Below are 56082 nucleotides of genomic sequence, written 5' to 3' on the forward strand. Positions count from 1 at the left end.
GCATGGGTCATTTAAAATCTAAAAACCAAGATGAGTGGTCGGAAAGAAATATCCTACAAAAAGTTGACACCGTCAACATTTCCATTGTACTTGTATATTTGCCCATTCTATTGTAAAATAATTTAGTTGAGATCGGATTGTAGTAGGAAATGGAGGTAGAGTTTTTTGATTGATAAGAATTGGACGGCTAAAAAAGAAATGGCCGAGAAGCTAAAGGGCGGAGTAATTATGGATGTAACTACTCCCGAAGAAGCCAAAATTGCTGAGGAAGCCGGTGCTTGCGCAGTAATGGCTTTAGAAAGGGTGCCTGCAGATATTAGGGCTGCCGGTGGAGTGGCCAGAATGGCTGACCCCACAGTGGTACTGAAAATTATGGATGCCGTGAAAATACCTGTAATGGCTAAAGCGCGCATAGGCCACTTTGTGGAAGCTCAAATACTGGAAAGTTTAGGCGTAGACTACATAGATGAAAGTGAAGTTTTAACTCCCGCTGACGAAGAATTCCATATTAATAAACATGAATTTAAGGTTCCGTATGTTTGTGGTGCCAGAAATCTGGGTGAGGCCCTGCGCAGAATTGCCGAAGGGGCAGCTATGATTCGTACCAAGGGTGAACCGGGCACCGGCAATGTTGTGGAAGCAGTAAGACATATGCGCAAGGTGATGGGTGAAATTCGCTATGTACAAAACTTGCCCAAAGAAGAATTAATGACCGCTGCAAAAGAAATGGGAGCACCGTATGAATTATTGCTTCAAGTTGCAGAACTGGGACGGTTGCCGGTGGTTAACTTTGCTGCCGGCGGTATTGCCACCCCTGCCGATGCAGCATTAATGATGCAGCTTGGCTGCGATGGCATATTTGTCGGTTCGGGTATTTTTAAATCCTCCAACCCTGCGGCCACAGCCAAGGCAATAGTTGAGGCCACAAAAAATTATCAAGATGCAAAATTGCTGGCAAAGGTATCCACCGGTTTGGGAGAGGCAATGCCAGGCATTGAAATAAGCAACCTTGCACCGGAACAGCGCATGCAAGAACGGGGATGGTAGTCAATCACTGATAAGAGGCCGGCAGGGCTAATGTATTTAGCTGCTGTCGGCCTTTTTTCTTTTGAATACAGGAGTATTGGTAAGTATAGGTAAAATGATGGTGGTACATAAACAATAATTACCATATTTAAACAGACAGACCTCAATTTGGCATTTGTTTCCCTGTGCTAGCATAATAATTAACCGCGCTGCCAATATTTGGGGGATAAATACCATGGGTAAATTGTTTAAATTATTTTTATGTTTTCTTGTGGCCTTTTCCTTTACCTTAGGGGTAGTTACTGAAAATAAAATACAAGCTTATGATTTAATTGCTGATGTCAGTGAGAAAATCTATCTTTCCGTTAACAGGTGGATTGAAAATAAAACTTTTCAGGATGACATGGATGCTTGGCTGTCTAAGGCCAAGATTGGAACAGCCCTTTGCTATGTGATAGTTACCGACGGTTTTAAATGGTACTGGGTGCGGGCACCTTGAAAATGATTTAAAGTTTTTAAAAAAAGAAGCCATTTTAAGGGCGGAAGTATAAAGCCGCAAAAAAATCAATAATAAACAATGGCAAGGACCGGTAAATAAAAAATTTAATATAAATAATACTTGATTATTTGGGCAGGTTATAGTAAAATTCATCTCATATTTTAATATTTAAAACCCAATGAAGGGGAAAAGTAGTAGAAATCTTTTTTGACAGAGAACCGGTGGGTGGTGCGAACCGGTAAAAGAATCTATGAATTCCTCCCCGAAGGGGACCTGCCGAAGGTTTATTAAGCAGGTACGGGAGAAACCCGTTATCACAAATGAGTGGACTTAAGATATTTCTTGGTCAAATAGGGTGGCAACGCGGGAGAAGTAACTCTCGTCCCTTGACAGGTTTACTGTCAGGGACGGGAGTTTTTTATTTTCCTGACAGTGACCGGAAAAGAATTAACATAATTATTTTTTGTGGAGGAGAGGTTTAAAAATGAAAGACAAATTGTATTTGATGATTCCGGGACCTACCCCGGTACCGCCACGTGTTGCAGCGGCCATGTCTAAACCGATCATCGGTCACCGCAGTGGAGAATTTGCTGCATTAATTGGCCGGGTAACAGAAAAATTGAAGAAGGTTTTTCAAACCGAAAACGATGTGTTTGTACTTGCCAGTTCCGGTACCGGTGGCTTAGAGGCTGCCGTGGCCAATGTCACCAACCCGGGAGATAAGGTCTTATCCTTAAATACAGGTAAATTTGGAGAGCGCTTCGGTGAACTGGCCCGTAAATATGGTGCCGATGTGGATGAAGTTATGTTCACCTGGGGCACCGATGTTGATTTGCGTGTGGTTGAAGAAAAATTAAAGGCCGATCCCAACATTAAGGCTGTATTGGCAACCCATAACGAAACATCCACTGCTGTGGTTAACGATATTAAAGGGCTGGGTAAAATTGTTGCTGACCACCAGGCGGTGTTAGTGGTGGATGCCGTTAGCAGTATGGGCGGTATGGATATTAAAACCGATGAGTGGCAAGTGGACATTATGGTAAGCGGCTCCCAAAAGGCAATGATGCTGCCCCCGGGTCTGGCCTTTGTAAGCGTAAGCGAGAAGGCATGGAAAGTCATGGAAGAAAACACCGCTTCTAACTACTACTTTGACTTAAAGAAGGCCAGAAAGTCACTGGCTAAAAATAATACACCCTATACTTCACCGGTATCTTTATTTTACGGTTTAGAGGAATCCCTGGATATGCTGCTGGAAGAAGGATTAGAAAATGTTTTCAAGCGCCACCGCCTGTTGGCAAGGGCAACCAGGGCAGCCATTAAGGGATTGGGATTGGAGTTACTGCCTGCCGAAGAATATTCTTCAGACACGGTAACGGCTGTTCAAAGCCCCATGACAGTAAATGTTGATAACCTGCGCAAAACCCTGTTAGAAAAATACCGGGTGATGGTGGCCGGCGGCCAGGGTGAGTTGAAAGGAAAGATATTCCGTATTGCACATATGGGTTATGCCAGCAAGGCAGATGTAATTTTAACCATAGGCGCCTTAGAGATGGCCCTTAACGAATGCGGTTATAAGGCAGAATTGGGCGCCGGCGTAAGGGAAGCACAACTAGTATTTTTAGAGGAGAGTGAGTAATTTGAAGGTATTGGCCTTAGACGGAGTTTCGGAAAAGGGTCTGGCGGCTCTCTATGAAATTCCCGATATAACCGTTGATATTATAAAGGACAAAATGACTGAAGAAGAGTTAATTAAAATTATCGGTGATTATGATGCCATGATTGTGCGCAGCGCCACCAAGGTAACACCAAATTTGCTGGAGCATGCCACTAAACTGAAGGTGGTCGGCAGGGCAGGTGTTGGGGTTGATAATATTGATTTAAAGGCAGCCACCAACAAGGGTGTCATTGTGGTTAACGCCCCTGACGGGAACACCATTGCAGCGGCAGAACATACCATAGCCATGATGCTGGCCTTGGCCAGAAAAATACCCGCTGCCACTGCTAAATTAAGAGAAGGTGTTTGGGACAGAAAGTCCTTTTTAGGTGTAGAATTGCGCAACAAGGTGCTGGGTGTAATTGGCATGGGCCGCATTGGTTCAGCGGTGGCTAAAAGGGCAATGGCAATGGATATGAAAATATTGGCCTATGACCCTTACATTTCTGATAAAAGTGCCGCAGACAAGGGATTGGAACTGGTGACCTTGGATGAAATCTATAAAGAAGCTGATTTCATAACAATGCATATGCCTTTAACTAAAGAAACCCGCCATATGATTGATGCCGATGCAATTGCTAAGATGAAAGACGGGGTAAGAATAATAAACTGTGCCCGGGGCGGCATCATTGATGAAGAGGCCCTTTATGAAGGATTAAAATCCGGCAAGGTGGCGGGGGCAGCATTGGATGTTTTTGAAAAGGAACCCAACACAGACAGTCCCCTGTATCAATTTGAAAACTTCATTGCCACCCCTCACCTGGGAGCTTCAACCATAGAAGCACAGGTTAACGTGGCGGTGGATGTTGCCAAAGAAATTGCCGACTACCTGCAAGGAAATATGGTTAGAAATGCCGTTAATATTCCTTCCCTGACACCAAAATTGCTGGCTAAGGTGCGTCCTTTCCTTGATTTAGGGGAAAAACTGGGCAAGTTCCAGGCACAGTTATTAACCGGCCGCATTAAGAGTGTTGAAGTGGTTTACGGCGGTGAAGTTGCAAAATACGATGTTACTCCCATTACCACCATGTTCCTCAAGGGTTTATTAGATCCTATTTTGCAGGAAACGGTGAATTTCGTAAATGCCTCGGTGGTGGCCAGGGACAGGGGAATTCGGGTAATTCAAACTACCCAAGATCAGGATCAAAACTATAGCAATTTAATGACCGTTAAGGTTACCACCGATCAAACTGAGCGGTTATTGAGCGGAACCCTGTTCTTAAACAATGACCCGCGGGTGGTTGACATTGACGGCTACCGCATAGATGCCGTACCCCAGGGAAATATGTTGGTAATACCGCATATTGACAGGCCGGGTATCATTGGTAAGGTGGGCACCGTTCTTGGAGAACACAATATAAACATTGCCGGAATGCAGGTGGGCCGTAAGGAGCAAGGTGGATCGGCAGTGATGGTATTGGCGGTGGATACAGCCACCTGCGAAGCCACCATTAAGCAAATTGCCGATATAGACGGTATTTTAGATGTAAAATTAGTCAGCATTGAAAATTAGAAAAATATACTACAGCCTGGTTTTTGCGGGCGGGTAACCATTCCCGCCCCATTTACCACGGTTTAGGACACTTACAAGACATATTAGTTTTACACCAGTTTGACACTATAGTATAATTGATATTAAATTTAGCAAAAAAATGCAGTTGTTGGGGGCGAAGTAATGCTAGATATAAAACTGGTAAGGTCAAATCCGGATATGGTAAGAGAGGCACTGGAAAACCGTGCTGTTAACATGTCCCTTGATGAATTTTTAAATTTAGACGAAAAACGCCGGGAAAAACTGGTTGAAGTTGAGCAGCTCAAGAACAAGCGCAATGTGGTATCGCAAGAGGTGGGAAGGCTTAAAAAATCTGGCCAACCCGCTGAGGACCTGGTGCAAGAAATGAGGCAGGTATCCCAGTCTATCAAAGAAATTGATGAACAAATCAGAGCCATTGAGGAGCAGTTGCAGCAGATAATCCTCAATATACCTAATATTCCCCATGAAAGCGTACCCATTGGTGCCAATGAGGACGATAATGCGGAGGTCAGAACTTGGGGTAAACCAAAAACCTTTACCTTTCAACCGAAGCCGCACTGGGATATTGCAGAAGACCTGGGCATCATAGATTTTGAGCGGGCAGGCAAGGTTTCCGGGGCCAGATTTTCTTTTTATAAAGGCTTGGGTGCCCGGCTTGAAAGGGCATTGATAAACTTCATGTTGGATTTACATACCGGCGAACACGGCTATACCGAAATATTGCCTCCCTTTATAGTCAATGCCGACAGCATGGTGGGTACCGGGCAGCTCCCAAAGTTTGCCGAGGATATGTTTAAGCTGGAGGGTACCAATTATTATTTAATACCCACCGCTGAGGTGCCCGTCACAAACCTTTATCGTGACGAGATACTGCCGGGCGAGATACTGCCCATCTATCACTGTGCTTACAGTGCCTGCTTTAGGGCAGAGGCCGGGGCGGCAGGCCGCGACACCCGCGGTTTAATTAGGCAGCACCAATTTAACAAGGTTGAGTTAGTTAAATTTTGCAAACCGGATAAGTCTTACGAGGAATTAGAAAAACTACTGCAAAATGCGGAACAGGTGCTGCAGTTACTTGGCCTGCCCTACAGGGTAGTGAATCTATGCACCGGGGATATTGGTTTTTCCGCTGCCAAAACCTATGACATTGAAGTGTGGCTGCCCAGTTTTGAAACATACAGGGAAATATCCTCCTGCAGTAATTTTGAGGATTTCCAAGCCCGGAGGGCAAATATAAAGTTTAGACGGGAAAGAAAATCAAAACCGGAGTTTGTACACACCTTAAATGGCTCCGGCTTGGCTGTGGGCCGTACCTTGGCTGCCATTTTAGAAAACTACCAAGAGGAAGACGGCTCTGTTACCATACCGCCTGTTTTACAGCCCTACATGGGTGGCACAGCCAAAATTACTGGAAAGAGGTAGACATAATTAAATTGACAACCAAATAATTGTGTGGTACACTTGTACTTGCGTTGAGAAAAGAAGTGTCTTTGGCGATGACTTAAATCGCCGTGGCAGGAGGGATTCCTCCTAATAGGGAGGGGTGTCCGAGTGGTTGAAGGAGGCGGTCTTGAAAACCGTTGAACTCTTGCGGGTTCCGTGGGTTCGAATCCCACCCCCTCCGCCATAATATAGTGGAGAGCTGGCCGAGTCGGCTGAAGGCGCTCGCCTGCTAAGCGAGTATACGGGCTTAAACCTGTATCGAGGGTTCGAATCCCTCGCTCTCCGCCACTTTTACACTACGCTTAGTCGTAGTTTTTTATTTCGCCCTTGGAAAGCATGGGCAAAAGATTATTTCTTGACTTAGCCACTGACATTTGTTATAATAACACTTGTCACAAAACAGAAAACCCGTGCCTGTAGCTCAATTGGATAGAGCGTCTGACTACGGATCAGAAGGCTAGGGGTTCGAGTCCCTTCAGGCACGCCACATCTTTGGTTGTTAGTGCGCCAAAAAAGGTTAACTAACAACTTATTTGTATGCCCCCGTAGCTCAGGGGATAGAGCAGCGGTTTCCTAAACCGTGTGTCGGTGGTTCGATTCCTCCCGGGGGCGCCACTGTTCATTAAAAGGAGACAAACCCCAGGTGGAACATAGTCTTTACATGCGCCAGGCCTTGGCAGAGGCTCAAAAGGCCTATAAGGTGGGCGAAGTACCCATAGGAGCTGTGCTCGTGGTTGACGGCCAGATAATAGCTGCCGGCCATGACCTTAGGGAGCTGTTAAAGGATGCATCTGCCCATGCTGAAATACTGGTGCTAAGGGAAGCTGCACAGCGTTTGGGAGATTGGAGACTAAACGATGCCACCTTATATGTAACCGTTGAACCCTGTGCCATGTGTGCCGGAGCCATTGTACAATTTAGGGTGGGCCGTTTAGTGTACGGCGCCCCAAACAACAAATCCGGTTCTGTGGACAGTGTAATGGATATTGTTAGGCAGCCGGGCTTTAATCATCAGGTTGAGGTAATAGCCGGAGTGCTGGAAGACGAGTGCAGAGAGATTATTCGTTCTTTTTTTAAAGAAAAACGCAAACTAAAATGAACTTATTTTGGGGAGAGATGGCCGAGTTTGGTTGAAGGCGCTCGACTCGAAATCGAGTAGGCAGTGATGAGCTGTCTCGTGAGTTCGAATCTCACTCTCTCCGCCAAATGTATTTAATAATAAGTTTTACCTGTTGTAATTTAATAAAATTTATTATAGTATAAACTATGTAGTCCGCGGAGAGATGGCCGAGTGGATGAAGGCGCACGCCTGGAGAGCGTGTGGGCGGGTAACCGCCTCCAGGGTTCGAATCCCTGTCTCTCCGCCATTTTTACATTTGCTTATAAGTATAAAATAATGGTCGTGCTAGACGGGGAGGTAGCGGTGCCCTGCACCCGCAATCCGCTATAGCGGGGTTGAATACCTGCTCTCGGGTATAACCTGTGGGGTCTGGCTGCCGTAAGGGACGTTGATGACCGGGTCTTGCGCGGCGCAAGCTCCTGAACCGTGTCAGGTCCTGGCGGAAGCAGCACTAAGGGATGACTTGCGGGTGCCGCAAGGGTGCCTGGTTTGAGTTACCTGCGGGAGTAACGCCCGGAGGTTATTATCCAAAAGCAGGATGCACGGCCAGCAATTTTAAGGGGATGGTTCTTGTGGAACAAGGACCATCTCCTTGTTTTGTATGTGACAAGGAGGATTTAAAACATAAACATTAGTGTAAACTATTGGTGAATACAAAAGTCAGACAAAAGAAATACCTTATAAAATTTGCACCTCAGTTTTAATGTAAAATCAACAACCAATAAGCCAGGGGCAAAATAATAAAAGGAAAAATGTATTAAATATCGAAAATTATAGTAAACTTAATTCTGGAGGGTTAAATATATGGCTTATCGCGCCCTATATCGGGAGTATCGCCCACAGCGATTTGCCGACATTGTTGGGCAATCACATATTACTCGCACCTTACAAAATGCCCTGGACAAGGGACGTATTAACCATGCCTATTTATTTTGCGGTCCCCGGGGAACCGGCAAAACCACCACTGCCAAGGTGTTGGCTAAAACCTTGAATTGTTTAAAGGTGGTGGCCAACGAACCCTGCAATCAATGTGACAACTGCATTTCAACAAATGAAGGTAGCTCCGTGGATGTCATAGAAATAGATGCTGCATCAAACCGCGGCATTGAAGACATTCGTGAACTGCGGGAAAATGTTAAATTTTCACCGGCCAGTGGCAAGTACCGTGTTTATATCATAGATGAAGTACATATGCTTACCGCCGAGGCCTTTAACGCCCTCTTAAAAACCCTTGAAGAACCGCCCGGCCATGTGATTTTCATATTGGCCACCACTGAACCCCATAAGGTTCCCTTAACCATCCTTTCCCGGTGCCAAAGATTTGATTTTCGACGCATAGGTGTTAAGGATATGCTGCCTCGACTTAAGCAGGTGGCTGAAGAAATCGGCTTAGAGGTTGAGGACCAGGCTTTAGTATTAATTGCAAGGGCTGCCGAGGGCGGCTTAAGGGATGCCTTGGGCATTTTGGATCAGGGCTCGGTCTTTGGCAATGATTCTATTACTGTGGACGATGTGCATAAGATATTAGGGACCGTTAAAGAAGACGTGATGAGCAGCATGGTGGATTACCTGGCAAAGGGCAAGTCGGCGGACGCCCTGCTCCTGGTTAATGAGCTTTTGCAGCAGGGTAAAGACCTTAGGATGTTTGTTAAAGAGTTAAATGGCTATTTAAGATCCATTATGCTTTATTTAATTTCTAACCGGCTGCCGGAGGCCGGGGATGTAAGCAATTTAAAGGCCGACGCCGCCAAGCTGGAGCCAATTTTTATATCAAATTGTCTGGAAGTGTTAACCCGTTTAGAGTATGATATGAAGTGGAGTGCTCAACCGGTAATTTTACTGGAATTGGCCCTAGTTAAGCTGACCGGTGCCCAGCCACCGCCAAAGGCCGGTGCAGAGCGGCAGATGCCCCAGCGGCAAGAGGCACCGCCGGACAAGGAACAAAGGGGGCAAAAAGAACAAACAGAAGAAAAGGAAGAAAAGCAAGAAAAGCAAAGTGAACTAAATGAAGAAAAAAATCAAAATGAACAAACCGGTGACCTTTCCCAAGAGGTAAAACAGAGCTGGGGAAAGATACTGGACTATGTGAAGAAAATAAAACCTTCTGTTTATGGCGTTTTTCGGGAGGCCTTTTTTGTTGAGGTAAAAGATAAGGTGCTGACCATTGCTTTTAAGCCCCAGCACGCAAACTTTCATAAGGTCCGTGCAGAGCAAGGTGAAAACAAAAAAATATTTGAGCAGGCTTTAAATGAAGTTCTGGGCGGATCCTGGTCATTAAAAATTATAGTTTTAGAAAATCAAGAACAAGAAAAACCTAAAACCAAGGGCTCAGAAGAAAACCCCTTAGTGCAGAAGGCTGTTGAACTCTTTGGTGAAGACAAGGTTGAAATCAAATAAATCTATTTTTTGAGGAGGGCTTAATGATGTTAGGTGGAGGAAACATGAATAAAATGATGAAACAAGTGCAAAAGATGCAGCAGGATATGGCTAAAATGCAGGAGGAGTTAGCCACCCGTACTGTGGAAAGCACAGCGGGCGGCGGGGTGGTAAAGGTAGTGGCCAACGGCAGGCAGGAATTGATTTCCATCGAATTAAAGCCGGAAGTTGTGGATCCCGATGATATTGAAATGTTGCAGGATTTAATCTTGGCGGCCACCAATGATGCTCTGCGCAAAAGCCAAGATATGGTTTCCGCTGAAATGAGTAAGATCACCGGCGGCCTAAAGGTGCCGGGTTTATTTTAAAAACTTGCCCAAGGCGCGGTTGGTTAAAAAGAGCATGGGAAAACCCGTGTTCTTTTTTTCTTGCATTTTGGCCGGCCGGCATTTTCTTGACTAAAACTTTAAATTATTCTACAATTTGATAGACATGAGAAACAATGGGGGATACAAATGAAATATCTGTCAGAGCCGGTGGCTCGTTTGATTGAAGAGTTTGCCAAGCTGCCCGGCATAGGTCCGAAAACTGCACAGCGCTTGGCTTTTTTTATTTTAAATGCGCCCCACCAGGTTGCTAAAGATTTAGCCCATGCCTTGGTGGAGGTGCGGGAAAAGGTAAAGTACTGCAGCAACTGCGGTAACCTCACCGAAGTTGATCCCTGTAGAATTTGCGATGACCCCTCCCGCAAGCAGCACATAATTTGCATAGTGGAACAGGCCAGGGATGTGATTGCCATTGAAAAAACCGGCAGTTTTGACGGCCTGTATCATGTGCTGCAAGGTGTGCTGAACCCAATGGAGGGAATCAAGGCTGAAGATTTAAACATTAAAAAGCTTTTGGAAAGATTGCAGCATAATAAGATAGAGGAAGTTATTTTGGCCACAAATTCAAGTGTTGAAGGAGATGCCACCGCACTTTACTTGTACCGGCTGCTTTCACCCCTGGGGGTAAAGGTGACAAGGCTGGCCCATGGCCTGCCCGTGGGTGCAGACTTGGAGTATACCGATGAATATACATTGAGTAAAGCGCTGCAGGGACGGAGGTCCATGGACAGCTAAAGAGGAAAAAAAAGGAATAACCTTCCGCAACTATCATATAATTAATCAATTACTAATAGTTGCGGGGGGTGTGATGATGGAATGGACGACCATAGTGCTTGGTTTGGTTGGCCTCTTTGGCCTATACTTGGTAGGGATATTTTTTGTTCGGCCCCTAAGGTTAGTTTTTAGGGCCCTTGCCTGTTTAGTTGTCGGTGCCTTACTGCTGGCCATTACCAATGTGATAAGTGCCAACTTTGGAATATACATACCAATAAATATTTTTACTTTGCTGCTGGCAGGGGTATTACAGGTGCCCGGAGTGGTTCTTTTAGTCTTAATGGAATATATGCTGCTTTAATGGAATTATTTAGGGGTTGTAATGTTCTTGACGGAGCTATTTTGCTAGGGTTATACTGTAAAAGAAAAGAAATACTAATTTCATAAAAAATACCGGGCTGGTTATAGTTTATTTAAGGTAGGGCTACTGAGGAATACGGGGCAGTTATGTCCCGCTTATTCTTTGTATTGGACAATTAAGAATTTTTTTACTGGATAAACTATAAAAAATCAATTATAGTTTATTCAAGGGGGTGATCTTGATACCCGACAGAATAGTTGAGGTTTATGTTGGTGAATATGCCAGTGGGAAAAGTGAAGTTGCAGTAAACAGGGCAATAGAATTGGCAAATAAAAAGAGATTGGTAAACCTTGTGGATTTAGATATAGTGGAACCCTGCTATACATTGAGGCCCATTAAAAGGCTGCTTTCCCAAAAGGGTATAAAGGTATTGGCGTGGGAAACAAAGGATACCATGGGTTTGGGGGAAGCAGGCAATGTGATAAACCCCGAAACAAGGTGGGCTTTATTCCGCCAGGGGGATGTAATATTTGACATCGGCTACGGTGTGGAGGGTTCTAAAACCCTAAATTTAGTAGAGGGCGTAGATAAGGAGCCTAATTTAAGAATTTACGCCGTAATTAACATATCACGGCCAATGACTGCAAATGTAAGAGATATTGTAGATTATGTCAAGGGATTGGGTACTATACACGGAGTGATAAATAACACTCACCTGGGTGATGAAACCACTGCGGAGGTGGTGGAGGAGGGGGCCAAGGCAGTAAGCCAGGCGGCAAAGCTGCTGGGCATCCCGGTAATCGCCACCACTGCTGTGAGGGAAGTTGCTGATATTTTAGGGAAGAAGGATAGTGCCGGTAACGTGGTCAGACCTTTAGACCGCTATATGCCAAATACATTCTGGTAACCAAAGTTACCGAAAAGAGAGCCATATTTTAGGAGGTGCAGTTTCTTTTATGCCAGACAAACTTATTACCGAAGAAAAACGTGTATTTATGACCGGTAACGAGGTGGTGGCTTGGGCGGCAATGGCTGCCGGTGCGGAAATCATGTATGGTTATCCCATCACACCACAAAACGAAATCATGCATTACTGGACAAGGTTAGCTCCCAAATACAATCGCCGGTTTTTACAAACGGAAGATGAGCTATCGGCAGGCTTTACCACCCTTGGCGGGGTTATGGCCGGACGCAAGGCATTTACTGCCACAGCGGGCCCCGGCAATACCTTAATGCAGGAACCCCTTTCCATGGCGGAAGCCATGCGCTTACCCACTGTGACCATCATTCAACAGCGCGGTGGCCCGTCAACTGCCACTGTTATCTATTCTCAACAGGAAGTGACCATGACCACCTTTGGCGGTAACGGTGAGGGTTTGCGTATAGTTTATTCCACCGCCAATCACCAAGAATTGTTTGATTACACCATCAAGGCATTTAATGTTGCCTGGAAGTACCGCTTCCCCACCTTTATTTTGGGTGACGGTTACCAGGCAAAAATGCGCGAGTCTTTAACCATTTATGACCCTGAGCAAAGGGGCATTGAATTTGTACCCGCTGAGCCCTTTGTGGGCAAACCCGGCACACCCGGTGTAGACCGGGAGCCCGGTCACTACCGCAACACCTATAACGTTGAAGAAGAGTTGTACGATGTGTTGCAGGAATTTTTTGCCGATTACGAAAAGATGGTTCCGGAAGTGGTGGAGTACCATTCCTTTGATACCGAAGATGCCGATGTGGTGGTTTTATCCCACGGCGTGGTTTCCCGCGGTGCAAAAGAGGCGGTGGAAATTCTGCGCAAAGAGGGTAAAAAGGTGGGATATTTTAGGCCCATAACACTGCGGCCGCTGCCGGAAAAGGAATTAAAAGAATTGGCAACAAAGGCCAAGAAACTGTTGGTTGTTGAATCGGCCCAGGGCCAGTTTGGCAAATTAATTAAAAACGCAATTTACGGCGGAACTGCAGAGTTCTTAACCCTGTATAAGCCTGGGGTTGGCATAACCACAGAAGAAATTATATCCAGAGTGGAAGAAATTTTATAGTATTCATCTTGACGGTGCTTAATTTGAAAGGAGGCCTACTTGTTTATGTCCATACAACCCCCTATGCCAAAATGTTGGCGGGTAGAAACAAAACCACATAAGTTTTGCCCGGGATGTGGTCACGGTTTGGTATTAAAAGCATTGGGTGAGGCAATAGATGAACTTGGCATTCAAGACAGAGTAGTTTTTGGCTGTGACATCGGCTGCTCACTGTTGGCTTGGGATTTCTTTAACGTTGACAGCATCCAAACCCACCATGGTAGAACCACTCCGGTGATGACCGGTGTTAAAAGGGCAAATCCTGATTTGATTTGTGTTGCCTACATGGGTGACGGCGGCGGATATGCCATTGGGTCCCAACACCTGGTAAATGCAGCTGCAAGAAACGAGAAGATCACTGTATTGCTTGCCCTGAACACTGTTTATGCAATGACCGGCGGTCAAATGGCCCCCACAACCATGCCCGGTCAAAAGGCTGAAACATCTCCCTATGGGCGTGATCCGGAGTTGACAGGCTACCCCACCCAGGGTCCGGAAATGGTGGCGGCAATTTGCCGGGAAGGAGCATATGTTGCCCGGGGAACCACCGCTAATTTAAAGCAGCTGAAGAACTATATTAAAAAGGCCTTACAAAACCAAATGGACGGAAACGGATTTTCCTTTGTGGAGGCCTTGGCTGCCTGTCCCACCAACTGGCGTACCAACGCTGAAAAAACCTGGAACTTTGTTGAAAAGGAAATGCCCAAATACTTTAAGGTTGGGGAAAAGAAGGTTCCTGGAGCTGAGCAAAGGGAGGGACAGTAAATGGCTGATGTAATTAAAATTATGCTGGCCGGCGAAGGCGGTCAGGGTGTTCAATCTGTGGCAGAAATTTTAGCCGAAGCCGCTGACAATGAAGGTAAAGAAGCCTTATATATTCCTAACTTCGGGGTTGAGCAGCGGGGCGGCGTATCCATTGCCTTTTTGCAGATCAGCAGTGAGCGCATCGGTGCCCCTAAGTTTAACACTGCAGACATTGTGGTGGCCCTAAGTGACCGGGCCATTTACCGCACCAAGCAGTATGTGGGCGAAAAAACGGTCTTTGTTTACGATTCGGGCATTGACATTCCCCAGGAGGATCTGCCTAAGGAAGCTGCCAAGTTATTGGCCATACCGGCTTTAGAAATAGCAAAGAACGAACTGCACCCCCGGGTGTTTAACGTAATTATTATGGGCGCCGTGGTTAAAGCCACCGGAGTGGTGACAGATAAAGATGCTAAAAACGCCATTGAAAAGAAACTGGGCTACAAATTTGAACAAAACCCAAAACTGCGTGAACTAAACTATAAAGCCATTGAAAGAGGCATGGAACTGGTTTAAGTATTGGTTTTGAAATAAATAAGGAGGGTGAAATAAGTGGCCATAGAATTTAAACCCCGCACCCTTGAACTCCAAAAGGCAACATGGACTGTTTTTCCCGGACTGTGTAAGGGCTGTGGTTTGTGTATCGAAAAATGTCCCAAAAAATGCATTGCCTGGTCTAAAGTATTGGGCGTTTACGGCACTCCCTCAGTGGAGTCCACTGACGAGTGTATCGGCTGTGGCATTTGTCAAATGGTTTGTCCGGACACCGCCATTAATGTGGTGCGGAAAAAGAAAGACTCCCAAAACAGTAAGTCGGCAGTGGCCGAGTAAAAGCAAAGTAAAAAACCCCTTCGTTTTCTTGCGAAGGGGTTTTATCATTCACCGTTAAAATGGCTGAAACATATTCTGTATCAATACTGCCAGGGGGTGAATGGAGTGGGTAAAAAACAAACCTGTATATATTGCCAAAGGGAATGGGATAAAAATAACAGCGGCATAAATATCTTAGGATACTTTATCTGCCCGGAATGTGAATACTCAATAGTAAAAACAAATTGCCGGGAGCAGGCATATAAGTTTTACGTTAAGGGCCTTAAGAAAATATGGCGCTGTTTAGAAATTTGATCTAATCCCGGTGCTCTTTTTTTGTTTTCCAGTCTCTGGCGCCGATGGGCCAGTTCTATTTCTGATCTGATTAACCTTAAGGTAAACAGATCTATGCCTGTGCTGCAGGCAATTTCGCTGTCGGAGCGGCCTTTCTTCCAGGCCCTTATTAGGTATTGGACATTGGTACGGTACTTTTTGGATAATTTTTTGGCATCAATTATCGGTTTATTTTGTGACATCACAACTACCCTCCTTTTATGCGGGCTGCTTTGTTTGTTATTATTTTGTCTCGCAATTCATTCATCATGTTGAACAAGAGTTGGAAAGGGAGGCAAAAAGCCGGTCTAGTAGCTTTATGCAATCTATGGTAAAATTATTTATTGACAAAAAACATGCAAGCTTTTGGGAGAAGAAGAATAATGGACCAAGGGGAAACTCCTTTAGTAAGGGCTTTAGAAAATCATCGTTTGAAAAACAAGGCTGCCTTCCATATACCGGCGCACAGGCAGGGCCAAGCTTTACCTGTGGAATTGCTTGGGGCCCGGCAGCATATTTTTGCCTATGACCTAACGGAAGTAGACGGCTTGGACGACTTACATAACCCCAAGGGTGCCATTGCCCGGGCACAGCAATTGGCTGCCCAGGCCTTTGGGGCAGAAAAAAGTTATTTTTTAGTTAATGGCAGCTCATCGGGCTTACAGGCCCTTATATTGGCCACCTGCCAGGGGGAGGATTTAGTGATCCTGCCCAGAAATGTGCACCGCTCGGTTTTGACCGGACTTATTTACAGCGGTGCCCGTCCTGTATATATCTATCCGTCACTTGTGGACAAGTTTGGCATCCCGGCGCCCATTACCGGGCAAGAACTTAACAAATGCCTGCAAGAACACCCCAAGGCCAAGGCAGTATTGACGGTGCACCCTAACTATTACGGGGTGGCCGGCAGGCTGGAAGAACTGGTAAAAACCGCCCATGGCTTTGACATCCCGCTTATGGTGGATGAAGCCCACGGGGGACATTTTCCTTTTCACCGGGACCTGCCCCCCGACGGCCTGTCTTGCGGGGCAGATGCTGTGGTGCAAAGTACCCACAAGGTGGCCGGTGCCTTAACCCAGGCATCAATGCTGCACCTTAAATCTGATAAAATTGAACCGGCCAGGGTGGAGGACTGCTTGCGCATGGTACAGAGCACCAGCCCATCCTATATATTGATGGCATCCCTGGACGCCGCCCGGCGGCAGATGGCCACCCAGGGGGAACAAATGCTGGAGCAGTCACTGCAGCTTGCCCGGCAATTGAGGGATAAAATAAATGAGCTGCCCCACTGTGAGGTGCTGAGCAGCTCCCACTTTAAAGATAAGGGCAGTGTTTTTATAGACAAGACCAGGCTGGTGATAAATGTACAAGCTTTAGGATTGACCGGATTTGAAGTTAAGGATATTTTATCAGCAAGCTACGGTGTGCAGGTGGAATTGGCGGATCACTGTAATGTGGTGGCCATAATGGGCTTAAAGGCCTGTAAGGATGATGGCCGGCGCCTGTACGAGGCCCTTAAGGATATGGATAAATATAAATCAAGCAGCAGAAAGGGCGGTAAGCCACTGCAGCCGCCCCCTGCCCAGGTGATCAGCTCCCCCCGCAGGGCATGGATGGGTAAAAGTAAAAGTATAGAGCTGGAAAAATCAGCCGGCAAGATCAGTGCAGACAGTGTTGCCGTCTATCCGCCGGGAATTCCGGCACTTTGCCCGGGGGAATTGATTAGCAAGGACATGGTAGAATATTTAGTGGAGGTGCGCAGTAGAAAACTGCACATACAAGGCTCCGGCGATACCAGCTTAAGATCCATTAGAGTGCTGGATCTATAATCAGTATTGTGAGGAATTTTTATGTCAGGAAAACTAATTGTTTTTGAAGGTATTGACGGGGCGGGAAAGAGCACCCAACTGTCTATGCTTTATCAATACCTGCAGCAAAGGGGTTATAATCTCATGACCACCAGGGAGCCGGGGGGCACTCCGGTGGGTGAAGAGGTGAGAAGTATTCTGCTCAATCCCCTCCATGGCGACCTGCAGCATCGTGCCGAGGCTTTTTTGTATGCCGCTGCCCGCTCCCAATTGGTTTACCAGGTAATTAAACCGGCCCTAAGGGAGGGGAAGATAGTATTATGCGATCGCTTTGTGGACTCAACAATGGCTTACCAGGGATATGGCAGGGGTATTTCCCGCAATTTTTTGCAGCAAATTAATGATTTAGCCACCGGGGGCTTACAGGCGGATTTGGTCTTGGTTTTTGATTTGCCGGTGGAAGAGAGTTTTAAGAGGGTAAATAAACGCAGCACCGGCGACAGGCTGGAGCAAGAGACCCACTCCTTTTTTCAGCGGGTACGGGAGGGGTATTTAGAAATAGCCAGGCAGCAATGTCACAATCATCTTGTAATGGACGCCTCCCTGTCGGTGGAAGAGCTACAGCGGCAGGTGAGAACGGTGGTGGACAATTTTATTGATGGGAAGCTTAGGGAAAGTGATTAGCTTTGATGAAATAATAGGCCATAAAGAGGCCCTTGACACCCTGTTAAAGGCCTTAAGGCTGCAGAGGGTTGCCCATGCCTATCTCTTTATGGGGCCTGCCGGCCTCGGGAAGACCACCACAGCCATGGCATTTGCTGCGTCCCTTTTATGTGAGCGGGCCCCGGACGGCAGTTTTTGTGGCAGCTGTAGAAGCTGCCGCCAAATAGAGGGGGGAAATAACCCCGACTTACAGGTGGTGGAGCCCTCAGGGGCCACAATAAAGCTTGAACAGGTAAAGCAGCTACAAAGGAACATAAACTACAAGTCTTACCAGGGCGGACGTCAGGTGTATTTAATTAAGCAGTGTGACACCATGACAGCGGAGGCCGCCAATTCTTTGCTTAAAACCCTGGAAGACCCCCCCGGCAATGCAGTCTTTATACTAATTACCTCTCGACCCTATGGAATACTACCCACCATTTCATCCCGCTGCCAAAACCTATGGTTTTACCCCTTGGCAAAGGACCTGGTAATGGCAGGTTTAAAACGCTACTCCCATGTTCAAGGGGACAGGGCGGCGGTAATAGCGGCCATGGCCGGCGGCAGCATAGGCAGGGCCCTTGAACTGGTGGATGAAGAGGTATATCTGACTAGAGAGCGGATGCTGGCGGTTTTTGAAAAAATAAGGGACGGGGACCTTGTGCAGCTGCTGGGGGAATCTGCAAGTCTTTCCGGCGACAGGGATGCGGCCCTGGGCTGGCTGCAGCTGTTACAATTATGGTTTCGGGACTTGCTTGTCTGGCAACAAACCAAGGACAAGTCTTTGATTATTAATATCGACCTTGAAGATCAAGTGGACAAATACGCAGGTGAGTATAGTACAGATCAATTAATGGATATGCTGAAGGATATAGAAAGGGCACGCTCCCGGTTAGAGGCCAAAGGGAACGGCAGGTTGGTGCTTGATGCTTTGCTGCTGAGGCTGGCTGATATACCGGAAGCAAAGGGAGGGTAAAATATTGGCTTATAAGGTGGTTGGTATTCGTTTTAAAAAAGCCGGCAAAATATATTTTTTTGATCCCGATGGCCTGGAGCTGCAAATAGGGGACCATGCCATTGTGGAAACCACCCGGGGGATTGAATATGGTCAAGTGGTGGCCGGCCCCGGTGAGGTGGAAGAGGATGAGGTGGTGGCGCCCTTAAAGAAGGTGCTGCGCAAGGCTACAGAGGAGGACAAGGCACAGCTGTCTTTAAATAAAGAAAAGGAAAAGGTCGCCTATCAGGTGGGTTTGGAAAAAATTGCTGCCCATGGGCTGCCCATGAAGCTGATCTCGGTGGAGCAGACCTTTGACGGCAACAAAATTATTTTTTATTTTACCGCCGACGGCCGTATTGATTTTAGGGAACTGGTGAAGGACCTGGCAGCGGTTTTTCGCACCAGGATAGAGTTGAGGCAAATCGGGGTGCGGGACGAAGCTAAAATGGTGGGCGGCCTGGGCTGCTGCGGCAGGGAATTGTGCTGTGCTTCCTGGCTGGCTGATTTTGCTCCCGTTTCAATTCGCATGGCCAAGGATCAAAATCTTTCCTTAAACCCTACAAAAATATCAGGGATTTGCGGGCGGTTGATGTGCTGCTTAAAATATGAAAACGATGTTTACGAGGAAGCCAAGGAACATTTTCCGGAGGTGGGCACCCTTGTTAACACTGCCGAGGGCGATGGTCGGGTGGTCGGTTTTAATATATTTAAAAAGACTGTCACGGTGGAAATAAAAGAAAACAAACATATTTTTGAGTTTCCTGTGGGGGATGTAGTAATAAAGAAGATAAAGGGTGAAAACAGTGGGGCCTCTACCCGGACGGATAGCTAGACTGGAATATATGATTAAAGAAGTGTTGGGTGAACTGGAAGACATAAAAAAGTTAGTGCGTTTATTGGAGCAGGAAAATGAAAAATTGCGCCATGAATTAACCCAGGCCTATAAACACTGTAAAAGGGAGGCCCAAAGGGCCGCTGAAACAGAGAAGACAGACAGGGATGAGCCCACCTTGCTGCGATTGTATAACGAGGGTTTTCATGTGTGTAACATTAAGTTTGCCCAAAGCAGGGAGGAAGAGTGTCTCTTTTGTTTGGGCCTCCTGCGCAGACAAGATGATGAGGTTGGTGAAAAGTAGTGGCCGGTAAATCCTGTGGAACACTGTACCTATGCGCCACTCCCATTGGCAACCTGGAGGATATCACCATTAGGGCCTTGACGGTGTTAAAAGAATGTGACCTAATTGCCGCAGAGGACACCAGGCATACAAGAAAGCTTCTCTCCCATTATGATATTCATACCAGGCTGATCAGTTATCATGCCCACAACGAACAAAGGCAGGGCGAAAGGATAATTGACATGCTCTTGCAGGGGCAAGATGTTGCGGTGGTAAGCGATGCGGGCATGCCCGGTATTTCCGATCCCGGGGCCCGGCTGGTGGAATTGGCCTTAGAGCATGGGATACCGGCGGTGCCTGTTCCCGGGGCCAGTGCTGTGATAGCGGGGCTGGTGGTTTCGGGTTTGCCCACGGCCCGTTTTGTATTTGAAGGTTTTTTGCCCTCTAACAAAAAGGGGCGCAGGCGTCATTTGGAAAAGATAAGGGGCGAACAACGCACCATGGTCTTTTATGAGTCACCGCACCGCCTCTTGGAAACCTTAAGGGACATGTGCAGTAAATTTGGCGGTGACAGACAGATTGCGGTGGCCCGGGAGTTAACTAAAAAGCACGAAGAAATTTACAGGGGAAGCCTGCACTTGGCAGTGAGCCACTTTGAGAAGGTACCCCCCCGGGGGGAATTTACCTTGGTGGTGGCCGGTTCAAGGGAAGAAGACAGGGCAGAATCCTTTGCAGACCTGCCGGTGGTTGATCATGTAAACCGGCTCATTGCCACAGGCATGGATAAAAAACAAGCCATCAAGGAAGTGGCTAAGCTGCGTGGTATGCCGAAAAGGGATGTATATAAGGCGGTGGAACAATAAAGGCGCGATTATCCGCGCCTGTGGTTTTTAACCGGAGTACATGTATTTATTTTACATGGCCTGTGTGCTTTCAACCATGGCATTGGCGCAATCTTTGCAGACTTGTTTGCCGTTAAACACAAAGACATCCGATGCGTTGCCACAGAAAACACAGGCCGGCTCATATTTTCTTAAAATAATTTTCTCGTTGTCTACATAAATCTCCAGGGCATCCTTTTCTTCAATTCCTAGGGTGCGGCGCAACTCGATGGGAATAACAACCCTGCCGAGCTCGTCCACCTTACGCACAATACCTGTGGATTTCATATTTTTTACCTCCCTTATACATATTTACCGCTTCGACAGTAAATGATAATATGTTACAAGTAAACAATACCAATGATTCCAGTAAAAGTCAATAATTATTTACACCAATAAATTAGGATTATTTTTTATGTACATACTATTAAGAATTAGGGAAAACTTGACAAAGGAGCCATTGCTGGGCTAGAATTTGAATGGACACCGCCCAATGATGGTTAAAGGTGGCAATACGGGTAACTCCGTCCCTAATTGGGGGACGGTTTTTTGTTATAATACCAGCGAATACATGAGGAGGATTTGGAGTGAATAAGAAAAGATTTTATATCACCACCCCCATTTATTATCCCAGTGATAAGCTACATATTGGGCATGCTTACACCACAGTGGCTGCCGACTCCATTGCCCGTTTTAAAAAAATTACCGGCCATGATGTATATTTTCTTACCGGCTCAGATGAGCACGGACAAAAGATAGAGCGCAGTGCCCAGGCAAAGGGACAAAGCCCCATAGATTATGTGGATAAGATTGTGGAAAGTTTTAAGCACCTTTGGGACAAACTGGACGTTGAATATAATGACTTTATTCGCACCACCGAGGACAGACACAAAAGGGTTGTACAAATGGTTATTGAGCAGCTCTACAAACAGGGAGACATATATAAGTCCTCCTATGAAGGATGGTACTGTACCCCCTGTGAAACCTTTTTTACCGAGTACCAATTGGTTGAAGGAAAGTGCCCGGACTGCAACAGGGAGGTTGAGCTGCTCCAGGAAGAAAGCTACTTTTTTAGAATGTCAAAATATGCTGACAGATGGCTAAAATACATTGAGGATAACCCTGATTTTATACAACCAACCTCAAGGCGAAACGAAATGATCTCTTTTGTCAAGCAGGGGCTGGAGGACCTTTGTGTTTCCAGAACAACCTTTGATTGGGGCATTAAGGTGCCCTTTGATCCAAAACATGTTGTATATGTATGGGTTGATGCCCTGACCAACTATATTTCTGCCTTGGGTTACGGCACAGAGGATGACCGCCTCTATCAAAAATATTGGCCGGCCAATGTGCATTTGGTGGGCAAGGATATTGTCCGCTTCCATACCATTATTTGGCCCATAATGTTGATGGCCCTTGATTTGCCCCTGCCCAAAAAGGTAATGGGCCACGGCTGGCTGCTTTTAGACAGCGGCAAAATGTCCAAGTCTAAGGGCAATGTTGTTGACCCCTTGGTATTGATAGAAAAGTACGGGGTGGATGCCATTCGCTACTACCTCTTGCGCGAGTTGCCTTTGGGTTCTGACGGCTATTACTCAGAGGAGGCATTGGCCAAGCGGATTAATGTTGACCTAGCCAATGATTACGGCAACCTCTTATCCCGTACCACACAAATGATCGGCAAGTACCAGCAGGGCCTGTTGCAAAAACCCCAGGCCCCAGGGGACTTGGATGCTGAATTGATTGATTTAGCCGCCCAGACCCCCCAGGCGGTGGAAGATGCCATGGAAAAACTGGAGATTTCCAATGCCCTGGCAAACATTTGGAAGTTGGTGGGTAGGGCCAACAAGTATTTGGAAGAGACCTCTCCCTGGGTCTTGGCCAAGGATGAAAGCCAGGCAGACAGGTTAAACACGGTCTTGTATAACGTCATGGAAGTGATACGTTTTGCCACCGTGATGATCAGCCCCTTTATGCCCAATATCCCGGGAAAAGTTTGGCCCCAGTTGGGAATTGAAGAGAAGCCTGAACTCCACACCTGGGAAAGTTTGAAATGGGGTCAGCTGCCTGGGGGCACAAAGGTGCACAAAGGGGAAGTCTTGTTCCCGCGGATAGACTTAACTAAGATATAGGGGATGTAAGATGAGTTTAATAGACAGTCATGCCCACCTTGACGACCGGCGCTTTGATGATGACCGTGACCGGGTCATCCGGGGGGCATACGAAGGCGGCGTAAAGAAAATAATTAATATTGGCCATGATCTTCCTTCCTCCGGCAGTTCTGTTCAATTGGCAGAAAAATACCCTTTTATCTATGCCACCGTGGGGATACATCCCCACGACGCCAAAAATGTGCCCGGGGATTATTTGCAGCAGCTGGAAGTTTATTTACAGCATCCCAAGGTGTTGGCGGTGGGGGAAATAGGATTAGACTACTATTATGACTTTTCACCAAGGGATAGGCAAAAAGAGGTCTTTGTGGAGCAGTTAAGGCTGGCCGAAAGAAAAAACATGCCGGTGGTAATACACCTGCGGGATGCCTACGGTGACTTTTTGGATATTATGAAGGAAGAAGGACCGCCTGCCGCCGGCGGGGTGATGCATTGTTACTCCGGCAGTTGGGAGCTTGCCCAGGCCTGTTTGAAGATGGGCTTTTACATTTCCTTTGCCGGGCCGGTTACCTTTAAAAATGCAGTGAAATTAAAGGAAGTGGCAAAAAAGGTACCCCTGGAAAGAATGCTGGTTGAAACGGACTGCCCATATTTAACGCCGGTGCCCCATCGGGGAAAAAGAAACCAACCTTTATATGTGCAGTATGTTGCTGAGGAGATTGCCAAGTTAAAGGATCTTTCAGTGGCGGAAGTAAGTAAGGCACTGTTGGATAATACCCTAAAGGTATTTAGAATTTCTGAGGGTGGTGGGGAAGCTGGGCCATAATACCGTCGGTTTGGTAATGGTGTTTACAGGTGACGGAAAGGGAAAGACCACCGCAGCCCTGGGCACCGCTCTGAGGGCCTGGGGCCAGGGTATGAGGGTGTGTGTGCTGCAGTTTATCAAGGGCAACTGGACCACCGGGGAAGAGAAGGCTATTAAATACCTAAATAAAGGTATAGAATTGCGCCGGTTTGGTGCCGGTTTTATAGACTTTAACGATGAAGAATCGGTGGCAAGGCATAAAAAAGATGCCAATGAAGGTTTGGCGGTGGCCCGGTTGGTGATTGAGTCAAGGCAGTATCAAATGGTGATATTGGATGAGATAAATTATGCCGTCAGTTATGGGTTGGTGGACAAGAATGAACTTGTTGATATTGTCAAGAACAAACCCAAAGATGTGCACCTGATCCTAACCGGCCGCAATGCGCCCCAAGAGATAATTGAAATTGCCGACCTGGTTACTAAAATGGATGCGGTTAAACACCCTTACAAGAAAGGCATAGCTGCCCAAAGGGGAATAGAGTATTAATTTAATATGATTGGGCTTTGTTGGTATTTCATTTATGGAAAAAAAGAGGGCCAGGAAAAATTTTCCCGGCCCTAAACTTTTGTGGAAAAAAATGTAATAATTATCGGTGCATAGGCATATATATATTTGAAAAGCCCATGGGTTTAAGCAGGGAGGGGAAATTATCAGTTTTAAGAGAGCAAGGGGCCTTTGGCAGCTTGACGGCCGGCGCTTATTGCTCCTATCGGTGTTGTTGGCAGTTATATTATTAACTAGACAGGGCTTTGGCGGTAAAGAGATAACAATAGAGGCCGACGGCCGGGTGCACCACCTATATACCTTGAGTAAGTCGGTGGAAGGAGCCCTGGCCCAGGCCGGTATAGATGTTAAGGGGCAGGATCTGGTGGAACCGCCGCCGGATTCAACCTTGAATCGCCGGCAAAAGATTAAGGTGGTGCGGGTGCTCCAGGAAAGGGAGATAATTGAAGAGGAGATTCCCTATGAAACGGTACGTCAAAGGGATGACCGTTTAGCTCAAGGTGTAGAGCAGGTTAAGCAGCAGGGAATTAAGGGAGTAAAAAGAAAGGTATTTGAAAGAGTTTACCATGACGGTGTTGAGGTGGCCAGGGAGCTGATAGAAGAAGAGCTAATTAGAAAGGCCCGGCCCCAGATAGTTTCGGTGGGAAATAGGCTTCCCTTGGCGAACAGGTCGCCGGAGGAATCCCGGCAGAATGCCGACACCTTTACCGTTGAAGCCACGGCATATACCTATACAGGCAGAAACACTGCCACCGGCATAGCTCCCCACCGGGGTGTAATAGCCGTTGACCCGCGGGTAATTCCCCTGGGCACTAAGCTCTATGTGGAGGGCTACGGTGAGGGGAAAGCCCTGGACACAGGTGGCTCCATTAAGGGCCACCGCATTGATGTCTTTTTTAACTCCAGGGAAGAGGCAATTAAGTGGGGTAGAAGGTCTGTGCAGGTGAAAATTATTGAATAATAGGTAATAAAATGGCAGACTCCCCCGCCTCCTGTTGTTGGGATGCGGTATTTGTTGTTAATTTTTGGCAGGAGACGGCCCCCTTATGTAGAACTACTTACCACATAGGAGGGGTGTGTATGGGTTGGGCAACGATTGACTGGCCTCCGAGAAATGGACATCCATTGAAACCAAAGTCAAAACTGAGAAAGAGGTTTATTAAAAGAATGGCTATTGTGCTGGTGGGCTTATTTTTTTTGCTGGCGGCACTCTATTACACCTTTTTAGTATATGGCCATGTGGAATGGCCTTACCCGGCTAATATGATTCAAAAGGAGCTAGCTGAAATAAAAAACAATTGGCCACTTAACCATAAGTGGACGGCACCCACCTGGATACGGGAAATTCTGCCAGGGGACGGGGGACAATTTTGACCAAGGCCGGGTGGTGACATGGGAGCGGGCGACTCTTGCCCGCTTTTTTTGTTTTTAGTATGTAAAAAAAGTTAACCTAAGCAGTTTAAGGGGTTATAATAGTATTAAATACTACATGGAAGAGAGGTTTACAGTGGGAGAGCTGACTTCACCCAAAAAAGTAAGGGAAATTTTAAGCCGCTATCACTTTAAAACCCGTAAAAGTTTGGGTCAAAATTTTTTAGTAGACAATAATATTATCAGCAAAATTGTCTCCGCCGCAGAAATTACCGATCAGGATCTGGTTGTTGAAATCGGTCCCGGCCTAGGGGTGCTCACAAGTGCTTTAGCCCAGCGGGCCCAAAAGGTTGTGGCCCTGGAGCTTGACAATAAACTGATACCCATACTGGAAGAAACCTTGGCTTCACATAAAAACATTGAAGTGGTGCCCGCTGACGCCATGGAAGTAAACTTTGACCAATTGGTTCATGAAAAAACAAGGGGCAGCTTTGGAGGCGGTGCAAAAGGTTATAAGGTGGTGGCAAATCTGCCCTATTATATAACCACACCCCTGATAATGCATATGCTTACCAATAATTTTAATATCAATAGTATGGTGTTAATGATGCAGCGGGAGGTGGCCCGGCGTTTGGCCGCTGCCCCCGGCAATAAAGATTACGGGTCATTGACGGTGGCCGTTCAGTACTATACCGAAGCCAGTTTGGCCTTTGGTGTACCCCGGACGGTTTTTTATCCACAGCCGGAAGTTGATTCGGCCGTTGTTAAATTGACAAAAAGAAAAAGCCCGGCGGTTGAAGTTGTTGACCAGGAACTTTTTTTCAAGGTGGTAAGGGCCGCCTTTGGTAAAAGGAGAAAAACAATATTAAATGCCCTATCCAGTTCCAATATAGGGGCAACAAAGGAGCAGGTGGACCTCTTGCTGGGTCAATCGGGTATTGATCCAAAACGCCGGGGAGAAACGCTGACCCTGGAGGAGTTTGCACTGTTATCCAATAATTTTTATACCATGGGGATTTTCTAAGGCATTTTTATAATTTGAATAAGAAAAATTAAAGGCAGGAGCGGTGTTATGGATTTTATCAGCCCAACCAAAGGAAAAATGACTTTTGATCAAATGATGGCGGATATAATGAAATATATTACCGGTCTGCCTGATTCCAGCTATAAAATAATCATTGGCACGGACTCCCAGGTGAGAAAGGATACCTGCTTTGTCACTGCAGTTATTGTGCACCGCTTGGGTAAGGGGGCCAAGTATTATTACCGTAAAAAAGAAGAACGAAAAATTAAAAGCCTAAGGCAAAAAATATTTTTTGAAACGGCACTGAGTTTGGAGGTGGGCGGTTTGGTGGCCCGCTACTTATCCGAAACCGGTCATGAGGATCAAGAGGTGGAAATACATATTGATGTGGGTAAAAAAGGGGAAACAAAGGATTTGATTAGGGAAGTGGTGGGCATGGTATTGGGCAGCGGTTTTCAGCCCAAAATAAAACCCGATGCCTTCGGTGCTTCCAGTGTGGCAGATAAACACAGTAAGTAGTTAAGGGCGCAAAAAGGCGCCCTTATTTTTTACCCCTTGGGCACCAATTAAGATGGCAAATTATTACTTTATTTCATAAGATACAAAAAACAAACTTGCCGTGTTATGGGGGTGGGTAAGGGTTGAAAATAAAAAAGGGGGATATAGTGGTTCGGAAATCCTATTCTAGGGACATTTGTTTTAAGGTTGTTGATTTTTTAAATACCCATGAAAACAAAAAATTAGTCTTATTAAAGGGTATCGATATCAGACTGTGTGCCGATGCACCCATTGAAGATCTGGAACCGGTGGACAGTCAAACTTATTTGAAAATAAGGGATAATGACCTTAAAAACTGTGAAAGCCAGGTTAAGTTTATTTTAAAGAAAAGAAATTTAGAGCGCTACCAAAGAACAAGTTACCACCTGGGAAACAAAAGACTATTGGGCCCCGCAATCCCGGTGGCAATAAAAGGAAAAAAACATAGAATAATATAAACAGTACAGGGGGGGCAATTAAATGGCAAACATTAATGTTGGTGACATTGTGAGCAGAAAATCCTATGGCAAAGATCTTTTTTTTAAGGTAATAGATATAAAAACCAATAAGCAAAAACAAATTGAAGCCCGCTTGAAAGGATTGGATTTACGGCTGGTGGCCAGCTCACCTGTGGATGATTTAGAAAAAGTCAATGCCGCGGCGGTGGCCAATTATTGGCGTACGGTTATTAAAAAAAATAATGATCAAATGAAGCGGGTATTTAGACGCCGCATGAAGGAAAGGGAGAAATATCTGGCCCGGGCAATTAAAAAACTTGAGGGCGGTAAGGAAGAAAAAATAGAATCCTTTGATATGCCGGGCAGTGTGCTGCATATTGACGGCGATGCAGATTACTTAAACCTATGCATGACCACCTACAGCCAGATGGGTATACCTGCCCATGGGTATAACATTGCCGAGGATTTACAGCATGAAAAAGTTATTCAATATCTAGAGGAGCACCGCCCGGATATACTGGTGATAACCGGCCACGACGGATTTATCAAGGGGAAAAAAGATTATCGGGATATAAAAAATTATCACAACTCGCAAAACTTTATTAAGACGGTAAAGGCGGCCCGCCGCTATGAAAAAAACATGGACGATTTAATTATCTTTGCGGGGGCCTGCCAATCCCACTATGAGGCAATTTTGCAGGCCGGTGCTAACTTTGCCAGTTCACCCAAGAGAGTATTAATTCACGCCTTTGATCCGGTATTTGTGGCTGAAAAAATAGCCTTTACCTCCATATACGATCCTATTCCCTTAAAGGACATCATTTCCGGCACCATCACAGGCTTTGACGGCATCGGCGGCTTTGAAATACCCGCAGTCTAATCCAAAAAACAAAAACAGAAGACAGACTAAATAATTTGAAGAATATGGAAGTACAAGGCAGCTGTTTTTAACAGAGGGCCGAAAACAATAAAATTACTAATTTGCCATCATTTGGTAACATTAAGGCATAAACAATTAAAAGCATGGAAATTACCTTTCAAGTGCCCACTGAAGTAATTGTTCAACTGCCGGTCGGCAAGTTGCCTGTGGGGGTAAACAAAGGGGTAATTTTCAAGGGGCTTATACAATAGATTGTAATAAAGGATCTTAGAGGTGCCCGGCGCCATTGAAGTAATGAGGTAAATTAAGGGGCGTAAACCCAAAATAAAGGGTGCGGCAGAGGCGCTGAAAACATTAGACAACTGAATAAAAACTTTATACTTTGTAAAAAAGGGAAATCTTTGGACAAGAGAGGGTGTCGGTTATGCTGAAAAAGATTGCTTATATAGAGGTGAACAACTTTTTAAAGGCGGGTGACCCTAAAATACCTTTGCTGGCCAAGGGGGTTAAAGAAGAGTCCTTGGGCGGTGTAAGGGCACCGGAGTATTCTGCGGAGGGCGAAAAAGGAAGTAGATACCCAATGGTGAGGGCAGGTCCAACTTAAGGCCAAAGGGACAAAGGGGGAGGGATGCCATGGAGAAGGCATTAATTACCTTTTATGATGGCTCATCATCGTTGCCGGCCGTCATTTCTGCTGACAACTCCGGGCCGGATAATATTTCCCATAAAATTTCCAAAAGCTCATCTTGGTTTAATTTATCAGGCTGATAAATCTTAATTACTTTCATTTTAACACCTCGCTTTATACAAGGTATGCCCCCAGGCGGGCAAAATTTCCGGGAGGATGATTATTTGAAGGTAGCTGTCTATTGTCGGGTTTCCACTGAGGATCAGGCAGATGCTAAAACCATTGAAAACCAAGTGGCCTTTGCTAAAAAGTACTGTGATTTACACGGTTTGCAGGTGCATAATTTTTACCTTGATGATGGGGTCAGTGGTTCAATACCGGTGGAAGAGCGTCCGGCAGGACAAGCGATGCTGGCTGACGCAAAGGAGGGTTTTTTTCAGGCGGTATATGTATACCGGTTAGACCGCCTGGCACGGACAACTTTAGATATATTAACTACCCACCATAGACTGGCTAAGCTAAACATAGGCTTAAAAAGCATGACAGAAAACTTTGATACATCAACTCCCAGCGGCAAGTTCTTTTTGACAACTTTGGCAGGTATTGCCGAAATTGAAAGATCAACCATAGCCGAAAGAATGAGGTTAGGCAAAGAAAGGGCGGTTAAAGAGGGGAGGTGGCCGGGGGGGCCGCCTCCGTATGGGTACCGGGTCAGACGAAAAAGACTAGAAATATTTGAGCCCGAGGCTGCAATTGTCAGAAAGATTTTTTCCTTATACACCGATCGGCGCATGAATACCGTTTCCATTGCCGATTATTTAACGGCCTTGGGCTATGAAACACCGGGAGGCAGTAGAAAAAAAGGCAGCGCCGGTGTGTGGCGCAGCAGTGGGGTTTGGGGGATATTGACTAACCCTGCTTATAAAGGAACTTTTATTTATGGAAAGCAAAGACCCGCTGAAAAACAAGAAGGGTTTGCCTGCCCTGCCATTGTAAATGATAAACAGTGGGAAAGGGCACAGCAAAGGTTAAAGGAAAATTTTTTTAATGCCGGGCGCAATGCAAAACGCCATTATTTATTGAGAGGTTTAATAAGGTGCGGCGTCTGCGGTCGGAACTATTGTGGGGACGGCAGCCACAGTAAAGGCAGATACCATTACTACCGATGCACCGGAAACTCCTCCTTTCGGGGAAAACTTGTGGATAAATGTCCTGCGAAATCTGTAAGGGCAGATCAATTGGAGCAAATTGTCTGGCAGGATATTTTAAACTACATTTTAAAAAACGATAATTTGATAAAAAAACTGCAGTTAGCCGTCAATTCCAGACAACCGGAAGGCGACCTTGACAGAGAGGCTAAAGTAATAAAAAAGGCCCTGTTGGATAAGGAACGGGAAAAAGGCAGGGTGCTCACCTTATTTCGCAAGGGGTTAATTAACGACAGTGAAATTGAAAAAGAACTTGAGGACCTGGCCAAGGATTTTGCGGTTTTACAAGAAAGGCTGAGCCGGTTTAAACTGCAAAAAACTGCCCAGGATAAGGCATTGAACCGGCAGCTTGATATGGCTGATACCGTTAAGCTGCTGGAGAAAAAAGTATTAAAGGCCGATATTTTATTAAAGAGGAAACTAATATCTGCCTTGGTAGCTTCAATAACAGTTAATACCGTAAAAGAGGATGGCAAAGAGGCTCCACTGATAACAATATCCTATTCTTTTCCGGAATGTATTCCCGGTGCTGAAACGCGCGGTAAGCACCGTTTAGGAATACCAAAATCATCATATTGATCAGACACCCCTTTTGGCAAGATTGCATACCATGGTTTAAGCAATTTGTCGAAAGGGGTTTGTTCTATGGATAGATACCTTAATGCTTTACAAAAATTTAGAAAGAAAATACTGGAGCGGGATAATGTGGTGGGGGTAGGTGTGGGGCAAAAAGAAGTTAAATATATGCGCACCAAACAGCTATCCCTGGTGGTCCTTGTGGAGAAAAAATTGCCGCCGGAAAATTTAAAGAGAAGTCATCTTGTTCCCAGCCGGCTGGAAGGGGTAGATACTGACGTCATTGAAGTGGGACAAATTAAAATGCTCAGCGACCGCAACAAGGAGCTGAGGCCCGCTCTGCCGGGATGCAGCATTGCTCACTACCGTGTTACCGCCGGCACCTTCGGCGCCGTAGTTCGTGACCGCAGAACGGGGGAAAGACTAATTTTGTCTAACAACCATGTACTGGCTAACAGTTCAAATGGATATGACGGGCGCTGTGCCATTGGCGATGCCATACTGCAGCCGGGGTCCTATGACGGGGGTGATGACCGGCACCGAATTGCCACCCTGGCCAGATTTGTGCCCATTAATCGGGGCTCCGAGGAAAAGCAGGCCACCTGTGCCCTTGCCCGGAGCTTCTCAACCCTTACCAGCGCCTTAGTGGGTGTCCTTAGGCCAAACTATCGGATTAAGGTTTATAAAAGTGTTAATCAGCCCAATACCGTAGACTGTGCCGTGGCCAGGCCGGACAGACCGGATGTAATTGGCAGTGAAATAATGGGCCTTGGTACCGTGCAGGGTGTAGCCGATGTAAAACCGGGTATGACAGTGAAGAAAAGCGGCAGAACCACCGGCGTTTCCAGAGGAACGGTAAAAACCATTGGAACTTCTTTAAAGGTCCAAATGGATGGCGGTAAAGAGTCGGTTTTATTTACAGACCAAATAACGGCAGATTTGGGCTCAAAGGGCGGCGACAGCGGTTCACTGGTCTTGACCGAGGATAATTATGCCGTGGGCCTCCTCTTTGCCGGGTCGGATAGGATAACCGTATTTAACCGCATTCAAAATGTGCTGGATGCCTTGGAGGTGGACTTTTAAAAGAAAAAATAAGAGTAAAAAACAGGACCTTCCCAGGAAAAACACCGGCGGAGGTCCTGTTTTCTACGCCGCAATGGCTGCCTAGAGGTGGTGAGTATTTCCATTGATTTCTTAACTAGGAAATTGATATGATGATTAACGAACAACCCTGTAAAAAAAATAAGGAAGGGGAGAGAAATTTTGTCGTTAAGAAATGCATTGGCTACCCTATTTGCTACCCTGGTTTTTTTAGTGATGGTTGTTCCCATGGCGTCAGCAGAGGCGTCGCAGGCTAGCCCGGCAGAGCGGCAGGTTGTAAATATGATTAACCAGTCCCGTAACAACAGCGGGGTTTCCGCACTGGAGCTTGATGCTGCCCTGACCAAGGCTGCCCAAGAGCAGGCCAAGCAGTTAGCTAACAATTATGCCAGAGACTATGGCACCTTGAACAACTTAATGAGAAGCGGCGATTACAAGAATGTAAGCGCCAGTGTGCTGCGCGGTTCCAATGTGGAATATGGCGTAAAAATGCAGTTGGCACGCAATGGCAATGCGGCCCTAAGCAGTCAATACAAGCTGGTTGGGGTAGGAATTGCCGACTGCAAATTATTTGGCAAGGTATGTGTACAAGTATTTGCCGGTGGGCAGTCTGCCCCCAGTGGGCCGCAGGCTGAACCGCAGCCACAACCACAGCAGCCAAAAGCTGAGCAGCAGCCGCAGCCACAACCACAGCAGCCAAAGACTGAGCAGCAGCCGCAGCCACAGCCGCAACCACAGGCTCAGCAAGGGACAATGGGCGATTTTCAAAAAAGGGTTGTTGAACTGGTGAATCGGGAAAGGGCTAACAATGGACTAAGCCCCTTGGTGGCAAAGTCAGACTTAAACAGGGTTGCCCAGGTGAAAGCAGAGGATATGGCCGGCAACAGGTACTTTAGCCACACTTCTCCTACCTACGGTTCACCCTTTGATATGATGAGACAGTTTGGTATCAACTATACCCGTGCAGGGGAAAACATAGCCATGGGGTACCGTACCCCGGAAAGCGTGATGGAGGGTTGGATGAACAGCCCCGGTCACAGGGCAAACATCTTAAATCCGCACTTTACTGAAATAGGTGTAGGATTTGCAGGGAACGGCAACTATTGGGTGCAGCTCTTTGCACGCCGTTAATTGTGGGAAATTAATTAGTTAATCTATGTGGGAAAAGTTTTTTTAAGAGGGGGTTAAGCCCCCTCTTTTTTTATTTCAATGGCCCTGTAAGGGCCAAGCCCTCCGGCCTTACACCATATATAAGCAAGGACAGGGGCGGCGGGGGGCGCCGCCCGGCAGCCCACTAATAAAGTTTGCTTTAACAACATAATTTTGTGCACATATGATAGCTGCCCTCATATATTAGTAAGAGAATTTTATCGGAAAGGAGGGCCGATGATGAAAAAAACACGAAAAAACAAGCAGTGGCAAAGAGAAAACCATCGACCCCTTACCACCGAGCGCAGCATAAGGATTAATTGCCTGGTGTCTGAAAAGAAAGAGAAAACCATTGTTCGGCATAAAATAACCATACCGGATCACCTACCCCCCTTGGCTGAGATATTGTCGGCAAACCACGCCATCATTGTGGATACCGTTGAGATTGTCAAGGGTATTGTGGTTGTGGATGGGGTGATTTATATACAGATTACCTATTCTTCGGCAGCTGATAATCACAAACATCAATACCAGGTCACCGTTCCCTACAGTGATTTTATAAATATTGCGGAAGCTGAGGAAGGCATGACTGCCACAGTAAATGCGGTCATTGAAGACCTCAGTTTTACAAGCCCTGCCGAGGAAAGACCGGCACTTACCCTTGATGTAAGGGTCAGCACCCGGGCCAGGGTATATAAGGTGCAGCAGTTAAATATACTTGTGGATGTGGCGGAACCCTGCAGTGCCCAAAGGGACTGTATGTCCTTTAATCAAGTGGTGGGTATGGCAAGATTGGATTTTGAGCAAAGAGAAGAAATTAATATTCCCGACACCAAGCCTGAAATAAAGGAAATATTGAGCTTTAAATGCACACCGGTGCTGCAAAACTACAGGGCCGATTTTGGGGCAATAACCGTTAACGGCTGGCTGAAAATAGAACTGCTTTATTTAGACAACCGGGACAAAGAACAGCTTTTACAGCGCTTAAAAGCTTTTAGCACCCTGATTCCCCTAGCTGAAGCCCGACCGGAGCAGGTGCCTGAAGTACATATATGTTCATACACCTCAAGCCTTGACAGGGTTTATGAAAATAAGTGCCTGTGCAAGGTAGAATGTAAAATGGCCCTTTTTGCCTGTGTTCTACAGGCACAGCGGCTGAAGGTGGTAAGCAAAATCGAAGACTGTAATGCTGAGCTTCTTTCCCAAGATATAAGCTATGAAAGTTTGCAGTCCATTAAAAATACTGAAGTGGTTATAAGGGATGTGAGCCCGGCACCGGAAGAAAAATGTGAGGTGAAGGATGTTCGGGTCGGACCGGTAGCAATCACCTCCGCCGACCTGGTAAAGGGAAAGGCTTTAATACGCGGCTCGGTGGAGTTTGTAATTAATTATACCTTGGCCGGGGCATCCCATGGGGGCAATTTATACCGCAAAGTTCCGTTTAAGTCAGTGGTAAGGGTTAAGTCCTTGGATAAGGAGAGCAGGGTAGATGCCTTACCCATAGTAAACTCTGTCCAGGCGGCGGTTTATAATGGAAAGCTAACCCTTGATGCTTTAATCGGTATTCTGGTGCGCCAGCTATGCTTAACAAATCAAAGGGTAATTACCGGGGCGAAATTTATAGGGCAGGCACCCGGCCCTTTGGCGGCAGATGAAATTAGTTTTTTATACCGGGTTAAAAAAGGCGAGTCTTTAGAAAGCATAGCAAAAAGATTTGGCACCACCGTAGAAAGTATTATTAGGTTAAATGGGAAAAGGGTGCTTAAAGGCCCCTTGGAAAATGAAGGCATTCGCATTCCCTGCCAGGTGAAGAATGGGGCTAAATAATTGTAAGGGGAGGTTGTATATGTGGAACAAAGCGGTTTGGAAAAAACAGTTGCAGATTTACTTGAAATGCAGTCAAAACACGGTTTAGATCAGGTAAGTTTGCTGGTGATGCTTAGCTTAGTAAATCTAATGGGGATAATAAATATTTTACAAAACAAGGCAATTGACCTGCCTGTGGAAAAGGCTTCGGCCGCCGGTACCGAAAAAGAAGGCCAGTCAGACTGCCATGCCGGCGCCGATTTAATGCAATTGGTGCAGCAGGCGGCAAGCGGTAGAATAAACCCTGCCCAACTAATTGGCATGCTAGGTAACCAGGGAGGCCAGATGCCTAATTCTGCCGCTTTAATGGGTTTATTATCCCAATTAATGCAGCCGGCGCCCCCTGTGCCCCCGGCCGTACCTTTTCCTGCCAAAGAAAGGTCTAAAATACAGAAAAAAGTTAAAGAGGCAAAGGATACATCTTTAGGCCAAGAAAAGAAGGCCGGGGAGAAAGAGGAGTGCAGCGGCCAGTCCGGCCAAAAACCAATCTTGAAGTGGGACCCCAGACTGGGATAATTTAAGGAGGTTAAAAGATGTTAGGAAACATGGGTCAAATTATGAATCAAATACAAAAAATTCAAGATGAAATCCAAAGAATGACAGTTGAAGTAACATCTTCCGACGGAGCTGTTATGGTTGTTATGAACGGTAAGCAAGAGGTGGTGTCTGTGGTATTAAATCAACAGGCCATCAGAAATTTAGAGGTTAGTCAACTGGAAAACAGTATGGTGGAGGTGCTAAACAATGCCATGGCCCAATCAAGGGCAGCGGTAAAGGATAAGTTATCCCAAGTCACGGGGCTGAATATTAACGGTTTAATGAATATGTTTACTTAATTTGTAAGGGCTCGATAGACAATCGAGCCCTTACCCTATTGATCAATACCTTCATTGAGTTTCATGGCCGTGTGAAATTCGTTTATGCCTGCCCGCATCATTTTTACGGCGTTAAGGCTGCCGCTGAGCAGGTTAGTTACATAATGCAGCCGAGATTCAAAGTCCCGGTTGGTTCCGAGCATCAGTAAAATGAGAATAAGAAAAAGTGTATAGGCGTTGGGCTGTAGTTGTGCTTGCTGTTCTGTTGTGTAATAATGCACTGCTTTTACCCCCCTTCGTAATCGGTGATCGATTTGCTAACTTAGTTTACGTGTCTGGGGCACAGAATGTTACGGGCCATGGTCTGAGAAAAAAGGAAACATATTGACAAAGTTAACATATATTGTAAATGCAATGTTTTTTACTTGACAAAACTGAGCTTTATGTATGAAGGGAAAAAGGACGGTGTAAGGGGGTGAGTAATTGAGTTTTTGGGATATGACAAAGCTGGCCTCCCAATATAAGGAGGTGAAACGGGCCTTGGCCCAAATTGAGGTTGAAACTGTATCAAGAAGGGGCAATGTTCAGGTGCTGATAAATGGGCAGCAAGAGGTGCTGGCGGTTAGGCTTAACCCCCATTGGTTAAATAATGCGGCAGCCTTGGAAATTGCAGGGGAGCTAAGGGAAACTTTTAATAGGGCCCAGCAGCAAACAAAGGAAAGAACCAGGGCAGCGGTAAATAAAATCACCGGGCTGGACCCGGAAGCTCTCAAGGGGGTTTTTTAACGGCTCAGCCCTTACAGGCATTGTCTGTCAGCTGAATCTTGTGCGGCAGGCCTTTGGGCCTGCTGTTATTTTTTTAAAAGTTGCCCATACAATTGTAACAATAACTGTTATTTCTACGTATTGTACAGTATGGTAATTCACCCGCTGCCAGATTTAAGGAAAGGAGGGCGTTAGATGACAGTACAAAATGCTTTAGCAATGAAATTTTGCCCCGGTTACTTTAATGTGGTGGCAGTTTGTATCTGTCTTGCTCTTTTGGTGCTGGCGTCAGTGCTGCTTGGTTTAAGCATTATTGGTTTATCGACCTTTATCTTCTTAATTATATTAGCCTTGTTAATATTTATCTTCTTCTAGTTTTTGTGCAAAAAAATGAATCTAGCTGTAACAGATATTGGAACGCGCTCATATTGTATGACTAGAACGAATTCCCGGGATTATCGTTCAAGTACATTAAAGTCAATAAACAAGGGAGGAATTTAGAATGGCTAACGTTGTTGAAGCCATGAAGGAAGTGGGTACTTCTAGCTCGTTTGGCGGTTTAGTCAGATGCTGCTGCTTGCTTTTAGCAGGGTTTATCATTGGAGTGGCTCTATTCTTCTGCGGCTTACTTGACTGGAAACTGTTAGGTGTATGGCTCTTCCTGATGCTGGCCATAGTTTGCTGCTGTATGTACTGGTGCTAAGTTACAGTTAAGTGATGTGGTAGTCTAACTGCTAAGGGCTACACAGTTGTGTAGCCCTTTAACTGACTTATTAGGCAAATAAAAGCCGGGTGAACCCTGTCTGCCCCATGGAAATTTGCAGCATAGGGCAGTGCCGTCGGCCGCCGGTCCCTAAAGGGCTTTTCATTTGTGGCTGTGCCCATGGGCATGGCCGCTTAACCAGAAACTCTCCAGGAAAGGAGTGATTTCGTTGAATAAAAACCAGGCTAAGTTAAATGAAACACTGGAACGTTTATTGGATAGAATTGAATCCTACCATGCAGAAAAGCACCACGATGTACATCAATCATCTCTGGTCTTTGACAGGCTGGATAAGTTAGTGCAGAGCATGTCCCGTATAGAGTCCCAGCAAAGCTCTGAAAGGATACTTTCCGAGAAAATTGATGAGGTGACAAAACATATAGATAAAATAATGACCCAGCAAGCCAAGCAAGAAAAGCAGTTGGAGTTTGAGGACACCATCCGTAAAGTTCTGCACGGGGCAAAAATTACCGGCAAGGTAATTGAAACAGTGGCCAGCAGTGCCGATGTGATGTTTAATACCATCTCCCACCTAGTTAAGGACGACGGTAAGGGCAAAAAACAAAAGGCTAATACCGAGGAACTGGACCTGGCAAATTTATTAAAACCAATTAACTCCTTAATACAAGGTTTTGCTGCGGTGGGTTCAACAAGCAAAGGTAATTATGACAGTACAGAGACTGAAACAGAAGAAAAAGAAGAAAATAAAGCTGAATAATTTAGGGGTGTAAAACTTGGAAAAAATTATCATATTTAAAAAGCCGGTGTTCACCAGGCAGGGCCCAATTCCTGAACTGCTTTATTTGTTGTCCAGATCGGGTGCCAATAGGGTTCAACATTTGTCACTGGTGAACGGTGTGGTTTGTGACTTGCCTTTGGGTATGGAAAAAGATTTTATTAATAATCCTGACGTGATGGCGGTGGAAGATAATTTACAGGTAAAACTTGACCCCGTAAAGGCCGAAAGTCTATGGCCCTTTGGCCCGCCCAAGGGAGACGGCCAAATTATACCCTGGGGGGTCAACAGGATCGGTGCTAACAGGGTATGGGCCCATGCCCGCGGTCATAAGGTTAAGGTGGCCGTTCTAGACAGTGGTATTGATTCCGAGCATAGGGATTTAAAGGCCAATATTAAAGGTGGGGCAAACATTATCAGTCCAAATCAAAGCCCCATTGACGACAACGGCCACGGCACCCATGTGGCCGGCACCATAGGGGCTGCAGATAACGGTGTCGGGGTGATTGGTGTTGCGCCCCTGGTTAGTTTATATTCGGTAAAAATAATTAATCGCAATGGCAGCGGAACCCTGGCTGATATAATTAAGGGTTTAGACTGGTGTGTCAAAAATAGAATGCAGGTGGTAAACTTAAGTGTGGGAACAAAGGGAAACAGTGTGGCCCTAAGACGGGCGGTGGAGCAAACCGCTGCACGGGGAGTTATAATGGTGGCGGCGGCGGGCAATGACGGATCCGGCAAGTCTGTGGATTTCCCGGCGGCTTTTCCCGGTGTTATTGCGGTGGGTTCAATTGATGAAAGCGACCGCCTATCGCCCTTTTCTAACCATGGCCCTGGCTTGACGGTGGTGGCGCCGGGTTCCTCTGTTTATTCAACGGCCCGGGGCGGGGGTTATGAGCGCTTGAGCGGAACATCCATGGCAGCACCCCATGTTACAGGCACCATAGCTTTGGCCTTACAGATTAATCCAAGACTAAACCTGCAGCAAATTACGGAGCTGCTAAAGGGCAGCAGTCAAAAATTATCTTCCTTATCTGCAGAGGAACAAGGATATGGCTTGGTTAATGCTGAGCGTATGCTGTCAATGGTGCGTTAAAAGGTGGGCCAATAAAATACCCTTAATAAAATACCCTTATTATTTTTGTTAAATTATTCCTAAGTGACATATATGGATGCACTTAGGATTTTGCTTTTTGGGGCGCAGGTATACTGGGCTGTAAAGCTTTTTCTTACTGACGGAGGGAATAAAAGCAAATTTAGGTGAAAGAATAAATTCAGCGCCGGTCTTTATAAAACTTTGATTTGAATGGGGGTAAGCGGATTGACCAATGAAGTATATAAGGTGGGCGGTCTGTTTAAAAGAGAAGACAAAGAAGAAATTGAAACCTATCTTAGCCAAATTGACGGTGTTAAAAAGGTAGAAGCTGATCTTGAGGATAAAACCGTTGCCGTCAGTTTTGATCCCTCGGTGGTGCAATCTGATTGGATACGGGAGACCCTGCAGTCCTTAGGGCATGATACTTATTCTATACATTAATAATGGCGGGCTTTTAAAGCCTGCCCTATTTAATTTGCGAAGGCATAAGAAAAACCATGTGGCCTAGGCCTGGGCCTAAAAGACTTGCACCAAGGGTACAGGTGCCACCGGTGGGCAAGTCTTCTATAACACAAAGGCAAGTTTTAGGGGGGATGCAATGGATGTCAGGATTGTGGCCCTAATAGTGGCAGCCTTGGCCGGGGCAACAATGGCGGTACAGGGAACCTTGAACTCCGCCCTGGGCAAGGCAGTGGGCTTATGGGAAATGACTTTAATAGTGCATGTAATAGGTGCAGCCATAGCCGCCGTGCTGGTATTCTTATTTAAGATGGGTACCCTTGATTTGGCCAAGTGGGCCACCGCTCCTTGGTACACCTACCTGGGCGGGGCATTAAGTTTGTTAATAATATATGCCGTGGCCCGCTCAATACCTAAAATAGGAGTTGCGCCGGCCACCACCGCCATTGTTTTTTGCCAGATACTGACCGCCGGTTTAATTGATCATTTTGGTTTATTTGGCCTGCAGCGGGTATCTTTCAGTTGGTACCGGGCAGTGGGAGTGGTTTTAATGGCAGTGGGTGCCTGGCTGATACTATTTAGAAGTAATTAAGCATCCCCCGGGATGCTTAATTTTATGGCCGGAAACTGTTTCTTGGAGGTATATATATTTCTTGGCCGGGGTAAATGATGTTGGGGTGCATTAAACGGTTATACTCCATTACCCGCTGTACCGGCAGGCCAAAGCGGCGGGCTATGGACCAAAGGGTATCCCCGGGCTGGACAATATACCTGGTTACCTCCTCATCCGGGTATTGATCTTCATTTGTAAAATCGCCGGCAAAGTCGTCCGGGCCTGCATAGTCATCCAAGGCTTCTTCTCCATAGGCTTCTTCCCCATACTCCTCCCCTTGGTCTTCCTTTAAGGGCAGCTCCGGCTGTGTCAAAAGTTCCTCTTCCGGAGAGGGCTGGGCATAACCCTGGTTAGGCAGCTGATAATTGTCGGTTACCGTGGTGATGTGTACCGGGGTGCCGATATTAACCAGGGAAAAGAGCTCTTCTATATGCTCGTTATGCAGTCGAATACATCCGTTGGTCACCTCCCTGCCTATGGAAGAAGGGTCATTGGTGCCATGGATACCGTAGTTTCCTTCGCTTACCGAAAGGCCAAGCCACCTTGTACCCAACATTCCCCCGGGGTGGTAAATTTTGGTGACAACTTTATACCGGCCTGTGGGGGTAGGTGTTGCGACGGCACCCACAGCAACGGGAAAGCTTTTTTCTAACTGATTTCTAATATATAGGTGTAAACTTTTAAGGGTGGTATTAATCAGCAAAAACCTTGAGGCGCTAAAGCCGGGCGTACTCAATTAAACATTCCTCCTCGCTGAATTTGTGGTATCCTGCGTTAAGTTTAGGGTAATATTGGTTATGTTATGAATATATGACTTTATGAGGAAAAAATGCCTTAAAATTGGTAAGAGGCAGGAATTCAACTCTTCTTAAGCCAATTAAACCTTTGAAAGGTGGCATCGGGGGGGTTAGCTTGATATGGAAGTTATAAGGGCAAAGGCCTGTGCAAAAATAAATCTTACCTTAAAGGTGTTAGGAAAAAGGAATGACGGTTATCATCAGGTGGAAATGATCATGCAATCATTAAAATTGCATGACGAGATGGTCTTTTATCCCGGTGGTGCCGGTATAGAATTGGCTGTGGAAGGGGCTGTTCCCCCGGGGGAAGATAATATTGTATATCAGGCCGCCCGGCTCTTAATGCAGTATAGCGGCCGGCAAAGGGGAGCCTCTATTACCTTGAAAAAAAATATACCGGTGGCAGCCGGCCTGGCGGGGGGATCCGCCGACGCGGCAGCCACCCTTTTGGCATTAAACAAATTGTGGGATTTAAAACTTACCGATAAAGAGTTGTTTATGTTAGCGGCAAAGCTGGGTTCTGACATTCCCTTTTGTTTAATGGGGGGTACCGCCTTGGCCGGGGGACGGGGAGAAGAACTGACCAAGCTTTCCCCGGCACCGGAAATGGGAGTGGTGTTGGTAAAGCCCCCCTTTGGTGTATCAACCGCCCAAATATACGGGGAATATGATGCGTCAAAGGCCGCAGAGGATTTCGGTGCCGTAACGGAGTCAATGATAAATGCCATTAATAAGCGGGATGTTTATGCAATCGCAAGACATTTAACCAATGACTTAGAGCAGGTAACGCTAAAGAAATACCCGCTTTTGAAGGAAATAAAAGAAAGGCTGATAAGGGCAGGTGCCTTAGGGGTATTAATGTCGGGCAGTGGCCCTACCATTTATGGTTTAACCGCTGACCTAGAAAGCGCCCGTGGGGTGGCAAACAATATTAAGCACTTAGACGCTGAGCTTATTGTAACCACCACCGCTTAAAATAATTTGTAACCATAAAAAATGAATGCAGGAAATTGGATAAAACAAGTATAATTTATTAATACAAAAGTGAGGAGGGTGATTAGGTGGATAAATCGAAAACCCGGTTGTTACCGATTAAACTGGATAACTATAAACCCCTTAGGGAAATAGTTTTTGAAACCCTTAGGGATGCTATTATATCCGGCAAGCTGAGTCCCGGCGAACGCCTGATGGAAATACAGCTGGCAGAAGAAATGGGCGTCAGTCGTACTCCGGTGAGGGAGGCCATTAGAAAGCTGGAGCTGGAAGGTTTTTTGGTTATGGTGCCCCGCAAGGGTGCCTATGTTGCCGGCATATCCATGAAGGATATAGTGGATGTTTTTGAGGTGCGTGCCGCCTTGGAGGCTTTGGCCGCCGGACTGGCTGCCGAGCGCATTACCGACGAGGAACTGGATAAACTGGAGCGCTCCATTGTTTCTATTTCAGAGGTTTCTGACGGAAGGGACCTTGACCAAATAGTAGAGCGGGATACCGGTTTCCATGAAATCATATATAAGGCCAGTAGAAACGAAAAGCTGGTACAGATTATTATTAATCTAAAGGAACAAATACAAAGATTTAGGGCCACTTCACTGGCCTTGCCCGGAAGATCAAAAATGGCGGTTGAAGAACATAAAAAAATAGTGGAGGCCTTATCGGCCCGTGATGTGGAACTGGCATCTAAATTGGCCCGTAAGCATATTGAAAATGCTGAAAACAGCATGTTGAGTTCTATTAAAAAACTGAAGGAGTCTGAGGATGAATGATAGATGCCCTGGTGTTGGCCGGTAGTCCCAATGACGGACCCCTAAAAAGTTGCAGTGGAGCTAAATATGAAGCCCTAATCCCCATAGGCAAACGGGCAATGGTTGAGTATGTTGTGGATGCACTTACTCAAACACCCAGTATTGACCGGGTGTTGGTGGTTGGTCCCGATGAGCTGCAGCCCCTTTTGAATCCCACGGGTATTGAAGTTATATCTGCCAAAAACACCGTAATGGAAAATGTCTTGGCGGGTTTTGAATTGTTGGCGGATTCAAAAAAGGTACTGGTGGTTAGCTCGGATATACCGTTGTTAACATCAGAATCTATTGATAAATTTATTGACCTGTGTAAAAAAAGCCAGGCGGATTTATATTTTCCGGTGGTTACCAAGGAAACGGTGGAGAAAAAATTTCCCCAAATGGAGAGAACCTATGTAAAGCTTAAAGAGGGTACTTTTACCGGGGGCAATGTTTTTTTGGTTAATCCCCAAATTATGCCCCAATGTTATGAAATGGGGCAGAGGTTTATTGATTTAAGAAAAAGCCCACTGAAATTATGCGGCCTGCTCGGTGTAAGTTTTGTTGCCAAATATGTGACCGGCAGATTGACCATTAAGGAGCTGGAAAAAAAGGTTTCTTCCCTTCTGGGAGTAACGGGCTCGGCTGTTATATGCCCCTTTCCTGAAGTGGGAGTGGATGTTGATAAGCCCAGCGACCTTTCATTGGTAATGAAGGCAATGGGTATAGACGGCTGTTAATTCACCCTGCCTATTGAAAAAATATATAAATAATTTTATAAACCCACTGGAAAAAAGAAGGAATTTTGACCACGATGCAGAACAATAATCTAACAAAAATTTACCGGAATTGTTTATTAAGGGAAGGTGGTGAAGAATATCATGCATGTTACTGACGTCCGGGTACGTAAAATTCTTCCCGATGGCAAAATGAAAGCAATCGTATCAGTTACCTTAAACGATATGTTTGTTATTCACAATGTAAAAGTTGTGGAAGGCCAAAACGGGCTATTTGTGGCAATGCCCAGCAGTAAAACCCCAGACGGGGAGTACAGGGACATTGCTCACCCAATTAACTCTCAAGCCAGAGAAATCATTCAATCTGCTGTTTTAGATGCCTATAACTCTGCTCATGATCAAGCAATTTAATAGGACTTATTTTATTAAAGGGAGCAAAAACTGCTCCCTTATTATATTTAGCAGGATTATAATGTAGCAAAATGTCAAAACATAGAGGAATAACGATTGTTTATGTTGAATGTTACTTTGTTGGTTGATGCAAATAAAAATAGCTTATTCATTGAAGGGGGGTCCTAAATGCGGCTTGCGGCAGTAATTCTAGCAGCAGGTAAAGGCACCAGAATGAAATCCGCACTGCCTAAGGTGTTACATAAGGTGGGCGGCAAGCCGATGTTGGGACACGTACTGGATGCTGTTGTTAGGGCCGGAGTGCAAAAAAAGGTTGTGGTTGCGGGCTATGGCGGTGAAGAGGTAAAAAGCTACGTGGGAGATCTTGCCCAGGTGGTGTATCAAGAGCAGCAGCTGGGCACTGCCCATGCTTTACTGCAGGCCAAGGATCTTTTTACCGACTTTTCCGGCCACCTGCTGGTGGTATGCGGAGATACACCCTTAATTACATCCGACACCTTAAGTATGCTTGTAAGAGAGCATATTGATAATAAGGCGGCTGCCACTGTACTTACTGCCTTTGTGGATGACCCCACCGGTTACGGCCGAATAATTAGAAATGATTATGGTGGCCTTAGCCGTATTGTGGAGCAGAAGGATGCCTCGGCAGAGGAGTTGCAGGTTAAAGAAATCAATACGGGGGTATATTGTTTTGCCCTTTCAGGTTTGTTTGAAACCCTGCAGCAGATAAGGCCGGCCAATGCCCAAGGGGAGTACTACCTTACCGATATTATTGAAATTTATAACCGGCGCAATTTAAAGGTGGCTGTGTGTTCCGGCGCCGATATTAACGAGGTGATGGGTGTAAATAACCGTCGCCAATTGGCTGCCGTGGGTAAGGTGCTCCGGGACCGGGTGCTGAACAGGCTAATGGACGAGGGTGTTACGGTAATTGACCCGCAGAGCACCTATGTGGACAGCACTGTTATTATTGAACCCGATGCTGTGCTGTATCCCGGTTCAATAATTGAAGGCAGCACTAAAATAGCAAGCCAAGCGGTAATTGGTCCTAACACACGGATAGTAGACAGCACGGTGGCTCAAGGTTGCCAGATACAGTATTCTGTGGTGCTGAACAGTGAAATTGGTTCCGGTTGTTCGGTGGGCCCATATGCCTATATTCGTCCCGGCACTAAATTGGGTGCCGATGTTAAAATAGGCGACTTTGTTGAAGTTAAAAACTCAGTGGTGGGCAAGAAGAGTAAAATCCCACACCTGTCATATATCGGTGATGCGGTGATCGGGGTGGGAGTTAATGTGGGGGCCGGTACCATCACTTGCAATTATGACGGCGTCAATAAGCACATTACTGAAATTGAAGACGCTGCCTTTATTGGCAGCAATACCAACCTGGTTGCCCCTGTAAAGGTGGGGAGCGGGGCTGTGATTGGTGCAGGCTCAACCATTACCAAAGACGTGCCCCAGGGTGCCCTGGGTCTGGCAAGGGGTAAACAGGTGAATAAGGAAGGTTGGGCCCGGAAAAAGGGTAAATAGTGTTTAGTTTCTGTAATGGGTGTGTTGCTAAATGCGGTCAGTGACGCAGCAAACATTGTATTTTTATTATATTTGGAGGTAAAGCAGATGTCTTCGGGAAACAGACGACTGAAAATTTTTAGTGGTAATGCCAACAGCAAACTGGCTCAAGAAATATGTCAATATCTTGGTGTGGCTTTGGGTGACTCCCAGGTCAAAAGATTTAGTGACGGGGAAGTACAGGTTAAAGTTGACGAAAGTGTGCGGGGGTCCGATGTTTTTATTATACAGCCCACCTGCACCCCTGTTAATGAAAACCTTATGGAACTGCTCATTATGATTGATGCCATGCGCAGGGCTTCGGCAAGGCGCATTACGGCAGTTATTCCCTACTACGGTTATGCCCGGCAGGACCGCAAGGCCCGGGCCAGGGACCCCATCACCGCCAAGTTAACGGCAAACCTGCTTTATGCAGCGGGAGCCAGACGGGTAATTACCATGGATTTACACGCCGGCCAAATACAGGGCTTTTTTGATATTCCGGTGGATCATTTGCCGGGGGTACCTATTTTGGCTGAGTATTTTATGCAAAATCAAATTGACGACCTGGTGGTTGTTTCCCCGGATATTGGTGGAGTAACACGGGCCCGGGACTTAGCGGAGCGCTTGCGGGTGCCCCTGGCCATTGTTGATAAGCGCCGTCCCGAACCCAATGTGGCAGAGGTAACCAATATTATTGGTAACATTAAAGACAAGCGGGTAATTATGATTGACGACATTATAGACACTGCGGGCACCATTACCAAGGGTGCCGAAGCCCTTTCGGAGCGCGGTGCAAAGGAAATTTACGCCTGCTGTACCCATCCGGTCTTGTCGGGGCCGGCGGTGGAGCGGTTGAAAAACTCTGTAATTAAAGAGTTGGTCATTACCAACACCATTCCCCTTACCGAAGAAAAGATGTTCGACCGCATAAAGGTGCTTTCTGTGGCCCCCATACTAGGGGAGGCAATTATTAGGGTACACGAAGACTTATCTGTGAGCAAATTGTTTGATATAATGTAAAAAGGAAGGAGACCGGGGCTTAATGGCCGGTCTCCTCGTCCTTTTCCCTGTTTTCGCTGTCCTCTTGCAGTATGGAAAACCTATCGGCGGAACGGTTGGAGAAACCCGATAAAAAATCATCGGGCCGATGGGTAAAATCACCAACCAATTTAAGCACCCCCGCAAGTGTAATCTGAGGGGATTTGCCTCCCCTGACCTTATACTTTCCGCCTTCAGTCAGATTTATTTATCCTGTCGTTACTTGGCCGGTCAGCCTCCCCTTGCTGTTTATCATCCGGGCTTTGGGCATCCTTTACCCCTGGACTGTCATGGGGGGTGATATTTTCACTGTGATGATGGCCGCAACTGCAGGGTTCATCACTTGTTTTACCTTGTTTTTTAAACTGTTCCAGTTTTTTATTGATACTGCCCGTTACTTCTTTGGTTTTAACCAGGGTGCTTTCCCAAAGACTGCTGCCGGTATCTTTAATGGTTTTCATTGTTTCGCTCAAGCCGCCGTCCACCTTAATGAGATTGTCGGCGGCATCATTGCCGGCAATTAACAGTTCCCGGCCAATGGTTTGCACAAAGGCCATATCTAAAAAGGCCCGGCCGGAGATAAGGCCGTCAATGAAACTGCCGGACAGCTCTAGGCCCACAATGGCCCCCTTGTCCGTATCAAGGTAAAACTCTTCCACCACCCCCAGCAATTTGCCGTTTTCGGCAACCACCTTGGCCTGTATTACCCCGTGTTTGTCTTTGGTTAGCTTAACAATATCCGGCAGCCCTGATCCCTTTTGTACGTTGCTGCTTTGGTCTATGGTAATGGCATCGCTTCCGACGCTGTGCACCTTGCCGTAGGGAATAAACTTTTGCTCTTTAAACCAGCCCCTTTGTTCAATTACCAATGCGGCAATGGATTTGCTGTCAGGATTTATCACCAGCTCCTTAACCCGGCCAATTTGCTGCCCTTCGGCCAAGCTGATAACCGGCATGCCCACAAGCTGTTTGCTCTTAATCATCTTTATCCCCCCTGGGTCCATGGCTCTTCTAATTCATGATATGCTCGTACAAAGTTTGATATGACCCGATTCAGGCAATAATATAATTAGTTTAAATGTTACAGGAGGGTTTTCATGGAAGACATTAAGTTGCAAGTGGAAAATCGCGTGGGCAAAGGGCGCCATGCCCGCAATCTTTTGGCTAAAAAGGGGAAAATACCGGGCGTCATTTACGGTAAAGAAATGGGCAGCATGTCAGTGGCGGTGGATGCCCTGGAGCTGGAGAAGATTGTTAACAATTTTGGCACCGGCAGGCTGGTTAATTTAAAGTTTAAAGATGCGGAAGGGGAAAGTTTGCAGGTGATGGTTAAAGACCTGCAGCAGCATCCCATCCGGCGGGAAGTAACCCACGTGGACTTTCAAAAAATAAACCTCCACGACAAGGTTAAGACCACCACCAGAATTAGGCTGGTGGGTGAAGCGGAGGGGGTAAAAAAGGGCGGAACGGTTCAACAGCAGCTGTGGAATGTTGAAATAGAGTGCCTTCCCACGGCAATTCCCGATAACATCACTGTGGATGTATCGGCCCTGGACTTGGGTGAAAGCCTTTATGTTTCCGATTTACCGGCCACCGGGGGAGTGGAAATAGCCACCGACCCCGAAACATTAATTGCAACGGTGGTGCTACCGCGGGCAGCTGAGCCTGAAGCCGTGGCGGAAGAAGGGGAAAGCGCCGAAGCCGATGAAACTGAAAAGGCGGCCGCCGATGAAGGGGACAAGGAAAACAACAACAAGGGGGCTTAGCACAAAACAACTTCCGGTTGTCATGTTAAGGACTGTTGGGTTACAATTACAAGGTAATATGGCAATATACGGAGGTTGAATGATGAAAATGATAGTGGGGCTGGGAAACCCGGGTTCTAACTATTCCCAAACCCGCCATAATGTGGGCTTTATGGCGGTGGACTTGCTGGCAAAAAAACTGGGGACAGAAGTAAGTAAAAATAAGTATAAGGCATTAATTGCTGAAACAAAAATAGATAAGCAAAGGGTATTATTGGTGAAGCCGCAGACCTATATGAACTTAAGCGGGGAGGCGGTGGGCTCCCTGGCCCGCTGGTACAAGATAGCTGCCCAGGATGTGGTGGTGATTTATGATGATATGGATTTAACCTTGGGCAGACTGCGCATCAGGCCCCAGGGCGGTCCCGGCGGCCACAACGGCATGAAATCTATTATTGCCCACTTGGGCACCAATAACTTTCCCCGCATTCGTATTGGCATCGGTCGTCCCGCCGTGGATGCCGTCAATTATGTGCTGGGCAAATTCTCTACCGAAGAATGGGACCAAATGGAAAAAACACTTGCCTTGGCGGCGGAGGCGGCAGAGGCCTTGGTGATGCATGGTATTAATACCGCCATGAACAAATATAATGGTTAATATATAAGCTCTCTGTTGCCAATTATTGACCGTCAGCAAGAGGGTAATATATAATGGGAGTGCCTGTTATGACTCAAGATAATGTTACAAAAGGAGTGAGAGGGCTTTAGCAGTTGCTAAAGTCCTTTTTGTGATGGAAAACATGGAGGCTATGAAGAAGACTGCACTGACCGGCTTGTTAAAACCCCTGGAAAGGCTGCCGGAATTTAACACTTTAATAAAGTCTATCAAGGCCGAAGCCAGCCAGCAAATGGTCTTTGGGCTCAGTGGCACCCAGCAGGCCCTGGTCATGGCCGGTGTAATTGCCCTAAAAAAAGGGCCCATGCTGGTAATTACCCCCACGGAAACGGAAGCAAACACCTTGGTCGATGATTTAAAAGCCCTTTTACCCGGGCGCCGGGTGGTTACCTACCCGGTATGGCAGCCCATGCCCGTTGAGGTGCTGTCGCGCAGTGTGGATGTTATTTCCCAACGGCTAGAGGTATTGGAATTGCTGGCAAAGGATCATAATCCGGTGGTGGTGGCCCCGGTGGAATCCGTTATGCGCAGGCTGGTGCCCCTAGAGACCTATAAAAAACAGCGCCAACTGCTAAAACCGGGCGATCAGGTGGATCTGCAGCGGCTGCAAAGGTTTTTAGCGGCCATTGGCTATGAGCGGGCAGAGATGGTGGAAGGCCTGGGGCAATTTTCTGTCCGGGGCGGCATCCTTGACATCTATCCCATGACCGGAAGGGAACCGGTGCGCATTGAGCTGTGGGGAGACGAAATAGACTCCATTCGCACCTTTGATGCGGTTTCCCAAAGATCGGTGGAGAACTTATTTGAAATAGAAATAACCCCCGCCAAGGAAACGGTGCTCACTGAAAAAAGCTGGTCTGAGGGGCGGGAGCGAATACGGTCAGACTACCAAAGCCAACAAAAGAGGCTGTTTAGAAGTGCCACGGTGGATGCCCAACACCAATTGGCCGCCCAGGTGGAATCTTGGTTAAGTCGGATGGAGCAGCCGGTTTACTTTGAAGGCATTGAACAATTACTGCCCTACCTTTACCCCCGCGTGGCAAATATATTGGACTATTTGCCGGCGGGGGCCTGTGTGCTGGTGGATGACCCCATCCGCACCAAAGAGGTGGCAGAAACAATACAAAAAGAGCGGGCGGAAATCCATGGTGAACTCTTGAGTAAGGGTAAGGTTTTGCCTGCCCAACACGGGGTTTATTTGGAATGGCGTCAGCTTTTAGAGCGGATGGAAAAGAGAAACTGCCTGCACTTCTCCTTCTTGCCCCGCAGTGCCCATCATCTGAAAATAAGCAATATAATAAATTTTACCGCCAAGGCCATGCACCCCTTCTTAGGCAACACCGATGTTCTCAGTGAAGAAATAAAACACTGGCGGAGAAAAAATAATTCGGTGGTGCTGCAGGTAAGCAGTGACCAGCGGGCGAAAAACTTACTGGAGACCCTAAAGGAAAACCGGATAGATGCTGTTTACCTGGATCCTTTAACCGACCAGGTGGTGCCGGGCAATGTAATTATTACAAAGGGACAACTTTCCGCCGGCTTTGAACTGCCCGGCGCCCGCCTGGTGTTAATTACAGAAAAGGAGATTTACGGCCAGCGCAAGAGACCTAAATACAGGCAGCAAAGGACCGATAACAGGTTTGCCCCCTTTGAAGATCTAAAGGTTAACGATTATGTTGTCCATGTTAACCACGGCATTGGCAGGTATTTGGGGGTTACCACCTTAGACATCGGCGGCATACAGAGGGACTATTTAATTGTTAAATTTGCCGGTGATGATAAGGTGTATGTGCCCACGGATCAGGTGGGGCTCTTGCAGCGCTACCTCGGCAATGAAGGGGTAACGCCTAAACTTTCAAAATTAGGCGGCAGTGAATGGAACAGGGCCAAGGGCAAGGTGCGCCAAGCGGTAAGGGAAATGGCCGAAGACCTTTTGCGCTTATATGCTAAAAGACAGGCTTCAAAGGGTTATGCCTTTGGGGAAGATACCGTGTGGCAAAAGGAATTTGAAATGTCCTTTCCCTATGAAGAGACCCCTGATCAGCTAAAGGCCATTCAAGAGGTCAAAAAAGACATGGAAGCCCCCAGACCCATGGATAGGCTGCTGTGCGGCGATGTTGGTTACGGTAAAACAGAAGTGGCCCTGCGGGCGGCCTTCAAGGCGGTAAACGAAGACAAGCAAGTGGCGGTGCTGGTACCCACCACCATCTTGGCCCAACAGCACTACAACACCTTCCGGGAAAGATTTGCCCCCTACCCAATAAATATTGAGGTGCTGTCGAGGTTTAGAACCCCTAAGGAACAGCGTCAGGTGTTGGCCGGCCTAAAGGATGGTACGGTGGATATAGTTATTGGCACACACCGCTTGGTGCAGGCCGATGTTAAATTTAAAGATTTGGGCCTCTTGGTGGTGGATGAGGAACAGCGCTTTGGGGTTGCCCACAAGGAAAAACTGAAGCAACTGCGGGAGACGGTGGATGTGCTGACCTTGACGGCCACCCCAATTCCCCGCACCCTCCATATGTCGCTGGTGAAGGTGCGGGATACCAGCCTGCTGGAAACTCCCCCGGAGGAGCGGTTTCCGGTGCAGACCTATGTGCTGGAGGAAGACCCCATTATGATCAGGGAGGCCATTAAGAGGGAAATCAACCGGGGGGGACAGGTCTATTTTGTTCATAACCGGGTTGCTGAACTGGATACCGTGCACAAGTGGCTTAGGGAATTGGTGCCGGAGGCCCGTTTTGTGGTGGCCCACGGTCAGATGAAAGAGGACCAATTGGAGCGGGTAATGCTGGACTTTATGGAGGGCCGGTATGATGTGCTGATATGCACCACCATTATTGAAACGGGCTTGGACATTTCCAATGTAAATACTCTAATAGTAAAGGATGCAGACAAGTTTGGCCTGGCTCAATTATACCAACTGAGGGGCCGGGTGGGCCGCACTAACCGCCTGGCTTACGCCTACCTAACCTTTAGAAGGGAAAAGGTGCTTACCGAGGTGGCAGAAAAGAGACTGTCAGCCATTAGGGAATTTACTGATCTTGGCTCCGGTTATAAAATTGCCATGCGGGACCTGGAAATCAGGGGTGCCGGAAATATTTTAGGTGTAGAGCAGCATGGCCATATTGCCGAGGTGGGTTTTGACTTATACTGCCGCATGCTGGAGGAGGCGGTACAGGAAGCCAAGGGTGAGGTAATAGAAAAACCCCTTGCAACGGCAGTTGAGCTGCCGGTGGATGCTTATATACCTGAAGACTATATTAAAGAAGCCGGCCAAAAGGTAGAAATTTACCGCCGCCTTGCTGAAATAAAAAGTCTGGAAGAGCTGGCGGAATTGGAAGATGAGCTGATGGATCGGTACGGGGAATTGCCGGAGCCTGTGCAGCGCCTATTGATGGTTTGCCGGTTGAGAGTTATGGCCGCCAAACTTAGGATTAAATCCATCACCTACCAAAGGGCTGTTTATCGATTTGCCTTTGGTCCGGAACCGCCCCTGGATGCAGGGAAGCTGGTAAAATTAGGGGAGCTTTATCGCAACAGGCTTAAATTTAATAACCTGGGCGATGAATTTGAAATCCAATTGAAGTCCAGGGACCTAAAACAGGTTGATGTGGGTTCCCTAAAAATGTTAATGGACTTTATTAAGCAAATAGCTTAATGTGTAAATTGTAGTTTCTTGGGTTTAGGCGGTTATTTTAGAATGAAGGGAGTATTGGCATGAAAATTTTTAATGCAAGGCGCTTATTTATTATCTGCATGGCGGTATTACTGCTTATTACAGTGGGATGTGGCCAAAAGCAGCGGGTGGCGGCCACCGTTAACGGTGAAGAGATCAGTATGGAACTGTTTGACAAAAGGCTGGCCCTGGTTAAAGAAAATCTTGAGCAGCAGGGGTTGAGCTTTGAAAGCGATGAGGGGAAAGAATACGAGGCAACCCTTAGGGAGCAGGTGCTCAATGAATTAATTGATGCGGCCTTGATACGCCAGCAGGCAGAGGCACAAGGGGTGCTGCCCACTGAGGACGAAATAAATAAGGAGATTGAAGCAATTAAAGCCTCTTACCCTTCCGAAAAAGAGTATAAGAAAGCTTTGAACATGTTTTATAAGGACGAGGGGGAGCTTTATCAAGATATCTTAACGGCCCTGGCAATGGAAAACTTATACCAAAAAATAACAGAGGATGTAAAAGAGATTAGTGAAGAGCAAGTCAGGGAATACTACCAGCAAAATAAAGCTCAATTCACCACACCGGAACAGCTGGAAGTGAGGCATATTCTTTTCTATGTAAACGAAGATGAAAACCCAGCCATTCCTGTGCAGCGCAGTGAAGAGGAAGCCAAGGCTTTGGCCGTTGAGGTAATTGAAGAGTTAAATCAAGGCAGGGAATTTGCACAGCTGGCACAAGAAAAATCTGAAGATACCGGAACCAAAGAGGAAGGGGGTATCTACGTATTTTCACCGCAGGCCGGAATGACAGATCCTGATTTTGCCAGGGCAGCGGCAAACCTCTCCAAGGGTGAATATACAAAGGAACCGGTGCGAAGCCAATTTGGCTATCATGTTATTAAGCTGGATAAGGTTGTACCGGCTAAAGAGGCTCCCTTTGAAGAGGTAAGGGCACTGATTGAAACAAATTTGTTTGAACAGAGCAAGCAGGAATTTTTTGTTGAATTCATGGATGATGTAAGGGACAAGGCAGAGATAAATAAAGAAGCTTTGGTATAAAGTGACATTTCGGCAAAAAGATAGACAAACCCCTAAAAGCCGAAAATTATTTATCAACATTGGTAAAATATGAATAAATGCAAACCTCCGGTTATATACTAACACAGAAAGTTATTTCGCGTGAATCATGCAGAAAAAAGGAGGGAAGGGAAATACATGAAGGCAACGGGAATAGTTCGTCGTATAGATGATTTGGGAAGGGTTGTAATACCAAAGGAAATCCGTAGAACGTTGCGTATCAGAGAGGGCGACCCATTAGAAATTTTTGTGGACAGGGAAGGCGAAGTGATCCTAAAGAAATATTCTCCCATTGGCGAGCTGGGCGATTTTGCTAAAGAGTATGCTGATTCTTTGCACGAGGCCTTGGGGCATATAGCCTGTATAGCGGATAGAGATACCATTATAGCAGTGTCCGGTGCACCAAAGAAAGAGCTGCTAAACAAACCTGTGGGTCCGGCGGTGGAAAAGGTAATGGAAGACCGGAAAGCCATTATAGTAAATGACCCTGCGGAGGATCCCCACTGTAAAGAGGGTGCCATAATTGATGACGGTGAGTGTAAATACTCCTGTGTGGTAATTGCACCCATCATCTCCGAGGGCGATCCCATTGGCGCGGTGATTCTTGCCTCCAAGGAGAGCGATGTCAAAATGGATGAAATGGAATTAAAATTAGCGGAAACAGCGGCAGGTTTTTTAGCCAAACAAATGGAACAATAGGAAAGGAGGCCATGGGCCTCCTTTAAATATTTAAGGTATCAAATGTATTAAATTATCGGTGGTGGGCTAATGAGCGGTAACAAAATAACTATTGCCGGGCTGGGGCCGGGAAGCAAAGACTTTTTAACCCTGGGGGTCATTAAAGCTTTGCAAGAATCCCCGCGGATATTGCTGCGCACCAAGGTGCATCCGGTGGTGCCTTATTTGCAGAGCCAGGGGATTGTATTTGAATCCTTTGATAAATACTATGAAGAGGCCGCAAACTTTCAGGAGCTCTACAGGCAGATTGCCCATAGGGTGCTGCTGGAAGCCCGGAAGGGTAAAGTCTTATACGCGGTGCCGGGGCACCCGCTGGTTGCCGAGGATACGGTGCAGTTAATAATGGCCGGAGCCAAGGAGCAGGGTATTGAGGTGGAAATTTTACCCGGTGCCAGTTTTTTAGATGCCATTTTTAATGCCATCCCCTATGACCCCAATAGGGGTTTGCAGGTGTTGGATGGGTTGGCGCTGGGGGAAAAAAGGCCCGACGTGACGGTGGCCGCAGTCATTACACAGGTATATTCCCCCCTGGTGGCCGCCGAAGTGAAGCTGACCTTGATGGACTACTACCCGGACGATCATCCCGTGGTGCTTATTCGGGGGGCGGGAATTCCCGGTGAAGAAAGGCTGGCACCAATGCCCTTGTATCAAGTGGACAGGCATCAGTGGGTGGATCACCTAACCAGCCTTTTTGTACCGGCCCTGGCCAAGCCGGCAGGTAAAAATAAGGATGGGTGTGTATATCCTTTAGATCCTTTGGTAAATGTAATGGCAACACTGAGATCCGACGGCGGTTGCCCCTGGGACAAGGAGCAGACCCATCAGAGTTTAAAACCGTACCTGGTGGAAGAGACCTACGAGGTGATGGAGGCCCTGGACACAGCTGATGCGCATAAAATATGTGAGGAGTTGGGAGACTTACTTTTACAAATTGTTTTCCATGCGCAAATAGCCAGGGAAAAAGAGCAGTTTAACATTAATGATGTGGTAGAAGCAATAACGGAAAAAATGATTCGCCGCCATCCCCATGTCTTTAGCGACCTTAGCTTGCGGACCAGTGATGAGGTTTTGGTAAATTGGGATAAGATTAAAGAGGAGGAGCGGCAGGGCGAGGGGGCAAAGTCCTTATTGGACAATATACCAAAGGGCTTGCCTGCCCTGGCAAGGGCCGCCAAACTGCAAACCAGGGCAGCCCGGGTGGGCTTTGATTGGCCGGATTATACCGGTGCCCTGGAGAAGGTTAACGAAGAAATTCTTGAGCTTTGTAAGGCAATTGAAGACAAGAAAAAGGAAGAAATTGCCTCTGAACTGGGAGACTTGCTGTTTGCAGTGGTTAACCTGGGCAGGCTGCTGGATGTAGATGCTGAAGGGGCCCTTAACGGCACAAACGGAAAGTTTGTGCGCCGGTTTCAGTACATAGAAGAAAAGGCCCGGCAAGGGGGGAAAGACCTAAAAAACATGACCCTGGAGGAGATGGATTACTGGTGGAACAGTGCCAAGGGTTTGGAAGGCAAAAAAGATGGGAAAAATAATTAATAAATTGCAGGAAATGTTTGTTAAGCGGAAGGAAATAAGCGTGTTTTATCGAAGTGTTCATGGAATTTATGGAAATTCATGATGAATTCTGGAGGA

64 protein-coding genes, 6 tRNA genes, 1 other RNA gene and 1 other annotated feature are annotated in these 56082 nt (G+C 46.5%); of the genes, 64 read left to right on the top strand and 7 right to left on the bottom strand.

What is annotated here, in order from left to right; translation table 11 throughout:
• Window positions 1–165 precede the first annotated feature (165 nt).
• The 23 genes from pdxS (at window position 166) to BR02_RS16105 (ending at window position 15183) form a co-directional block, all read left to right on the top strand.
• On the top strand, window positions 166–1047 hold the full coding sequence (pdxS, locus tag BR02_RS0109055; RefSeq protein ID WP_031516359.1) for a pyridoxal 5'-phosphate synthase lyase subunit PdxS: 882 nt from the start codon (window positions 166–168) through the stop codon (window positions 1045–1047).
• A gap of 214 nt (window positions 1048–1261) precedes the next feature.
• Window positions 1262–1525: a hypothetical protein gene (locus BR02_RS0109060; protein ID WP_031516361.1), complete on the top strand. Its 264-nt coding sequence runs from the start codon at window positions 1262–1264 to the stop codon at window positions 1523–1525.
• A 169-nt stretch (window positions 1526–1694) separates the two neighbouring features.
• Window positions 1695–1915: a binding site (T-box leader), on the top strand.
• 94 nt (window positions 1916–2009) lie between these two features.
• Window positions 2010–3161 (top strand): pyridoxal-phosphate-dependent aminotransferase family protein, encoded by a 1152-nt coding sequence (locus tag BR02_RS0109065; RefSeq protein WP_031516363.1) that lies wholly within the window; start codon window positions 2010–2012, stop codon window positions 3159–3161.
• A gap of 1 nt (window position 3162) precedes the next feature.
• Window positions 3163–4752, top strand: a complete 1590-nt coding sequence (serA, locus tag BR02_RS0109070; protein WP_031516365.1) for a phosphoglycerate dehydrogenase — start codon at window positions 3163–3165, stop codon at window positions 4750–4752.
• Window positions 4753–4914: 162 nt separating this feature from the next.
• Window positions 4915–6195, top strand: a complete 1281-nt coding sequence (gene serS / locus BR02_RS0109075) for a serine--tRNA ligase (protein WP_031516367.1) — start codon at window positions 4915–4917, stop codon at window positions 6193–6195.
• Between the two features lie 115 nt (window positions 6196–6310).
• Window positions 6311–6400, top strand: a tRNA-Ser gene (locus BR02_RS0109080).
• Window positions 6401–6409: 9 nt separating this feature from the next.
• Window positions 6410–6504: transfer RNA gene (locus BR02_RS0109085), tRNA-Ser, on the top strand.
• Between the two features lie 122 nt (window positions 6505–6626).
• Window positions 6627–6703, top strand: a tRNA-Arg gene (locus BR02_RS0109090).
• A gap of 52 nt (window positions 6704–6755) precedes the next feature.
• Window positions 6756–6831: transfer RNA gene (locus tag BR02_RS0109095), tRNA-Arg, on the top strand.
• Between the two features lie 28 nt (window positions 6832–6859).
• Complete coding sequence (gene tadA / locus BR02_RS0109100; RefSeq protein WP_114638851.1) at window positions 6860–7315, top strand: tRNA adenosine(34) deaminase TadA; 456 nt, start codon at window positions 6860–6862, stop codon at window positions 7313–7315.
• A gap of 11 nt (window positions 7316–7326) precedes the next feature.
• Window positions 7327–7421: transfer RNA gene (locus tag BR02_RS0109105), tRNA-Ser, on the top strand.
• Window positions 7422–7493: 72 nt separating this feature from the next.
• A tRNA-Ser gene (locus BR02_RS0109110) sits at window positions 7494–7583 on the top strand.
• A 33-nt stretch (window positions 7584–7616) separates the two neighbouring features.
• Window positions 7617–7882, top strand: an RNA gene (gene ffs, locus BR02_RS15105) — signal recognition particle sRNA large type.
• A 258-nt stretch (window positions 7883–8140) separates the two neighbouring features.
• On the top strand, window positions 8141–9733 hold the full coding sequence (gene dnaX, locus BR02_RS0109115) for a DNA polymerase III subunit gamma/tau (protein ID WP_031516371.1): 1593 nt from the start codon (window positions 8141–8143) through the stop codon (window positions 9731–9733).
• Between the two features lie 23 nt (window positions 9734–9756).
• On the top strand, window positions 9757–10080 hold the full coding sequence (locus BR02_RS0109120; protein ID WP_207641006.1) for a YbaB/EbfC family nucleoid-associated protein: 324 nt from the start codon (window positions 9757–9759) through the stop codon (window positions 10078–10080).
• A gap of 147 nt (window positions 10081–10227) precedes the next feature.
• The gene (recR, locus tag BR02_RS0109125; protein WP_031516375.1) at window positions 10228–10833 is read left to right on the top strand and encodes a recombination mediator RecR; all 606 of its coding nucleotides are present in this window, start codon (window positions 10228–10230) and stop codon (window positions 10831–10833) included.
• Between the two features lie 76 nt (window positions 10834–10909).
• Entirely contained in the window at window positions 10910–11173 is a 264-nt protein-coding gene (locus BR02_RS0109130) for a pro-sigmaK processing inhibitor BofA family protein (RefSeq protein ID WP_031516377.1), read from the top strand.
• A 232-nt stretch (window positions 11174–11405) separates the two neighbouring features.
• The gene (locus tag BR02_RS0109135) at window positions 11406–12080 is read left to right on the top strand and encodes a hypothetical protein (protein WP_031516379.1); all 675 of its coding nucleotides are present in this window, start codon (window positions 11406–11408) and stop codon (window positions 12078–12080) included.
• Window positions 12081–12129: 49 nt separating this feature from the next.
• On the top strand, window positions 12130–13215 hold the full coding sequence (locus tag BR02_RS0109140; RefSeq protein WP_031516381.1) for a transketolase C-terminal domain-containing protein: 1086 nt from the start codon (window positions 12130–12132) through the stop codon (window positions 13213–13215).
• Window positions 13216–13260: 45 nt separating this feature from the next.
• The gene (locus tag BR02_RS0109145; RefSeq protein ID WP_031516383.1) at window positions 13261–14019 is read left to right on the top strand and encodes a thiamine pyrophosphate-dependent enzyme; all 759 of its coding nucleotides are present in this window, start codon (window positions 13261–13263) and stop codon (window positions 14017–14019) included.
• Entirely contained in the window at window positions 14020–14574 is a 555-nt protein-coding gene (locus tag BR02_RS0109150) for a 2-oxoacid:acceptor oxidoreductase family protein (protein ID WP_031516385.1), read from the top strand.
• Window positions 14575–14616: 42 nt separating this feature from the next.
• The gene (locus BR02_RS0109155; protein WP_031516387.1) at window positions 14617–14889 is read left to right on the top strand and encodes a 4Fe-4S dicluster domain-containing protein; all 273 of its coding nucleotides are present in this window, start codon (window positions 14617–14619) and stop codon (window positions 14887–14889) included.
• 105 nt (window positions 14890–14994) lie between these two features.
• The gene (locus BR02_RS16105; RefSeq protein WP_034639128.1) at window positions 14995–15183 is read left to right on the top strand and encodes a sigma factor G inhibitor Gin; all 189 of its coding nucleotides are present in this window, start codon (window positions 14995–14997) and stop codon (window positions 15181–15183) included.
• On the opposite strand, the gene BR02_RS0109165 is transcribed toward BR02_RS16105, so the two are convergent.
• A complete protein-coding gene (locus tag BR02_RS0109165; protein WP_031516389.1) occupies window positions 15138–15404 on the bottom strand; it encodes a hypothetical protein in 267 nt (88 codons plus the stop codon). The genes BR02_RS16105 and BR02_RS0109165 overlap by 46 nt on opposite strands.
• 153 nt (window positions 15405–15557) lie before the next feature.
• Between BR02_RS0109165 and BR02_RS0109170 the strand changes: the two genes are divergently transcribed.
• The 6 genes from BR02_RS0109170 to rsmI are packed head-to-tail and all read left to right on the top strand — an operon-like array spanning window position 15558 to window position 20686.
• Entirely contained in the window at window positions 15558–17030 is a 1473-nt protein-coding gene (locus BR02_RS0109170) for an aminotransferase class I/II-fold pyridoxal phosphate-dependent enzyme (protein ID WP_238442442.1), read from the top strand.
• 21 nt (window positions 17031–17051) lie between these two features.
• Complete coding sequence (gene tmk, locus BR02_RS0109175; RefSeq protein ID WP_031516393.1) at window positions 17052–17693, top strand: dTMP kinase; 642 nt, start codon at window positions 17052–17054, stop codon at window positions 17691–17693.
• Window positions 17668–18687 carry a DNA polymerase III subunit delta' gene (gene holB, locus BR02_RS0109180; protein WP_031516395.1) on the top strand — a complete coding sequence of 340 codons (1020 nt, stop codon included), beginning with the start codon at window positions 17668–17670 and terminating at the stop codon, window positions 18685–18687. The genes tmk and holB overlap by 26 nt, the downstream gene beginning before the upstream one ends.
• A 4-nt stretch (window positions 18688–18691) precedes the next feature.
• Complete coding sequence (locus BR02_RS0109185; RefSeq protein ID WP_031516397.1) at window positions 18692–19540, top strand: PSP1 domain-containing protein; 849 nt, start codon at window positions 18692–18694, stop codon at window positions 19538–19540.
• A 10-nt stretch (window positions 19541–19550) separates the two neighbouring features.
• Window positions 19551–19844, top strand: coding sequence for an initiation control protein YabA (locus BR02_RS0109190; protein ID WP_051688240.1), 294 nt, complete (start codon window positions 19551–19553; stop codon window positions 19842–19844).
• Complete coding sequence (gene rsmI, locus BR02_RS0109195) at window positions 19844–20686, top strand: 16S rRNA (cytidine(1402)-2'-O)-methyltransferase (protein ID WP_031516401.1); 843 nt, start codon at window positions 19844–19846, stop codon at window positions 20684–20686. The genes BR02_RS0109190 and rsmI overlap by 1 nt, the downstream gene beginning before the upstream one ends.
• Window positions 20687–20737: 51 nt before the next feature.
• Here rsmI and BR02_RS0109200 read toward each other — a convergent pair whose 3' ends face one another.
• A complete protein-coding gene (locus BR02_RS0109200) occupies window positions 20738–20992 on the bottom strand; it encodes an AbrB/MazE/SpoVT family DNA-binding domain-containing protein (RefSeq protein ID WP_031516403.1) in 255 nt (84 codons plus the stop codon).
• 299 nt (window positions 20993–21291) lie between these two features.
• Between BR02_RS0109200 and metG the strand changes: the two genes are divergently transcribed.
• The 10 genes from metG to BR02_RS0109260 all read left to right on the top strand — a co-directional run bounded on the left by metG (window position 21292) and on the right by BR02_RS0109260 (window position 29059).
• Window positions 21292–22836, top strand: coding sequence for a methionine--tRNA ligase (gene metG / locus BR02_RS0109205; RefSeq protein ID WP_031516405.1), 1545 nt, complete (start codon window positions 21292–21294; stop codon window positions 22834–22836).
• Window positions 22837–22846: 10 nt separating this feature from the next.
• Complete coding sequence (locus BR02_RS0109210; protein WP_031516407.1) at window positions 22847–23641, top strand: TatD family hydrolase; 795 nt, start codon at window positions 22847–22849, stop codon at window positions 23639–23641.
• Window positions 23622–24167 carry a cob(I)yrinic acid a,c-diamide adenosyltransferase gene (gene cobO, locus BR02_RS0109215; RefSeq protein ID WP_337999134.1) on the top strand — a complete coding sequence of 182 codons (546 nt, stop codon included), beginning with the start codon at window positions 23622–23624 and terminating at the stop codon, window positions 24165–24167. The genes BR02_RS0109210 and cobO overlap by 20 nt, the downstream gene beginning before the upstream one ends.
• A 232-nt stretch (window positions 24168–24399) precedes the next feature.
• A complete protein-coding gene (locus BR02_RS16010) occupies window positions 24400–25146 on the top strand; it encodes a 3D domain-containing protein (RefSeq protein ID WP_051688242.1) in 747 nt (248 codons plus the stop codon).
• Between the two features lie 119 nt (window positions 25147–25265).
• The gene (locus tag BR02_RS0109230) at window positions 25266–25559 is read left to right on the top strand and encodes a hypothetical protein (RefSeq protein ID WP_031516413.1); all 294 of its coding nucleotides are present in this window, start codon (window positions 25266–25268) and stop codon (window positions 25557–25559) included.
• A 133-nt stretch (window positions 25560–25692) separates the two neighbouring features.
• On the top strand, window positions 25693–26580 hold the full coding sequence (gene rsmA, locus BR02_RS0109235; RefSeq protein ID WP_031516415.1) for a 16S rRNA (adenine(1518)-N(6)/adenine(1519)-N(6))-dimethyltransferase RsmA: 888 nt from the start codon (window positions 25693–25695) through the stop codon (window positions 26578–26580).
• 48 nt (window positions 26581–26628) lie between these two features.
• Window positions 26629–27099, top strand: coding sequence for a ribonuclease H-like YkuK family protein (locus BR02_RS0109240; protein WP_031516417.1), 471 nt, complete (start codon window positions 26629–26631; stop codon window positions 27097–27099).
• A gap of 122 nt (window positions 27100–27221) precedes the next feature.
• A complete protein-coding gene (locus tag BR02_RS0109245) occupies window positions 27222–27575 on the top strand; it encodes a sporulation peptidase YabG (protein ID WP_031516418.1) in 354 nt (117 codons plus the stop codon).
• 22 nt (window positions 27576–27597) lie between these two features.
• Window positions 27598–28455, top strand: a complete 858-nt coding sequence (yabG, locus tag BR02_RS0109250) for a sporulation peptidase YabG (protein WP_031516420.1) — start codon at window positions 27598–27600, stop codon at window positions 28453–28455.
• A 424-nt stretch (window positions 28456–28879) separates the two neighbouring features.
• Entirely contained in the window at window positions 28880–29059 is a 180-nt protein-coding gene (locus BR02_RS0109260; protein WP_031516422.1) for a hypothetical protein, read from the top strand.
• 52 nt (window positions 29060–29111) lie between these two features.
• Here the strand turns inward: BR02_RS0109260 and BR02_RS16015 are convergent, their stop codons facing one another.
• Window positions 29112–29243: a hypothetical protein gene (locus BR02_RS16015; protein ID WP_274377126.1), complete on the bottom strand. Its 132-nt coding sequence runs from the start codon at window positions 29241–29243 to the stop codon at window positions 29112–29114.
• A gap of 64 nt (window positions 29244–29307) precedes the next feature.
• On the opposite strand from BR02_RS16015, the gene BR02_RS0109270 reads away from it, so the two are divergent.
• The 6 genes from BR02_RS0109270 to BR02_RS0109300 all read left to right on the top strand — a co-directional run bounded on the left by BR02_RS0109270 (window position 29308) and on the right by BR02_RS0109300 (window position 35819).
• On the top strand, window positions 29308–30870 hold the full coding sequence (locus BR02_RS0109270; RefSeq protein ID WP_051688243.1) for a recombinase family protein: 1563 nt from the start codon (window positions 29308–29310) through the stop codon (window positions 30868–30870).
• A gap of 66 nt (window positions 30871–30936) precedes the next feature.
• Window positions 30937–31950, top strand: a complete 1014-nt coding sequence (locus BR02_RS0109275) for a chymotrypsin family serine protease (protein WP_031516426.1) — start codon at window positions 30937–30939, stop codon at window positions 31948–31950.
• A gap of 180 nt (window positions 31951–32130) precedes the next feature.
• Window positions 32131–33099 carry a CAP domain-containing protein gene (locus BR02_RS15445; protein ID WP_031516427.1) on the top strand — a complete coding sequence of 323 codons (969 nt, stop codon included), beginning with the start codon at window positions 32131–32133 and terminating at the stop codon, window positions 33097–33099.
• 258 nt (window positions 33100–33357) lie between these two features.
• A complete protein-coding gene (locus BR02_RS0109290) occupies window positions 33358–34944 on the top strand; it encodes a DUF3794 and LysM peptidoglycan-binding domain-containing protein (protein WP_031516429.1) in 1587 nt (528 codons plus the stop codon).
• 21 nt (window positions 34945–34965) lie between these two features.
• On the top strand, window positions 34966–35499 hold the full coding sequence (locus BR02_RS0109295; RefSeq protein ID WP_031516431.1) for a hypothetical protein: 534 nt from the start codon (window positions 34966–34968) through the stop codon (window positions 35497–35499).
• A 17-nt stretch (window positions 35500–35516) separates the two neighbouring features.
• On the top strand, window positions 35517–35819 hold the full coding sequence (locus BR02_RS0109300; RefSeq protein ID WP_031516434.1) for a YbaB/EbfC family nucleoid-associated protein: 303 nt from the start codon (window positions 35517–35519) through the stop codon (window positions 35817–35819).
• Between the two features lie 35 nt (window positions 35820–35854).
• Here the strand turns inward: BR02_RS0109300 and BR02_RS0109305 are convergent, their stop codons facing one another.
• On the bottom strand, window positions 35855–36079 hold the full coding sequence (locus BR02_RS0109305; protein WP_031516436.1) for a hypothetical protein: 225 nt from the start codon (window positions 36077–36079) through the stop codon (window positions 35855–35857).
• Window positions 36080–36281: 202 nt separating this feature from the next.
• On the opposite strand from BR02_RS0109305, the gene BR02_RS0109310 reads away from it, so the two are divergent.
• From BR02_RS0109310 to BR02_RS0109345, 7 genes are all read left to right on the top strand, one after another.
• Window positions 36282–36584 carry a YbaB/EbfC family nucleoid-associated protein gene (locus BR02_RS0109310; RefSeq protein WP_031516438.1) on the top strand — a complete coding sequence of 101 codons (303 nt, stop codon included), beginning with the start codon at window positions 36282–36284 and terminating at the stop codon, window positions 36582–36584.
• 174 nt (window positions 36585–36758) lie between these two features.
• Window positions 36759–36938 carry a hypothetical protein gene (locus BR02_RS0109315; RefSeq protein WP_031516440.1) on the top strand — a complete coding sequence of 60 codons (180 nt, stop codon included), beginning with the start codon at window positions 36759–36761 and terminating at the stop codon, window positions 36936–36938.
• A gap of 127 nt (window positions 36939–37065) precedes the next feature.
• Window positions 37066–37266, top strand: a complete 201-nt coding sequence (locus BR02_RS0109320; protein ID WP_031516441.1) for a hypothetical protein — start codon at window positions 37066–37068, stop codon at window positions 37264–37266.
• Between the two features lie 229 nt (window positions 37267–37495).
• Entirely contained in the window at window positions 37496–38044 is a 549-nt protein-coding gene (locus BR02_RS0109330; RefSeq protein ID WP_031516442.1) for a hypothetical protein, read from the top strand.
• A 16-nt stretch (window positions 38045–38060) separates the two neighbouring features.
• Window positions 38061–39158: a S8 family peptidase gene (locus BR02_RS0109335; protein WP_051688244.1), complete on the top strand. Its 1098-nt coding sequence runs from the start codon at window positions 38061–38063 to the stop codon at window positions 39156–39158.
• A 225-nt stretch (window positions 39159–39383) separates the two neighbouring features.
• The gene (locus BR02_RS0109340) at window positions 39384–39599 is read left to right on the top strand and encodes a heavy-metal-associated domain-containing protein (RefSeq protein WP_238442443.1); all 216 of its coding nucleotides are present in this window, start codon (window positions 39384–39386) and stop codon (window positions 39597–39599) included.
• 157 nt (window positions 39600–39756) lie between these two features.
• Complete coding sequence (locus BR02_RS0109345; RefSeq protein ID WP_031516445.1) at window positions 39757–40209, top strand: DMT family transporter; 453 nt, start codon at window positions 39757–39759, stop codon at window positions 40207–40209.
• 22 nt (window positions 40210–40231) lie between these two features.
• On the opposite strand, the gene BR02_RS15110 is transcribed toward BR02_RS0109345, so the two are convergent.
• Complete coding sequence (locus BR02_RS15110; RefSeq protein ID WP_031516447.1) at window positions 40232–40966, bottom strand: L,D-transpeptidase family protein; 735 nt, start codon at window positions 40964–40966, stop codon at window positions 40232–40234.
• A 181-nt stretch (window positions 40967–41147) separates the two neighbouring features.
• On the opposite strand from BR02_RS15110, the gene ispE reads away from it, so the two are divergent.
• The 6 genes from ispE (at window position 41148) to BR02_RS0109380 (ending at window position 46527) form a co-directional block, all read left to right on the top strand.
• Window positions 41148–42002 carry a 4-(cytidine 5'-diphospho)-2-C-methyl-D-erythritol kinase gene (ispE, locus tag BR02_RS0109355; RefSeq protein WP_031516449.1) on the top strand — a complete coding sequence of 285 codons (855 nt, stop codon included), beginning with the start codon at window positions 41148–41150 and terminating at the stop codon, window positions 42000–42002.
• A gap of 86 nt (window positions 42003–42088) precedes the next feature.
• A complete protein-coding gene (locus BR02_RS0109360; RefSeq protein WP_031516451.1) occupies window positions 42089–42790 on the top strand; it encodes a GntR family transcriptional regulator in 702 nt (233 codons plus the stop codon).
• Complete coding sequence (locus BR02_RS0109365; protein WP_031516453.1) at window positions 42787–43545, top strand: nucleotidyltransferase family protein; 759 nt, start codon at window positions 42787–42789, stop codon at window positions 43543–43545. Before BR02_RS0109360 ends, BR02_RS0109365 begins: the two co-directional genes overlap by 4 nt.
• A gap of 141 nt (window positions 43546–43686) precedes the next feature.
• Window positions 43687–43953, top strand: coding sequence for a septation regulator SpoVG (gene spoVG / locus BR02_RS0109370; protein ID WP_031516455.1), 267 nt, complete (start codon window positions 43687–43689; stop codon window positions 43951–43953).
• 168 nt (window positions 43954–44121) lie between these two features.
• The gene (glmU, locus tag BR02_RS0109375; protein WP_031516457.1) at window positions 44122–45486 is read left to right on the top strand and encodes a bifunctional UDP-N-acetylglucosamine diphosphorylase/glucosamine-1-phosphate N-acetyltransferase GlmU; all 1365 of its coding nucleotides are present in this window, start codon (window positions 44122–44124) and stop codon (window positions 45484–45486) included.
• A gap of 87 nt (window positions 45487–45573) precedes the next feature.
• On the top strand, window positions 45574–46527 hold the full coding sequence (locus tag BR02_RS0109380) for a ribose-phosphate diphosphokinase (protein WP_031516459.1): 954 nt from the start codon (window positions 45574–45576) through the stop codon (window positions 46525–46527).
• A gap of 19 nt (window positions 46528–46546) precedes the next feature.
• On the opposite strand, the gene BR02_RS16020 is transcribed toward BR02_RS0109380, so the two are convergent.
• Both BR02_RS16020 and BR02_RS0109390 read right to left on the bottom strand, forming a co-directional pair.
• Complete coding sequence (locus tag BR02_RS16020) at window positions 46547–46675, bottom strand: hypothetical protein (protein ID WP_274377127.1); 129 nt, start codon at window positions 46673–46675, stop codon at window positions 46547–46549.
• 64 nt (window positions 46676–46739) lie between these two features.
• Window positions 46740–47528 carry a PRC-barrel domain-containing protein gene (locus BR02_RS0109390; RefSeq protein ID WP_051688245.1) on the bottom strand — a complete coding sequence of 263 codons (789 nt, stop codon included), beginning with the start codon at window positions 47526–47528 and terminating at the stop codon, window positions 46740–46742.
• Window positions 47529–47642: 114 nt separating this feature from the next.
• On the opposite strand from BR02_RS0109390, the gene BR02_RS0109395 reads away from it, so the two are divergent.
• The 6 genes from BR02_RS0109395 to yabN all read left to right on the top strand — a co-directional run bounded on the left by BR02_RS0109395 (window position 47643) and on the right by yabN (window position 55986).
• Window positions 47643–48311, top strand: a complete 669-nt coding sequence (locus tag BR02_RS0109395; RefSeq protein WP_051688246.1) for a 50S ribosomal protein L25/general stress protein Ctc — start codon at window positions 47643–47645, stop codon at window positions 48309–48311.
• A gap of 82 nt (window positions 48312–48393) precedes the next feature.
• The gene (gene pth, locus BR02_RS0109400; protein ID WP_031516464.1) at window positions 48394–48948 is read left to right on the top strand and encodes an aminoacyl-tRNA hydrolase; all 555 of its coding nucleotides are present in this window, start codon (window positions 48394–48396) and stop codon (window positions 48946–48948) included.
• A 133-nt stretch (window positions 48949–49081) separates the two neighbouring features.
• On the top strand, window positions 49082–52627 hold the full coding sequence (gene mfd / locus BR02_RS0109405; protein ID WP_238442444.1) for a transcription-repair coupling factor: 3546 nt from the start codon (window positions 49082–49084) through the stop codon (window positions 52625–52627).
• Window positions 52628–52686: 59 nt separating this feature from the next.
• Window positions 52687–53694: a peptidylprolyl isomerase gene (locus BR02_RS0109410; RefSeq protein ID WP_031516469.1), complete on the top strand. Its 1008-nt coding sequence runs from the start codon at window positions 52687–52689 to the stop codon at window positions 53692–53694.
• Window positions 53695–53850: 156 nt separating this feature from the next.
• Window positions 53851–54411 (top strand): stage V sporulation protein T, encoded by a 561-nt coding sequence (spoVT, locus tag BR02_RS0109415; protein WP_031516471.1) that lies wholly within the window; start codon window positions 53851–53853, stop codon window positions 54409–54411.
• Window positions 54412–54480: 69 nt separating this feature from the next.
• Window positions 54481–55986, top strand: a complete 1506-nt coding sequence (yabN, locus tag BR02_RS0109420) for a bifunctional methyltransferase/pyrophosphohydrolase YabN (protein WP_031516473.1) — start codon at window positions 54481–54483, stop codon at window positions 55984–55986.
• Window positions 55987–56082: the final 96 nt, after the last annotated feature.

It is taken from the genome of Desulfofalx alkaliphila DSM 12257 (genome assembly GCF_000711975.1).
Classification (GTDB): Bacteria; Bacillota; Desulfotomaculia; order Desulfotomaculales; family Desulfohalotomaculaceae; genus Desulfofalx; species Desulfofalx alkaliphila.

Bases quoted from the DNA above. Each gene is read 5' to 3' on its own strand.
- BR02_RS0109060 (WP_031516361.1), top strand. From the start codon at position 1,262: ATGGGTAAATTGTTTAAATTATTTTTATGTTTTCTTGTGGCCTTTTCC.
- BR02_RS0109065 (WP_031516363.1), top strand. From the start codon at position 2,010: ATGAAAGACAAATTGTATTTGATGATTCCGGGACCTACCCCGGTACCG.
- serS (WP_031516367.1), top strand. From the start codon at position 4,915: ATGCTAGATATAAAACTGGTAAGGTCAAATCCGGATATGGTAAGAGAG.
- dnaX (WP_031516371.1), top strand. From the start codon at position 8,141: ATGGCTTATCGCGCCCTATATCGGGAGTATCGCCCACAGCGATTTGCC.
- BR02_RS0109120 (WP_207641006.1), top strand. From the start codon at position 9,757: ATGATGTTAGGTGGAGGAAACATGAATAAAATGATGAAACAAGTGCAA.
- recR (WP_031516375.1), top strand. From the start codon at position 10,228: ATGAAATATCTGTCAGAGCCGGTGGCTCGTTTGATTGAAGAGTTTGCC.
- BR02_RS0109130 (WP_031516377.1), top strand. From the start codon at position 10,910: ATGGAATGGACGACCATAGTGCTTGGTTTGGTTGGCCTCTTTGGCCTA.
- BR02_RS0109140 (WP_031516381.1), top strand. From the start codon at position 12,130: ATGCCAGACAAACTTATTACCGAAGAAAAACGTGTATTTATGACCGGT.
- BR02_RS0109145 (WP_031516383.1), top strand. From the start codon at position 13,261: ATGTCCATACAACCCCCTATGCCAAAATGTTGGCGGGTAGAAACAAAA.
- BR02_RS0109150 (WP_031516385.1), top strand. From the start codon at position 14,020: ATGGCTGATGTAATTAAAATTATGCTGGCCGGCGAAGGCGGTCAGGGT.
- BR02_RS0109165 (WP_031516389.1), bottom strand. From the start codon at position 15,404: ATGTCACAAAATAAACCGATAATTGATGCCAAAAAATTATCCAAAAAG.
- BR02_RS0109170 (WP_238442442.1), top strand. From the start codon at position 15,558: ATGCAAGCTTTTGGGAGAAGAAGAATAATGGACCAAGGGGAAACTCCT.
- tmk (WP_031516393.1), top strand. From the start codon at position 17,052: ATGTCAGGAAAACTAATTGTTTTTGAAGGTATTGACGGGGCGGGAAAG.
- holB (WP_031516395.1), top strand. From the start codon at position 17,668: ATGGGAAGCTTAGGGAAAGTGATTAGCTTTGATGAAATAATAGGCCAT.
- BR02_RS0109190 (WP_051688240.1), top strand. From the start codon at position 19,551: ATGATTAAAGAAGTGTTGGGTGAACTGGAAGACATAAAAAAGTTAGTG.
- BR02_RS0109200 (WP_031516403.1), bottom strand. From the start codon at position 20,992: ATGAAATCCACAGGTATTGTGCGTAAGGTGGACGAGCTCGGCAGGGTT.
- BR02_RS0109210 (WP_031516407.1), top strand. From the start codon at position 22,847: ATGAGTTTAATAGACAGTCATGCCCACCTTGACGACCGGCGCTTTGAT.
- BR02_RS0109230 (WP_031516413.1), top strand. From the start codon at position 25,266: ATGGGTTGGGCAACGATTGACTGGCCTCCGAGAAATGGACATCCATTG.
- BR02_RS0109240 (WP_031516417.1), top strand. From the start codon at position 26,629: ATGGATTTTATCAGCCCAACCAAAGGAAAAATGACTTTTGATCAAATG.
- yabG (WP_031516420.1), top strand. From the start codon at position 27,598: ATGGCAAACATTAATGTTGGTGACATTGTGAGCAGAAAATCCTATGGC.
- BR02_RS0109260 (WP_031516422.1), top strand. From the start codon at position 28,880: ATGCTGAAAAAGATTGCTTATATAGAGGTGAACAACTTTTTAAAGGCG.
- BR02_RS16015 (WP_274377126.1), bottom strand. From the start codon at position 29,243: ATGAAAGTAATTAAGATTTATCAGCCTGATAAATTAAACCAAGATGAG.
- BR02_RS0109275 (WP_031516426.1), top strand. From the start codon at position 30,937: ATGGATAGATACCTTAATGCTTTACAAAAATTTAGAAAGAAAATACTG.
- BR02_RS0109290 (WP_031516429.1), top strand. From the start codon at position 33,358: ATGAAAAAAACACGAAAAAACAAGCAGTGGCAAAGAGAAAACCATCGA.
- BR02_RS0109300 (WP_031516434.1), top strand. From the start codon at position 35,517: ATGTTAGGAAACATGGGTCAAATTATGAATCAAATACAAAAAATTCAA.
- BR02_RS0109315 (WP_031516440.1), top strand. From the start codon at position 36,759: ATGACAGTACAAAATGCTTTAGCAATGAAATTTTGCCCCGGTTACTTT.
- BR02_RS0109320 (WP_031516441.1), top strand. From the start codon at position 37,066: ATGGCTAACGTTGTTGAAGCCATGAAGGAAGTGGGTACTTCTAGCTCG.
- BR02_RS0109345 (WP_031516445.1), top strand. From the start codon at position 39,757: ATGGATGTCAGGATTGTGGCCCTAATAGTGGCAGCCTTGGCCGGGGCA.
- ispE (WP_031516449.1), top strand. From the start codon at position 41,148: ATGGAAGTTATAAGGGCAAAGGCCTGTGCAAAAATAAATCTTACCTTA.
- BR02_RS0109365 (WP_031516453.1), top strand. From the start codon at position 42,787: ATGATAGATGCCCTGGTGTTGGCCGGTAGTCCCAATGACGGACCCCTA.
- spoVG (WP_031516455.1), top strand. From the start codon at position 43,687: ATGCATGTTACTGACGTCCGGGTACGTAAAATTCTTCCCGATGGCAAA.
- glmU (WP_031516457.1), top strand. From the start codon at position 44,122: ATGCGGCTTGCGGCAGTAATTCTAGCAGCAGGTAAAGGCACCAGAATG.
- BR02_RS0109380 (WP_031516459.1), top strand. From the start codon at position 45,574: ATGTCTTCGGGAAACAGACGACTGAAAATTTTTAGTGGTAATGCCAAC.
- BR02_RS0109390 (WP_051688245.1), bottom strand. From the start codon at position 47,528: ATGATTAAGAGCAAACAGCTTGTGGGCATGCCGGTTATCAGCTTGGCC.
- BR02_RS0109395 (WP_051688246.1), top strand. From the start codon at position 47,643: ATGGAAGACATTAAGTTGCAAGTGGAAAATCGCGTGGGCAAAGGGCGC.
- pth (WP_031516464.1), top strand. From the start codon at position 48,394: ATGAAAATGATAGTGGGGCTGGGAAACCCGGGTTCTAACTATTCCCAA.
- mfd (WP_238442444.1), top strand. From the start codon at position 49,082: ATGGAAAACATGGAGGCTATGAAGAAGACTGCACTGACCGGCTTGTTA.
- BR02_RS0109410 (WP_031516469.1), top strand. From the start codon at position 52,687: ATGAAAATTTTTAATGCAAGGCGCTTATTTATTATCTGCATGGCGGTA.
- spoVT (WP_031516471.1), top strand. From the start codon at position 53,851: ATGAAGGCAACGGGAATAGTTCGTCGTATAGATGATTTGGGAAGGGTT.
- yabN (WP_031516473.1), top strand. From the start codon at position 54,481: ATGAGCGGTAACAAAATAACTATTGCCGGGCTGGGGCCGGGAAGCAAA.